The organism is Pseudomonas sp. Root71 (assembly GCF_001429045.1).
Lineage (GTDB): Bacteria > Pseudomonadota > Gammaproteobacteria > Pseudomonadales > Pseudomonadaceae > Aquipseudomonas > Aquipseudomonas monachiensis.
Genome location: NZ_LMHY01000028.1, coordinates 287,717 through 344,720 on the forward strand (window position 1 = coordinate 287,717; position 57,004 = coordinate 344,720).

Here is a 57,004-nt window from a genome sequence, read left to right on the forward strand (position 1 = left end):
GCTCCCGTTGGGCCGCAAAGCGGCCCTTCTCTCCAACAACGTGAATGGGACTGCTGCGCCCGAACGCGGACCGCTCCAGCGGGAGCAAGCTCCCTCGCCACGGGTCGTGCGACGCCGGCCATAATCAGTTGTGTCCCTTGGCCGATCAGGAGCCACTTCGAATGCCTTCGATAGAACTGCACGCCGCCCAACGCGATGAACTGGAAACCATCGAGAACCTGATGCAGTTCTACACCTACGACTTCAGCGAATGGTTGCCGCTGAAACTGGGCGAATACGGTTTGTTCAACATCCTGCCCATGCCCGACTACTGGCGAAACCCGGCCACCCGCCCCTTCCTGATCAAGGTCGACGGTGAACTGGCCGGCTTCGTCACCGTGGATAACCAGGTCCATCTACCCGGTGCCGACTACAACATCGGCTATCTGTTTGTCAGCCGACGCTTCCGTGGCCAGGGTGTCGCGCGATTTGTCGTTTCCACCCTCTTGAGTCAATTCCCCGGTCAATGGCAGATTTTCCACATCGAGGCGAACCAGCCAGCACGCCAGTTCTGGGCCGCCGTGATGCCGGGGCTCAACGTTGACGGTTTCACCTTGCATCAGCAGGTGGTTGACCGCTATCCCTGCACTTTTTACCGCTTTGAGTGTCCGTCCCTGTCGTCCTGACCGACACACCTTCGACTCCGCCTGCTAATTCCCAACAGCTTTGTCCGACAATATGTAGTGACTGAAAATATTCACTACAAAACCGTTGACGCCTCCGATTTGCCCTTGCATGATGCAGACGTCTCCCCGATCGGGAGTACAGGCAACACGTTTGAGCAAGCTCGTCTGACCGCCGAGCTGTTTTTCCCGGATACACGCTGCCCACAAGGCAGATTGAAGAAGCTGACCTGGCCTGAACGTCCAGTACAAGGGCGAGAAGACTTGGCGAGCAATCCTCATGAAGCTTGTGGCCGACCTTGAAAACGTCGGCAGTGGCCTTAAGGTTTTCGCCGCTTCTCTTCGTTGTGACGCTATTGCGTAGCAGTTATTCAACACGACTACATGCAACAGACGCAGGACCCCGCCCGATAAGGCGGCCGAACGCTGACGTCCTGGTTTCGGTGCCAGGGATCAACTAACCGATGGGCTACCTGTATTAGCGAATCAACTTTGAAAGATCACCAATTGGTCAAGGGGCTTTATGATGAATCTGAACAATCAACCAACTATCGATGAACTGGCTCGTATCTTCGCTGCAAAGAAAGACAGCCACGACAACCATATTCTCTGGATCAGCAAATGTGGCCAGGTTCATATCGACTGCCTGTCGCCGCACGCCCATGAAGCAGAGTTCGACCAGAACAACCAGAACCTGCTGGCCCGACTGAAGATGTACCGTCGCGGCCAGGGCTATGTCGGCAAGAAGGCCGCAGCCGACAAGGACTTCATCGGTAATGTTCTGCAAACCCTGAAACAGGCCTGGGCCTCGATGCAGAATCAGAACGAAGTTCGGGTGATTGACCGGTTCTACTAATTGAAATGAGTCATTACTGACTTATAGATAAACAAGGCCTGCTCCCGATAAGGAGCAGGCCTTTTTTATGCTGGAACGAAAACCGGATATGGGAGCGAGCCTGCTCCCACAGGGTTTAGCGTTTGACGCCCAGATCGACCTGGGTCATGCGGCTACGAATGGTGAACACACCATCGCCGGAGAGAATCGCACTGCGAGCAAACAGGCGCCCGCTCTCCCAGTTCGAAAGCCCCAGTTCCGGCTTGTTCAGCGCGTACTGGCCGTCGACCCAACGGGTGATGCCATTGCCGACAAAAGGCGCGTTGACCGCGTTGTAGAAACGCTCCTGGACCTCGGCACTGTCACTGATCAAAGACACCGTGAATTGCGGGCTATAACGATTGAACAAGGTAATGGCATCGTCCAGGTCGTCGACAATCTTCAGACTGACTTCCGGGGTTTCTTCCCACTCCCACTCACGACCCAATTGATCTTCCGGCAACGGCTCGGCCTGCGCTTCGCCCTGATAGCCTTCGGCGCGGTACACCTGGACCGTTGCAGCCAGCCAGTCTTGCGGCAGGCACGACTCGCTGCCTTCGACGATGTGCAGCTTGCAGCCCTGCCCCCGTGCGGCGCCGGCCTGCTTGAGCGCGCCCAAGAACAGCGGCACCAGTTCAGCGGCGCGGTCGCGGTGAATCAGGCAGACGTTCAGGGTGTTGCAGACTTTGCGGTCCAGGGAGTTGCGCACCACGGCGGCAAAGCGCGGGGCGTCGGCATCGGTGTTGGCGATCAGCCACGCACCACCGGTGCCGTGCAGGCTGACCGCCGTGCCGGCCTGCTGGGCGATGCTGCCCAACTGGCTGACGGCACGACCCGAACCACGGGCCACCGCCAATGACAGGCGCCGGTCGGCGAACATCGCCCAACCGGCGGCGTGGTTGACACTTTCCACCAGCGATACGGCACCGACCGGCAAGCCGGCGTCACTTAGTGCAGGGTTCAGTGCATGGGTGACGATCGCCTGGGCCGTGCCCAACGCATCACTGCCGATGCGCAGCACGGCGGTGTTGCCGGTGCGCAACACACCGGCCGCGTCAGCAAACACATTTGGACGGCCTTCGAAGACGAACGCGACGATGCCCAACGGCGAGACCACTTGCTCGACCTTCCAGCCATCGTGCTCGACGCAACTGATCACCTTGCCACGGCTGGCCGCCGCATCACGCCAGGCGCGCAGGCCGGCGATCATGTCGCGACGCATGCGCTCATCGGCCAGCAACCGGGTGGTCGAGCGACCGCACGCCTTGGCCCGTTCGATGTCGGCCAGGTTGGCAGCTTCGATCAAGGCCCAGCATTCCGGGGTTTCCAGGCGTTGGGCAAACAGGTCGAAGAAAGCGCTGATCGCCTGGTCAGACACCGCCGATAGCGCGGTGAATGCCGCCTGGGCGCGCTCGATCGCGACGTTGGCCGCTTGCTGGTCCGCCACGGGGATCAGCAGCAACTCGCCACTGACCTGCTCCACCAGCAGGTGATCACCGGGCTGGAAACGTTGCGCCAGTTCGGGGCTGACGACAGTGACGCGATTGCCGGCGAAAGGGATTGGCGTGCCAGCGACTAGACGTTCGAGCGCGAGGGACATGAAGCAGTATCACCATGCAGGGGGCGGCCGGAAAATGTATAGCAATTTCCCTGTGGGAGCGAGCCTGCTCGCGAAGAGGCCTTTCCATCCAACGTCCATCGCGCCTGACACTCCGCCATCGTCGGATCGCTGCCCCGGGCAGGCTCTTTCCCACTGGAGTGGCGGTTACGTATCTCAATGTATACAGCCCCGCCCCAGACACACCCCACACTCAAAACCCCGTCATAACGACACACCGCAGATACACCCCGTTGATGAAATGCGCCTGTCGATTGGCCACGCCGATCAAAGCGCTCAACTCACGGGGCATGTCGTTGCCCCACCTCCCCCGACCTGAAAGAGAGCAACGTCCATGAGCACCTCCATTTCTTCGACCGTCAAAGGCCTGCACCTGAACCTCGACCGTGCCGGCGACTGGGTTGCCCCCCTGGCGTTGCGGGTGTTCCTCGCCTGGGAATTCCTCGAGTCCGGCCTGGAAAAATACAACGGCGAGAACTGGTTCGCCGATATCCAGGCGCGCTTCCCTTTTCCGTTCGACCACCTTCCAGCGACGCTGAACTGGGAACTGTCGATGTGGGCGGAGCTGATCTTCGCCTTGACCTTGCTGGTGGGCCTGGGCACACGTTTTTCGGCGTTGAGCCTAATGGTGGTGACCCTCGTCGCAACTGCCGCCGTGCATTGGCCCGCCGACTGGCACAGCCTCAGTGAACTCGCCCAAGGCTATGCCATCAGCAACAAGGGTTACGGCAACTTCAAGCTGCCCCTGATCTACCTTGTGGCCCTCACGCCGCTGCTGCTGTCGGGCGCCGGCAAGTTCAGCATCGATGCGCTGCTGGCGCGTTTCATCTGGCGTCGCTGAAACGCAAAAAACACCAGAATGGAGCCCCTCGCGCCTTGGCCGATGGCGACGGATAATCAACTGGTTTTCATCTCACCGAGGAATTGAAGGATGCCGCTGACTCTTTATTTCCATCCGCTCTCATCGTTCTGCCACAAAGCGCTCATCGCGCTCTATGAACTGGAAATCGAGTTTGAAAAAAGGATCATCGACCTGGGAGACGAGGCTGACAGGGCCGAGCTACAAGCACTTTGGCCACTCTGCAAATTCCCGGTGATCCGCGATCACGACCGCCAACGGGACGTACCCGAGTCGAGTGTGATCATTGAGTACCTGGACCGGCTTCACCCCGGCCAGGCACATCTGATTCCGGATGATTGGGAAACCGCGCTGGAAGTCCGCCTGTGGGATCGCTTTTTCGACCTGCACGTCCAGGTGCCGATGCAGAAGATCGTCGCTGACCGAATCAATGCCGCAAACGGCGACCTGACCCGCGAACGCGCCGCGCTGTTGACGGCGTACGGCATGTTTGAACGTCAGTTGGCCGCAAACACCTGGGCAGCCAGCGCCGCATTCAGCATGGCCGATTGCGCCGCCGCCCCGGCGCTGTTCTATGCCAGTACCCTTGTGCCGTTTCCCGCCGAACATCGCCACTTGAGTGCTTATTTCGACAGGTTGACCCAAAGGCCCTCGGTCAAGCGGGTGATCGACGAGGCAAGGCCGTACTTTTCCTGGTATCCGTTTGCCGAGGCCATCCCGGAGCGCTTTCGGTAGTGGCGCCAGTGCTAGCGGGGAACGGGAGGCAAAAAACAATGAATCGACGAATAATTACCGTCGGTAGAGTGTTTTCTGATTAGGCAGGAATAAAAAATGGCAGGGGCGGCTGGATTCGAACCAACGCATGGCAGGATCAAAACCTGCTGCCTTACCGCTTGGCGACGCCCCTGTATCTGTTGCAATGAGTGCCTGGCACTCGCTTTCTTGAGTGGCAACAAGACCTGTTGCCTGCCTGCACGACTGGTTCCCTGAGGACCGCTGCAAGAGTGGGCGCAAATTTACCAACTTTTCCTTCATCTGGGAAGCCCAAACAAAAAAAATTGTTTATTAAAACAGACGCTTAGTGTCGAGCCGAATCTCGGGGTGCTATCGGCGCACATTCACCCCGAACAGCTCTGCTACGCTTTTGCTTACTCGAATTGAATCGGGAATCGTTTATGCAACACCCTTCCCTTGCCATTTGAGGGCGCCAAAAGTGAAAGGCAAATTACTGGGGGCCGCTGCAACCCTTCTGGTACTCGGGGCCGCGATTTATGGGTTGAACACCTGGGAGCACATCCAGGACCAGCGACAGGAAGCAGTCTGCAAGGCCGCCCGGGAGCATCTCAATAGCCTGGAAACCCAGGCGCGAGCCCTGGCCTCCGGGTTGTCGGTCGAAGCCTATGCCGAAGCCGAAAAAGCCGAGGCCGGCCAGTTGGTCATGGCACTCGATACCGCCAGGAATGAAGCCGAGGTCGATGCCGTCATCGACAAGCACGCCGCTGCCATCGAGGCGCAGATATCGGCCGAGGACGCTGAGGTCCAGTCCCGAGGCGAACAACCTTTCCTCGGTCAGGAACTGAAAAAGCAACGCATCCCCACCGACGTCAAACAGGAATTCAAACGCGCTGAAAAGGCCGTCGCCGACACCTGCGGATAGTGTCGACCGCCAGCTCCACGCTTGTCGCCAGCGTCCAGACTTCAGCAAAAGCAGGTTTCAAGCAGGAACAGCTGAGTGCGCCGTTGCGACGCACTCGCCTACCACTCAGTGCGGCGCGCGCGGGATGGTCTTGAGCAGGTCTTCGGGGCTGATGTGACCGACCACGCTGCCCGGTTGCGGCAAGTTGAGGATGTGGCCCTTCATCTTGCCGATGATGTGCATCTCGCAAGGCTTGCAGTCGAACTTCAGCGTCAACACTTCATCGCCGTGGATCAGCTGCATCGGCGCAACCTTGGTGCGCACGCCAGTCACGCCCTTGGCCTGTTTCGGGCACAGGTTGAAGGAGAAACGCAGGCAATGCTTGGTGATCATCACCGGCACCTCGCCGGTTTCCTCGTGGGCCTCGTAGGCCGCGTCGATCAGCTTGACGCCATGGCGGTGATAGAAGTCCCGGGCTTTCTGGTTGTAGACGTTGGCCAGGAACGACAGGTGCGAATCCGGGTACACCGGCGGCGGCGTGGTCTCGGCCTTGCGGCTGCCACGCGGGTGGGCGGCGATCCGCGCCTCGGTCAAGGCTTCAATCACTTCACGGCGCAAGGCCTTGAGCTGCGAGTTCGGGATGAAGTACGCCTGCGGCGCGTCCAGCTTGATATCGATGGCGTGGTACTGCGTTGTACCCAGTTGGCCGAGCAGATCCTGCAATTGCTCCAGCGCCTGTTCCGGCTTGTTGGCGGCACCGAACGGGCCAGCCAGGGTGACGCTGGCGCTGATGCCCTCTTCGCTGGTAGCGGTCAGTTCCAACTGGTCTTCACGCAGGCGAGCGACCCAGTTCAGGGCGATGCGACGCTCGGCTGAGGTCTTTTGCAGCGCCTGTTGCCAGTTGTGATCGAGATTGCGATTCAGCGGGTGATTGGGGCGCAGTTTGTACATCCCCTCCGGCATCTCGTTGGGCTCGACGCGATAGCGATAGCGCTTCTCGCCGTCCTCCTCGAACTCGCCCTTGGGTTCGGCGATGTTGGCGCGGAAACCCACCACTTCGCGCTTGACCAGCACGTTGAGACCGTCGCCGTTGGACAGCGGCTCGTGCGTCACGACCTGCATGTCACGCTTGGCGACTTTCTCGACCACACCCACTGGCAGACCGGTGAAGGTCGGCGAGTCAAAGGCGCCGATATCGATCTTGCGGTCAGTGACGAAGTAATCGGTGCTGCCACGGTGGAAGGTTTTTTCCGGGTCGGGCAGGAAGAAGTGCGCGGTGCGGCCGCTGGATGCGCGGGCCAGGTCCGGGCGGTCTTCGAGCACGGCGTCGAGGCGCTGGCGGTAGTAGGCGGTGATGTTTTTCACATAGCCCATGTCCTTGTAGCGGCCCTCGATCTTGAACGAACGCACGCCGGCCTCGACCAGGGCGCGGATGTTGGCGCTCTGGTTGTTGTCCTTCATCGACAGCAGGTGCTTTTCGTAAGCGATCACCCCGCCCTTTTCGTCCTTGAGGGTGTACGGCAGACGGCAGGCCTGGGAGCAGTCGCCACGGTTGGCGCTGCGCCCGGTTTGCGCGTGGGAAATGTTGCACTGACCGGAAAACGCCACGCACAACGCGCCATGGATAAAGAACTCGATGGCCGCGTCGGTTTCGTCGGCGATGGCGCGGATCTCCTGGAGATTCAGCTCGCGGGCCAGCACCAATTGTGAGAACCCGGCCTGATCGAGGAACTTCGCCCGCTCCAGGGTACGGATGTCGGTCTGGGTACTGGCATGCAGTTCGATCGGCGGAATGTCCAGTTCCATCACCCCCAGGTCCTGGACGATCAGCGCATCGACGCCAGCGTCGTACAACTGGTGGATCAGCTTGCGCGCCGGCTCCAGTTCGTTGTCGTGCAGGATGGTATTGATGGTGGTGAACACCCGGGCGTGGTAGCGACGGGCGAACTCCACCAATTGGGCGATATCGCTCACTTCGTTGCAGGCATTGTGGCGGGCGCCGAAGCTCGGGCCACCGATGTAGATGGCATCGGCGCCATGCAAGATGGCCTCGCGGGCAATGGCGACATCGCGGGCAGGGCTGAGCAATTCCAGGTGATGTTTGGGCAAAGACATAATTTTTTTAGTCAGGCTTGTCACGGTCGAGGCGTGCATTGTAGCGGCGAAACGCCTGACCGGCACCCGAATGCTGCCGGGTGGTGTTTTGGCGGAGCGGGACATGTGCCCATTTCCGGATTCAACAAATAACTACTGTGGGAGCGGGCTTGCCCGCGATTGCGCAATTTCAGTCGACATCAATGCCGACTGACACTCCGTCATCGCGGGCAAGCCCGCTCCCACAGGGGACTGCATCTATCGCGGCTATCAGCCCTTGGCCGCCATCGCCGTCACTTCCACCCGCATCCCTTCAATCGCCAGGGACGCCACGCCAACTGCGGCGCGAACCGGCCATGGCTTGGCAAAAAAACGCTTGTAGACTTCGTTGAACGCGGCGCGGTCGGCCATGTCGGTGAGGTAGATGGTCAGGTGCATCACGCGGTCCATGGAACTGCCGGCACGCTCCAGCGCGACCTTCAGCGCTTGCAGGGTGCATTCGCTTTGCAGGGTGATGTCGCCCAGTTCCAGGCTGCCGTCGGCGCGGGTGGGGATCTGGGTGGAGACCAGCACACCGGCGAAACCGACGACGTCGGAGGAAATCGAATCCGCATCGGGGTCGGGGGTAAAGGTCAGGTCGTGGTTTGCCATGGGGACTCTCTTGCTTGAAGTGATGAGGCTGGTGCCTTTGCGCGGCCAGTTTACAGGGCCATTGGCGGTCCGTCGCTAATCCAGGCCGGACGGCTGCTCGTGGCCCAGCCTCATGGCCTGCCGGCGACTGCACCGTACCGGCTGGATCGTTTCTGAGCCACGGTCGAGCCGAGCGCGGGTCATTGCAAGGGCGAGAACGTCGCGGGCAGGTAGATCGTCGAGCGCATGTCGCGCAGTTGCGGGCCGGAGTTTTCCGGCGGCCAGACGCCATCGGCGACCGCCTGGGTGCGTACTTGCAGGCGCTGTTCCAGGGTGCTCCACGGCCAGATGTGCAGATAGCGCGGCAGCGCGCCGTCGGTGGCGTAGAACGCCGCGTACACCGGCGAATATTGTTCGGCGGTCCGCGCTTCGATGGCGTTGCTCCAGCCCTCGAGGGTGGGCTGCAACCCGCTGCTGACCAGGTCATAGACGCGCAGTTCGTAGAATGGACCGTGCTGGCCCGCGCTCAAGGGTTCGAGGAAGGGAAACAGTGTGTAGTTTTCGATGCGCAGATCGGTGATCAACTCGTTGATACCAAACGCCCCGCCTCCCAGCAGGAAACGCTCGCGCTCCGCTTGCCTCAGGTGTTCGTCGGCGTAGCCGCGCAGTACGGCGATCTGGTTCAACTGACCGATTTCCGAGGCCCAGCAGCCCATCAACACCCCGCCGACTTCCGGCTTCGCCAACTCTGCCTCGATGCGTACCAGCGCATCAGTCACTGTGCGCACCCGCACGGTAAAAGTGATCAGTTCAAATAAACGCATAGCGACTCCGCCCACCGGTTTGCCAAAAGCACACAGCCTAGGGCAGCCCCCGCCAGCGGGATATTGAGACGAACCCCATCGGCAACGGCATTTGCCGCAGTGTTCTAGGTAGTTTCTTTATTGGGATTGAAAAAGCGAAGCATCAGCTACCGGCCATTATCGGCCCAGCCGATTCAAACCTGCGAATTATCGATTTGTGCAGTGGTCCGTGGACCGCGAGCATGGCGTCACTTCCAACAACAAAAACCAAGGACCCGCCATGACCGCCCGATTTCACAATCCAGTGGATACCCGCTTCGGCTGGGGCAGCCTGCAAGAGCTTGCCGCCATCACCGAACACCAGAACGTTGCCGTCGTGACCTTTCCCGAAGCCCGTGGCCTGGGGCTGGTGGATCGCCTTCAAGCGCTGCTGGGCGACCGCCTGGTCTACGTGATCGAAGATGTCCAGCCCAATCCCGATGTCGCGCAACTTCGCGCGACCTATGAACGTTTCTGGCAAGAGGCCGGCGAATGCCACGCCGTGATTGCCGTCGGTGGCGGCAGTGCGATCGACACTGCCAAGGCACTGATTGTCGGCACCGAGTCAGGTCGCTTCGATGAGCTGCTGGCCTTGCTGGCAAGCGGCAAACCCTTCGTTCCGGTTCGCAGTAAACAGCTGATCGCTGCCCCGACCACGGCGGGCACCGGCAGTGAGGTCACGCCCTGGGCGACGATCTGGGACGCGGCCAACCACAAGAAGTATTCCCTGCACCTGGACTGCACCTGGCCAAAGGTCGCGATCATCGATCCGCAACTAATGCTCACGGTACCGGCCAGCGTCACCGTTTCCACCGGGCTGGATGCACTGTCCCACGCGCTGGAGTCGATCTGGAACATCAATGCCAACCCGCTTTCCGACACCTTCGCCATCTCTGCCATCGAGGACATCCTCGAATGCCTGCCCTTGCTGCGGAGTGACCTGTCCAATCAGGAGCTGCGCTCACGGATGGCCCTCGCCGCACTCAAGGCCGGCATGGCGTTCTCCAACACCAAGACTGCACTGGCCCACTCCATTTCCTATGAGATGACCTTGCGCTTCGGCCTGCCCCACGGCATCGCCTGCTCCTTCACCCTGCCACTGGTTCTGGGCCTTGCCTGGGGCCACGACGCAACGCGCGACAAGACCCTGCAACGGGTTTTCGGGCCAGACCTGGATAAAGCCCAGGCCCGTTTGCGCGCCTTCCTGCACAGCCTCGAGGTGAAAACCGAGTTCGCCGACTACGGCGTGACGGCCGAAGAGGCCCAAACCATGATCGACTTCGCCCTGCTGGGCGCACGCGGCAAGAACTTCATCGGCTCACGAGCGGCCTAGGGCTCGCCAGCCCCCCCAAAGACACTACCCTGCCAGCGGCGAAACGAGCCGCGACGATTTCCTGCTGCACCTGAAAAAGAGTGCACCCTGCGATGCAACTCGCAGGGACCGAACAAGAATAAGGAAAAGATCATGAATCGTGCCCAAGCCATGCCAGGTCTCGCTGTACATACCGCATCGTTTCGCGTCGCCCAGTGGCGCATGCTGCTGGCAGCCATGTTTTGCTATCTGTTTTTCTATACCGGGCGACAAACGTTCGGTTTCGCCATTCCCGGTATCCAGGCCGAGTTCGGCTTTACCAAAGAGCACCTTGGCTGGGCATCGGCCGCCATGCTCTGGGCCTACGCCATTGGCCAGGCCATCAACGGCAACCTCGCCGACAAGTTCGGTGGTCGACGCATCATGACCATGGGCGCCGTGCTGTCCTGTGGCGCCAACTGGGTGACCAGTTTCGCCAGCGGATTCGCCGGGCTGATCCTGCCCTGGGGCATCAATGGCTACTTCCAGGCATTGGGCTGGGCACCGGGCAGCCGGCTGATCTCCAACTGGTGGAGCGCGGGCGAACGCGGCAAGGTCTACGGCTTTTATGTGTTCGCGGCCGGCTGCGCGTCGGTGCTTTCCTACGTGACCTCGATCGTCGTGCTGGAGGTGATGCATCTGGAGTGGCGCTGGATCTTCCGCCTGCCCGTATTGCTCATGCTGGCGGGCGGCATCATCTTCTACCTGGTGGCCCGCGAGCGTCCGCAAGACCTGGGTTTCGAACCGCCTGCCGACACGGGCGTGGCCAACGCCGCGGACAAAAGCCATGAAGTGGCCCATGACGAAGTCGAAACCTCCGCGCAACGCTACAAAGCTGTTCTGAAAAACTTCCGCCTGATCATCGCCGCCGTGTCCCTGGGTTTCCAGAACGCCGCCCGCTACGGTTTGATCGTCTGGGTGCCGGTGCACTTCCTGGGTGCCAACTGGAAGACCGGCGACAGCATGATCGATCCGAAGTGGATCACCGTGGCCCTTCCGGTCGGCATGGCAATCGGTGCGCTGAGCAACGGCTGGATCTCGGACAAGCTGTTCGGCTCCAAACGCTACCTGGCGATCATGCTTTACATGTTCCTCGGTGCGGCGACCAGTTTGTGGATGTGGACCCTTGCCCCTCACAGCGCGACCGGTCTGGTGGCGTTGTTTCTCTGCGGCTTCTTCGTGTACGGCCCCGCCTCCAGCTTCTGGGCGCTATGCCCGGACCTGGTCGGCGCCAAACGCGCCGGCACGGCGACCGGGGTGATGAACTTCTCGTCCTACCTGTTCGCCGGCCTGGCGGAACCGCTGATCGGCAGTATGCTCGACAGTACCGGCAACACCTCGCTGATCTTCATCGTGGTCACCGCGGCCTGTCTGTGCAGCGCGTCGGTGGCGCTGTTCATCAGGCGCTGATGGCCCGGCTGGACAGATTGAATCAACGGCAGCGGCTCAGGAACAGGATCGTCTATGTACCAGTACCACAAGTGGCTACGTTCATTTCATGCCGTGGCCAAGACCGGCAGCTTCACCCTCGCCGCCGAGTATTTGAGCGTCGGCCAGCCCACGGTCAGTGAGCAGGTCAATGCCCTGGAAAAGAAGTTTTCCGTGGAGCTGTTCCATCGCCGCGGCCGCTTTATCGAAATGAGTGCCGCCGGGCACCAGCTCTACGCGATCACCCAGGGCCTGTTCGGCCAGGAGGATGAAGCCGTGCAATTGCTGCAAAGTTTCAAGCAACGCAAGACCGGCATGCTGCGCCTCGGCGCGGTGTCGCCACCGATTGCCATGAACCTGACCTACGAACTGATGCAACGGCATCCGGACATCGAGCTGGAAACCTCGTTCTCCCCGGAAAAGGAGACCCTGGATCGCCTGTTCAACTTCGATATCGACGTGGCGATCCTGGCGTTGTCCGAATTCGACCAGCGTTTTGACACGCAGCTTTACCGGCGCTATCCGATCATTGCCGTGGTGCGTGACGACCATCCCTGGGCCCGGCAGAAAGAAGTGCATGTCGAGCAGATCAGCGAAGAGAAATGGGTGCTGCGGGAAAAAAGCTCACGCACTCGTCAACTGGTGGAGGAAAGCTGCAAGCACCTGGGCGTCGCACTGAACTGCGTCATGCAGTTGAACAGCCGCGAGGCCATCGTGCATGCCATCGCCAAGGGCATCGGCATCGGTTTCGTCTCGGCGGTCGAGTACGCCGAAACCCCGGGCACCAAACCGATCACCTTCGTCAATCACCCGTTTTCCATCGACTACCACCTGTGCTGCCTGGGTATTCGCCGAAACCGGCCAATGATCGCGGAGCTGTTCGACTCGAGCCCGATACCGGCCACCTGATTTCGTCTCACCCTTGAGCAATCCATAGGCCTACTTCCTGGCGACAGGAGGGACGGCCTGCCCACAACAAAAAATGGAGAAATACCATGAACTACCAACAACCGACCCAACTGCAAGCCGTGGTCCTGGACTGGGCCGGCACCGTCGTCGATTTCGGCTCCTTCGCCCCCACGCAGATTTTCGTCGAGGCCTTTGCCGAGTTCGGCGTCGCCGTTTCGCTGGAAGAAGCGCGGGGTCCGATGGGCATGGGCAAGTGGGATCACATCCGCACCTTGTGCAATCAACCGCAGATCGCCGAACGCTACCGTGCGGTGTTTGATCGCCTGCCGACCGATGACGATGTCACCGCACTGTACGAACGGTTCATGCCGCTGCAGATCGAGAAAATTGCCCTGCACTCGGCCCTGATTCCCGGCGCGCTTAACACCATCGATGCCTTGCGCGACAAGGGCCTGAAAATCGGTTCCTGCTCCGGTTACCCGGCCGTGGTCATGGAAAAAGTGGTCGAACTGGCACGGCACAATGGCTACGTGGCCGACCATGTGGTGGCCACCGACGAAGTGCCGAACGGCCGCCCCTACCCGGCCCAGGCCCTGGCCAACGTGATTGCCCTGGGTATCAGCGACGTCGCCGCCTGCGTCAAGGTCGACGACACCTGGCCCGGCATACTCGAAGGCCGTGCCGCCGGGATGTGGACGGTGGCGCTGACCTGCTCCGGCAATGCCCTGGGCTTGACCTACGAGCAATACAAGGCCCTGCCTTCCGACAGGCTGGACAGCGAACGGGCGCGTATCGTCAAGATGTTCGAAGGCTCCCGCCCGCACTACCTGATCGACACCATCGTCGATTTGCCGGCGGTCATCGAAGACATCAATGCGCGACTGGCGCGAGGTGAAACACCGCAAGGATCCTGACCCGATTCAGGCGTCAAGCGGCCGTCCCACGGACGGCCGCCTCACTTGAAAAAATCACTCGGCGTCTTGCCGAACTGCTTCTTGAACATGGTCGTGAACGCGCTCGGGCTGTCGTATCCCAGCTCCCCGGCGATGTCGATGATCTTCTCCCCGACGGCTATGCGTTCCAGCGCTAACAACAGTCGCGCTTGCTGGCGCCATTGGCCGAACGTCATGCCGGTTTCCTTGCGGAACCTGCGCTGGATGGTTTTGGCGTCGAGGCTCAAGCGGGTGCTCCAGTCCGACAAGGTCGAGCCATCCCCGGGATCACGCTGCAACGCGCTACAAATCAGGTTGATACGCTGATCGGCGGGCTGTGGCAGGTTCAGGGGCAAGGTCGGCAGGATCGTCAGTTCATCCAGGATCAGCCGCAGCACCCGGGCCTCCCGCGAGTCCGGCTCACAGGCAAAGTCGAAATCGACCGAGACCTTGATCAACTCGCTCAGCAACGCCGAAACACTCACCGCCCGGGTTTCGGCGGGCAGGTTCAGGCTCGGGTCAGGGCGCACGAATACGCTGCGCATCTTGATCGCCCCCACACAGCGAATCGAGTGCACCTCACCACTGGGCATCCAGATGCCACGGCTGGGTGGCACCGTCCATTGGCTGATGGCGGTGTGCACCACCATCACGCCTTCGATGGCATAGATCAGTTGGTGCTTTTCATGGGAATGCGGAGGGATGAACCAGTTTTCCGGGTAGTCGGTCGCACTGCTGCGAACGCTCCAGCCGCCCTGGTCGATCTCCGCAAGAAATGTCTGCAATGGTTTGATCATGACGCCCTTTTTTCGATGGTCCATGCCCGAGTTGCGCGAGACGGGCGCCCTTGAGGCCCCTAGGATAACGCCGAACCCTGAAATTGGCTGCGCCTTGCGTTCGCAGTTCGCGTTATTTATCCGGAAGCTCGCCCATGTCGACCACCACCCTCAGTTCACCGTCACCCACCGCTTCGGTGGCCAGCCAGGCCAGCCCGCTGGTCATGCGCGTCATCGGCGCCTGCGCGCTGGCGCACCTGATCAACGACCTGATCCAGGCCGTGCTGCCGTCGATCTATCCGATGCTCAAGGCCAGCTATGGCCTGAGCTTCACCCAGGTCGGCCTGATAACCCTGACCTTCCAGCTCACCGCTTCACTGCTGCAACCCTGGATCGGTTTCTACACCGACCGCCATCCCAAGCCGTGGCTGCTGCCGGCCGGCATGGTCTGCACCCTGATCGGTATTCTGATGCTGTCGATGGTCGGCAGCTTCCCGGCGATTCTCGTGGCCTCGGCGCTGGTAGGGGTTGGCTCGTCGACCTTTCACCCGGAGACCTCGAGGGTGGCGCGGCTGGCCTCGGGCGGTCGTTACGGCCTGGCGCAATCGACCTTTCAGGTCGGTGGCAATGCCGGTAGCGCCTTCGGCCCGTTGCTGGCCGCCGCGATCATCATTCCCTACGGCCAGGGCAACGTCGCCTGGTTCGGCCTGTTCGCGGTGTTCGCCATCCTCGTGCAATACGGCCTGAGCCGCTGGTACCGCAATCACCTGAACCTGTTCAAGCTCAAGCAAGGCAGCAAGGCCACCCACGGCCTGTCGAAACGGCGGGTGACCTTCGCCCTGGTGGTGCTGGCGCTGCTGGTGTTCTCCAAATACTTCTACATGGCCAGCTTCACCAGTTACTTCACCTTCTACCTGATCGAGAAATTCGACCTGTCGGTGGCCAGTTCGCAGCTGTACCTGTTCCTGTTTCTTGGCGCTGTCGCAGCAGGCACCTTCTTTGGCGGCCCGATCGGCGACCGGATCGGCCGCAAGCAGGTGATCTGGTTCTCCATCCTCGGCGCCGCGCCCTTCACCCTCGCCCTGCCCTACGTCGACCTGTTCTGGACGGGCGTGCTGAGCATGATCATCGGCTTCATCCTCGCCTCGGCATTCTCGGCCATCGTGGTCTTCGCCCAGGAACTGGTGCCCGGCAACGTCGGCATGATCGCCGGGGTGTTCTTCGGCCTGATGTTCGGTTTCGGCGGGATCGGTGCCGCGCTGCTGGGGCACCTGGCGGATATCCATGGCATCGAATATGTCTACACCTTGTGTTCGTTCCTGCCGTTGCTGGGAATTTTGACGATCCTGTTGCCTTCGACCCGGAGTGCTCGCTGAAGGATTCAGCCGATCACTTTTGCTACCCACTCTGTAGCACTCGGTAACACCCGGCCCTGTTGCGGTGCGTCTTTTCAACGACGCGCCGCCACCCACCCTGCTCCACACGGGGCCACCCGCCATGGCGTACTTTGTGCATCCAATGGCCATCCTCTTCTGCCTGTAGCCGCCATGCGCCCCAAGGAACTGAAACTCTGGACCACCGGTGTCGCCCACCTGCTCGACCTGCCTGCCGGGCATGGACGGCTGTCGGGGTTGAGCCATTGGCTTCGGCAAATCTGCCCGGTCGATCATTTCGTGTTGTTTGTCTACGAAGGCAATCACCGGCCACTGGCGTTGTTCGATACGTTCTCGGCGGACAAGCGGGCGGTGTATGTCGACGATTATCAGTGCGGGCCTTACCTGCTCGATCCGTTCTACCTGGCTTGTACACGCGGGCAGGCGCCGGGGCTGTGGCGTTTGCGCCAGTTCGCCCCCGACCACTTCTACCTCGGCGAGTACTTCCTGACCTATTACCAGCAGACGGGTCTGGCTGAAGAAGTGGCGTTTTTCGTCGACCTCGGTGGTGGTGCCACGGCGGTGTTGTCATTGATGCGATCGAGCGCCAGCTGTGCATTCAGCCGGGACGAAATGCAACTGGTCGAGTGTGCGCAAGCGGTGGTCGAACAAGTCATCAATGAGGCCTGGCGCTTGCGTCAGGCCCAGCAACCGCGACCGGCACAGGACCTGGACTTCAAGATCCGCGAAGCCTTCGACCACTTCGGCGCGCACATCCTCACCGGGCGCGAGCAGGAAATCGTTCAACTGTTGCTGCGTGGCCACTCCAGCGCCTCGGTGGCCGAACAACTGAACATCAGCCCCGGCACGGTGAAGATTCACCGCAAGAACATCTACGCCAAGCTGGGCATTGGCAGCCAGTCGGAGTTGCTGGGGTTGTTTATTCGGGAGTTGACGGAGGATCCGTTGCAGGCTCCCGGTTTCAAGCTGCAGGCCTGATGCCCGTTGGTATACGCATATCCTTGTGGGAGCGAGCTTGCTCGCGATAGCGGCAGCACATTCAACATTGATGTGTCTGACACACCGCCATCGCGAGCAAGCTCGCTCCCACAGGTCTATTGGTGATCCGCAGATAAGCGGTTATTCAGGCGGATCGAGTTGATCCAGCACGCGGTTTATGGCCAGTTCCCCCAGCATGATCACCTGCGCAATCCCGAGCAGCGCATTGCGGCTCGTTCCTTCCAGATGATCCACCAGATCGTTGGCCATGACATTGGCCGACGCCAGCGATTCACAGGCGTGCACCAGCAAGGTTTCGGCACTGAGTTCGGGATTGACGATGAACATCGTGCTGGGTGTGCGCGGGGTGGCCATGATTGCAGGGCCGGGGTTTAGGTAATGATCGAGGGCGCGCTCGGCGGCTTCGTGGAGTTTTTTGGAGTCGAGGCTTTCGTATGGGGATGCTGGATCGGTGTCCGGCGGGTTGGGTGTGACCTTGAACATGGCAAGTCTCCGTCTACGAGTTGGAGCTGCTCCATTCGGTTCCAAGCGAAGGGGTGGCAGCTGTACGCAGGTTGGAACCCGGGGTAAACGGAACCCGGCAGACCCTAAGGTCTCCCGCGCACAGCCGCCATTACGGAGTGCACACTTGAAGGTGCGCAGCATATGTTAAGCGGCACGCCTTGTGCCGTTTACTCCTCGGGGTTCCAAGCCCGGTCGCTGAATTGGCAGCGACCCGGGAACGATAAAACCCAGCCCCAAGGCGCACAAGCCGGCGGATTCTGGCGTACCTGTAGGCAACGACGCAAGGCGTTGTAGCTTTCATGAAGTAACGCTGACAGCGATTAAACACGTATATCCAACCGAAAATTTACGCAGGCTACTCGCGTTGAATTTCTTAGGAAGCCAGAGGAAATGTCTGACGTATTTTTAAGGTTGGCGACCGGAAGCACGAGGGTTAACTTTGCAGCCCTAAACAGAGACGAGAGATTCTTCGCCTGATGCAGGCGCTCTCTCAGACATTGAGGGTGAAACGATTGCATGAGCAGGACACTAGTCGACAAAGCTAATTGCCCCAACAGCGACATTTGGCGTTATGATCGCGTCAAATGTCGCATGGAGATATTCGGTATGCCCGCCGTCAAATCCAAAGGAAGAACAGTCGTCACGACGGAGACAAAACCTGTCACCCGAAAGCCGACTGAGGTGCTGTTACATGGCCGCGAAGGTAATACGCGCATGATGATCATCCAATACACACAAGAAGGCTTTGATCTGAGCGACGTGAGGGAGATGCTTTCTACCTCCGAACTGTACATGGAGCACGGCCTTGTTGAGCGCATCACAGGGAAGTCCGTCAGGACTGTACAACGCTTGGCAAAGGAGACAGAACCGGTGCGATTAAATCAGCAGCAAAGTACCGTCGCCTTTCAATATGCTCAGGCCTTGGAGCACGCCATCAACGTGTTCGGCAATCTACAGTTGGCTGAGAACTGGCTGAAGAAACCCTGCAAGTACCTGGAAGATCATATCCCGCTGGAACTGATCGACAACTCGCTTGGTTTCCAGGTGGTGGAGGATTATTTGACCCGGATTGAACACGGGGTTTATCAATGAATCCTTTACCGTGGGATGGGAAGTGGCACGCTTGGCGCCTTGACCGCGAGGTCTACAAGGACACGTGGAATAGTGGCTTGGGTGCTCAGCGATCCGGTGGCCGGTGGAACCCTCCCGGTCGCCGGGTTATTTACGCTTCGGCCGACCCGGCCACCGCCATTTTGGAAGTCGCAACCCACGCTGGTTTCGATACGCTCGATACGGTGCCCCACGTGCTCACGTGTTTCGAAGTACTGGATTCCAACTTCATAAAAGTTGTTCAAGCCGAAGACGTGCCAAACCCGAACTGGCTCATCCCGTCTGAGCTCTCGCCCAATCAGCAGCACTTTGCCGATGAGTTACTTTCCGAACATCCTTTCGTGCTTATCCCGTCCGCAGTTTCCCGCCATTCGTGGAACCTGCTAGTGAGTTGTGACTTGGCTGCGGATCAGTTCAAGCTTGTTTCGCAGGAGCGTTTTGGGCTGGACACTCGGTTGCTCAAATAAATGTAAGGGTGAATGCCGCCAGCCGTGTGTGATCTCTACGCCCCACACCTACTGAAAACTTGAAACGCCCCCCTCCTATCCCCCAAGGGATATATACACCGCAAAACCCCGATTGCTAGTTTGGCCCCCGACGCACTGATTCATCACTGCAAGGGAGCCCGCCTCGTGAACAACACCCCGCCAAGCGATATCGAATTCTGCAATGTGGTCAAACGCTATGGCGAGGTGCAGGCCGTCAGCGGTCTGGATTTCGCGGTGCGGCGTGGCTCGTTTCATTCCTTTCTCGGCGGTTCTGGCTGCGGCAAGACCACCACCCTGCGCATGATCGCCGGTTTCGAGCAGCCCACCAGCGGCGAGGTCCGTCTGGCCGGTAAAAGCGTGGCCGGTGTGCCGGCGTTCGAGCGGCCGGTGAACATGGTGTTCCAGCATTACGCGCTGTTCCCGCATCTGACCGTGGCGCAGAACATTGCCTACGGACTGCGTTATCGCACCCCACGCCCGGACAAAAAACAGCAACTGCGCATGGCCGATGAGGCGCTGGAGATGGTGCGCCTGAGCGGCTTCGGCCAGCGCAAACCGAGTGAGTTGTCCGGCGGTCAGCAACAGCGTGTCGCCCTCGCCCGCGCCTTGGTCAACAAGCCGACGGTGTTGCTGCTCGACGAGCCGCTGGCGGCGCTGGACCGCAAGCTGCGCAAGGAGATGCAATCGGAACTGCTGCGTTTGCAGCGCGAGGTCGGCATCACCTTCGTGCTGGTCACCCATGACCAGGAGGAAGCCCTGTCGATGAGCGACAGCATCAGCGTGATGTACAACGGCTCGATCATCCAGACCGCCACCCCGGAACAACTCTACGAAGCCCCGGCCAGCCGTTACGTGGCCGACTTTATCGGTGAGTCCAACCTGTTCGACGGCACTGTGCGCCAGCTCAACGGCAACTCGGTGGTACTGCGTACCGAGCAGGGTCTGGAGCTGACCAGCCCCCTCACCCCCACTGGCAAGGGCCTGAGCGCCAACGCCGCCGGTTGCATTGCGGTGCGGCCGGAGCTGATCAGCATCGCCGGAGCCAACGCCGAGATGGCCCGGGAAGTGAAGCTGCAAGGCTGCGTCGAGGACCGCATCTACCTGGGCAATTCCACCGAATACCGCGTGCGCACCCAGGCCTTCGGCGTGGTCTGCGTGCGGGTGCCGCGCCAGCAGGATCATGGCGCCAATGCATTCGAACACGGCGCGCCAGTGCGCGTCGGCTGGGATCACGCCAATGGCCTGGCCATGGCGTTGTAAATCATCGATTCGTTTCATCAACCGGATGTGGAGCGTGCTATGGACCAGAAGACTTTTATAAAAACCCTGCGCAGCTGGCAGAACGGCTCGATCAGCCGCCGCGAGTTCCTTGGCCGCACGGGCCTTGGCATCGCCGCCGCCGTGGTCGCGACCAACATGCCCGGCCTTTTGACCTCCACCGCCGAGGCCGCCGAACAGGCCAAGCTGGGGGATCGCCTGTCGCTGGCGACCTGGCCGAACTACCACAGCCAGGAAAACCTCGACACCTTCGGCAAGACCACCGGTGCCCGGGTGTCGATGAGCGTGTTCGGTTCCAACGAAGAAATGCTCGCCAAATTGCAGGCTGGCGGCAGTGGCTGGGACGTGCTGGTGCCGACCAACTACACCATCAGCACCTACGTCGGCCTGGGGCTGATCGAGCCGCTGGACCTGTCGCGCATTCCCAACTTCGATGCCTCGGCGTTCCAGCAGAAGTTCATGGCCCAGGGCACGGTGGATGGCAAGGTCTACGCGGTGCCGAAAAACTGGGGCACTACCGGCATGCTCTACGACACCGGCAAGCTGAAAAATGGCCCCGCCAGCTGGAAGGAATTCTGGGCCGCCGCCCAAGGCCCGGCCAGCGGCCGCACGATGGTCCACGACTACCAGTTGACCGCCATCGGCAACGCGCTGAAAAGCTTCGGCTACAGCTTCAACTCCCTGGACCCGAAAGAACTGGCCGACGCGGAAAAACTGCTGATCGAGGTCAAGCCGCACCTGTTCGCCATCAACTCCGACATTCAGCCATCGATGCGCAGCGGCGATGCCTGGCTGGCGATGTCCTGGACCGGGGACGCCTCGCAACTGCACCGCGACAACGCGCAAATGCAGTTCGAACTGGGCAAGGAAGGTGGCGAGTTGTGGAGCGACTTCTTCGCCATCCCCAAAAGCTCGGAGCACAAGGACGCCGCCTACGCCTTCATCAACTACTTGCTCGACCCGCAGCACAACAAGCTCGAAGTGCTAAGCCACGGTTACCCGAGTGGCGACAAGCGTGTCGACGCGCTGCTGCCGGTGGCGATGCTCGACGATCCGATCATGTACCCGGCCGCCGAGGCCCTGAGCCCGCTGGAGTTCGGTGCCGCCGCGACGCTGACCAGCCCGGCCCGCGCCGAGCTGATGGCGCGTTTCAAGTCCGCCTGATCGCCTGACCATGGCCAATGAGGAGTCACCCATGAATGCCGCCGCCCACCCGCAAACGGTGCAGTCGGGCCATGCCCTGTCGGTCGAGGTTCGCCAACGGCGCAGCCTCGGCCGGCGCATCACCCTGCTGATGCTCTTGCCTTCGACCCTGTGGTTCCTGCTGCTGTTGTTGATGCCGCTGGTGATCATCCTGGTCTTCAGTTTCGGCGAGCGCAGCGCCGTGGGCGGTTACGCCGGTGGCTTCACCCTGGCCAACTACCTGAACCTCGGTTCTCGCGGCGCGGCGTTCAGCAATACGCTGATGTTGGCGCCGCTGGGCACCCTGGTGTGCCTGGTGGCGGCTTATCCGCTGGCGTACTTCCTTGCGGTCAAGGTCACGAGGAACCGCTCGCTGTTGCTGACCCTGGTGATCGTGCCGTTCTGGACCAGTTTCCTGATCCGCACCTACGCGTGGATTTTCATCCTCAGCGGCAAGGGTATTCCGGCGCTGCTGGCCAGCCTGGGTCTCGAGGATGTGCGGCTGATCAACACGCCGTGGGCGGTGCTGATCGGCATCGTCTACGGCTACCTGCCGCTGATGGTGTTCCCGATCTACGTCAGCCTGGAAAAGCTCGACAAGCGCCTGCTCGAAGCCTCGGCGGACCTCGGCGCCAGCGCCTTCGAAAGCTTCCGTCGGATCACCCTGCCGCTGTCCGCGCCAGGGATCATCACCGGGGTGATGCTGGTGTTCATCCTGCTGATGGGCGAGTTCCTGATCCCGGCGATTCTCGGCGGCGGCAAGGTGTTCTTTGTCGGCAACGCGCTGGTCGATCTGTTCCTGCAATCGCGCAACTGGCCGTTCGGCAGTGCGCTGGCCATGACGTTGGTGGCGATGATGCTGCTGATCATCGGCGTGTATCTGAAACTGGTGGCGCGCCATGGCGGCCGCCCTGCCGACGGAGGCCTGTGACATGTGGTTGCGCAGCTATTCGACCTCGCTGTACCTGTTTCTCTACGCGCCGATTGCCTTGATCGTGCTGTTCAGCTTCAACGCCGGGCGCAGTGGCCTGGCGTTCCAGTGCTGCTCGGTGCAATGGTTCGGCACCGCGTTCGGCAACCCGTTCATCATGGAAGCCCTGGGCAACAGCGCGCTGATCGCGTTGAGTTCAGCGGTGATCGCCACGCTGTTCGGCACCCTGGCGGTGTTCGGCTTGCAGCGCTGCGGTGCCAAGGTACGCCTGCTGTTCGATGCCCTGACCTACTGCGCGATCATCGTGCCGGGCATCGTCATCGGCATCTCGACACTGATCGCCTTCATCAGCCTGTTCGACCTGATCAACCCGTTGTTGGCGAGTTGGCTGCCGACGGTGCCGAAGTTGAACATGGGGTTCTTTACGGTGATCGCCGCGCATTCGCTGTTCACCATGGCCCTGGTGATGGTGATCGTGCGCAGCCGTGTCGATTCCCTGGACAAGGCCTTGCTGGAAGCCTCGGCGGACCTGTACGCGCCACCGATGGACACCTTCTGGCGGGTGACTCTGCCGCAGATCAGTCCGGCGATCATGGCCGGCTTCCTGCTGGCGTTCACCTTCAGCTTCGACGATTTCATCATCGCGTTCTTCGTCGCCGGTTCCGAAACGACGCTGCCGATCTACATCTTTTCCTCCATCCGCCGCGGCGTGACGCCAGAGATCAACGCCATTTCCACGGTGATCATCTGTGTGTCGCTGGCCCTGCTGTTCACTTCCCGCCATCTGCAAAATCGCCGCACCGGCGTCCAGGAGTCGCACCATGCGTGATCAGCTCTACATCAACGGCGAATGGGTCAGCCCGGACCTGGGCGGCTATCTGGACGTGATCGATCCGGCCACCGAACAAGTCTTCCACCGAGTCGCGGCGGGCACTGAAGAAGATGTCGACCATGCCGTGCGTGCGGCCCGGCGTGCCTTCGACAATGGCTGGGGCCAGACCAGTGGCACCGAGCGAGCGCAATGGCTGGAGGCGCTAGCCGATGAACTGGAAAGTAGCCAGCAGGCGCTGGCGGAACTGGAAGTCCGTGACAACGGCAAACCCTTGCCCGAAGCACAGTGGGACATTGGTGATGCGATTGGTTGCTTCCGGTACTACGCCGGTTTGGCCCGTGAGCTGGATCAGCAACAGGACCAACCGCTGGCGTTGCCGGATGAGCGCTTTCGCTGCCGCCTCCGCCACGAGCCGATTGGCGTGGCCGGGCAGATCATTCCCTGGAACTACCCGCTGCTGATGGCCGCGTGGAAGGTCGCGCCAGCCTTGGCCGCCGGGGCCACGGTGGTGTTGAAACCGTCCGAACTGACGCCGCTGACCGCCCTGGAACTGGCCGCTGCCGCCGACCGCATCGGCTTGCCCGCCGGGGTGTTGAATCTGGTCACGGGCCTTGGCGCCGACGCCGGCAGCCCGCTCACCGAGCATCCGGGGGTGGACAAACTGGCGTTCACCGGCAGCGTGCCCACCGGGGCGAAAATCATGTCGGCGGCGGCGCGGGACATCAAGAACATCAGCCTGGAACTGGGGGGCAAGTCAGCCTTCATCGTGTTTGATGATGCTGATGTCGACGCCGCCGTGGAGTGGATTCTGTTCGGGATTTTCTGGAACCAGGGTCAGGTGTGCAGCGCCACATCACGCCTGTTGGTGCAGGAACGCATCGCCCCGCGCCTGACCGAACGGCTGGTGGAAGAAACCCGCAAGATCAGCATCGGTCCCGGCATGCAGCCCGGCGTGCTGCTCGGGCCGCTGGTCAGCCAGGGCCAGTACGACAAGGTGCTCGGTTTCATCGATCAGGGCCTGGCCAGCGGCGCCCGTTTGCTCACCGGCGGACGGCGACCGGCGCATCTGGCCGAAGGGTATTTCATTGAGCCGGCAATCTTCGACGAGCCGGGACACAGCAGCATTCTGTGGCGCGAAGAAGTGTTCGGCCCGGTGCTGTGCATCAAGCGCTTCAAGACCGAAGAGCAAGCAGTGCAAATGGCCAACGCCAGCCGCTTCGGCCTGGCCGCCGCGGTGATGAGCACCGACTTGCAGCGCACCGCCCGGGTCGCCAACCAACTGCGCGCCGGGATCGTCTGGGTCAACTGCTCGCAACCGACCTTCGTCGAAGCCCCCTGGGGCGGGATGAAACACAGCGGCATTGGCCGGGAACTGGGCCAGTGGGGGCTGCACAATTACCTGGAGGTCAAGCAGGTGACCGAGTACGTCAGTGACCAGCCGTGGGGGTGGTATTTGAAGTAAACAGGTCAACTGTGGCCGGCCGGGGGATTAGCGTTCACTGAAGATCAAAACTGTGGGAGCGGGCTTGCTCGCGATTGCGGTGGGTCAGGCAATATCTCTGTTGAATGTGCCGGCCTCTTCGCGGGCAAGCCCGCTCCCACAGGGATTGTGGCCAGCCGCGGGATTGGCATTCACTGACGATCAAACTGTGGGAGCAGGCTTGTGACAACGGGTTATCAACGCGTAACTTGAATGGCCTGCCCTTCAAGACACGCCGGAGTTGATCCATGCGCATCGCCTTGCTGTCCGACATGCATCTGTCCGTCAATGCGATCCCCTTTCCCGCCGTGGAGGCCGATATCGTCGTGCTCGCCGGGGACATAGCACGGCCGGCCAAGGCCATCGAGTGGGCCAGAGCCTGCCCGGTTCCACTGTTGTATGTGGCGGGCAATCACGAGTTCTATAGCAGTGACCTGGTCACCACCTACGAACAATTGAACAGTCTGGCGCAAGGCACCCGGATCCACGTACTGGAACGCTCGGAGTACGTCCACGACGGCGTGCGCTTTCTCGGTTGCACCTTGTGGTCTGACTATCGCCTGCTCGACAGCCCGGATGATCGGGCGCTGGGCATCGATCTGGCGACCCGGCTGATCCGTGACTTCAGCCACATCAAGATCGCCCCCGACTTTCCGGACCTGTTCACACCGGCCATTTCCCAGCTGGTATTTTTGCAGACGGTCGCCTGGCTGCAAGACTGCTTCAGCCGCGACAGCAGCACACCCACGGTGGTGGTCTCGCATTTCGCCCCGACACGGTCGAGCATCAGCCCGACCTTTGCCGGTTCGCCGATCAACTCAAGCTTTGTCTCGGACCTCGAAGCGCGGATCAAAGACTGGCAGCCGGCACTGTGGCTGCATGGCCATACCCATGGCAGCTTTGACTATCGAGTAGGCAACACCCGGGTGGTCTGCAACCCCCGGGGCTATGCCAGGAATGGCATCAACGAAAACCCTGATTTCGACGCGGCCTTCGTGATTGACCTGCAGATCTGAGGTAATGCTGAAATCAACAGTCTCCAGGCTCGCACCCGATGGAACGCCGGCAACCCGCTACACTTTCCTCGCTGCGCCGCTGCACCAAAGCGGCCAAACCCCTGACTTCTGATCTGGAGGTATCCCATGAGCGACAGCAGCGAACTCACCACCTTTACCGGCTGGGCCGCCACGGCAGCGGGCGCGCCACTGGAACGCTACAGCTACGATCCCGGTCCGTTGGGCAACGATGAGGTGGAAGTCGCCGTGGAATATTGCGGCGTCTGCCACTCCGACCAGTCGTTGATCGACAACGATTGGGGCATCAGCCACTACCCGTTCATCCCCGGCCACGAGGTGGTCGGCCGTATCGTACGCCTGGGCGATCAGGTGCGCGGCCTGGAAATGGGGCAACGGGTGGGCATCGGCTGGTACAAGGGCAGTTGCATGCATTGCACGTCGTGCATCGAAGGCTCCCATAACCTGTGTCGCACCGTGCAACCAACCATCATCGGCAGCAACGGCGGCTTTGCCGACCGCATTCGTTCGCACTGGGCCTGGGCCCTGCCGATCCCCGCCGGGCTCGATCCGGCGATGGCTGGGCCGTTGTTCTGTGCAGGTTCCACCGTGTTCAACCCGCTGGTGGAATTCGGCATCAAGCCCACCGACCGGGTCGGCGTGGTGGGCATCGGCGGTCTTGGTCACCTGGCGCTGCGCTTCCTCAACGCCTGGGGCTGCGAAGTCACGGCGTTCACCTCATCGCTGAGCAAGCAGGACGAAGCCAAGCGCCTGGGCGCGCACAAGGTGGTCGCCTCGACCGATACCGATGCGCTCAATGCCATTGCCGGCACCCTGGATTTTCTCCTGGTCACCGCCAACGCCAACCTCGACTGGAGCGCCATGCTCGCCACCCTGCGCGGCAAGGGTCGCCTGCACTTTGTCGGCGTCGTGCCCGATGCCATCCCCATGCACGTGTTCGAACTGATTCCCCAGCAAAAAACCATGTCCGCCTCACCGGTCGGCTCGCCCGCCAACACCGCGACCATGCTGGAGTTCTGCGCACGCCACCAGATTGTGCCGCAGGTCGAGATGTTTCCCATGAGCCGGATCAACGAGGCCATCGATCATTTGCGCAGCGGCAAGGCGCGCTACCGCGTGGTGCTGGACGCCAGTCAGTGACAGGCGACGAACGAAGAGAAAGGGCTGCTTGTTCAAGCGTAATGCTGTTCACTTAATAGCGTCCTGAATCAGAGAAACCTGTGGCGAGGGAGCTTGCTCCCGCTTGAGTGCGTAGCACTCACAAAAATCGGCAATGATTGTCAGATTTTTGGGGCTGCTACGCAGCCCAGCGCGAGCAAGCTCGCTCGCCACAAAGGTACTCACGATCCAAGAGCGCGCCTAAGTGAACAGCGGCCCCTTTTTGTTCCTCAGGGATTGGCCACCTGAGCAGGCAACGCTGGCATATGCGGGTCGTTCCAGGTAAACCGATAGGCTTTGCCGGCCTCTTGCGGCAGGCATTTGCCGTTGTCGGCATCCGCGCCGACGATCGACCAGTTCGCCCGGGCGTTTCCCCCCAGCTCACGGGCCGCTTCGGGCTTGAAGCACTGGTTGAGTACGTCATCGGGCACTAAAGCGTAGGCCTTGGGGTGTTCGCGCAAATAGAGCGCGGCCTTTTCGATGGTCGAATTGTCCATGCCGAAATGCACGATCGGCTGCCGGGCGAACAACCAGTGCCCCTCCTCCCAGTTGACCAGCACCAGATCGGCGCCCTGGGTCATGGTCGCCGCCTGGGTCATGAGCACCTGATCAACGTTGGTGCCGTCCTTGAGCGGTTCGATGAAACCACGGGCGAACCACAACGCGAACCAGGTCGCCACCAGTGCCGGGAACACCCGACGCAAACGCGGGTGACGCTTGAACCAGCGCTTGAGCAGCCACGGGACCAACGGCGCGGCGACCAGCACCAGCCCGGGCAGCGCCGGGTAGATGTACAACTTGCGCTTGCCCGTGCTGATGCAGAAGAACAGCACCACCAGCAGCACCCAACCGAGTAGCACCAACACCCGGCCATCGCGTTTTTGCAACTGACGGCGCCAGGCCGGCACCAGCCATGGCAGCACCAGCACCAACGGCAGCCAATACTGCGGAATCACCTTGGTGAAGAAGTACCAGAACGGTTCGCGGTGATGCCACGCGGCGGCATACCGGCCCGCCGTCTGGCGCAGGAGAATCTCCCGCGCATAGGCCACTTCGTCTGCGCTGCCATCCAAGATGATGGACAAGGCCAGGGGCAGCAGCCAGATCGCAATCGCCGCGAGCATCAGTGCAAACCCGAGCAACCACTTGCGCGCCTCGCCGGGCATCGCCACCACACCGGGCCAGCCTTTGCGCACCCCATAGGCGTAAGGAATCAGCAACAACGCCGGCAGGAAGCCCACGCCCTTGGTGATCACGCCAATGCCCATGGCCGCACAGCCCGCGTAGAACCAGCGCCACGCGGGTCCCAGCAGCAGGTGTCGCGCCAGGCCGTACAGGCCCAGGGAGGTGAACAGAATCAGCAAGCTGTCGATCTGACCGGTGCGCAGGATGCTGTAGGTCTGGTAGGTCGCCAGGTACAGTAGCGCGGCGTTGCGCCCGGTACGCTGGGTCCACAGGCGCCGCCCCAGGTCATAGACCATCGCCGTGACCGTTACCGCCGAAAACAGCCCCGGGATATAAAGGGCGATGTTGGGCTTGCCGCTCAGCCAGGTGAAGAACGCCACCGTCCACATGAAAATCGGCGGCTTGTCGCCATAGATCTCGGCGGCCCGGTGCGGGATCAGCCACGAGCCGTTCTGCAACATCTCCAGCGCGACACCGAGGAAACGCTCTTCGTCCACATTCTGCGCCTGACGCAGGCCCATTCCCGCGCCGATCAGCAACAGGGCAAGCAGCATCAGGCCCAGGCACTCGACCCTGGGCGACAACGATCTACGCATTGCTTATTCCTTTGCGCTTCGGCTTTTGGCAATCAATTGCAGGTTGCGGAAATAGACGAGAGAGCCAAAGGCCTGGCCGACGATGAACACCGGGTCCTGGCGGTAAATGGCGTAGACGAGCAACAAGGTGCTGCCGACGATGCTCAGGTACCAGAAGTTGGTCGGGATCACGCTGCGTTTCTTGTACTCGCTGTACAACCACTGCAAGACAAACCGCCCGGTAAAGGCAGCCTGCCCGGCAAAGCCGACCAGCAGCCAGAGGGTTTCACGGGTCAGAATCATCCTTCGAGCTCCTGGGCCTGGGTGTGCAGGCGCGTGCGTTTGATCAGCCACCAGACACCGATCAGGTCAAGAATGCCGACCAGCGCGCGGTCGAGGTTGCCGTATTTCGAGACTCCGGCCGTGCGCGGCCGATGGTTGACCGGGTGCACGATCATGCGTCCGTTATGGCGCTGGATCAGCGCCGGAATGTAGCGATGCATGTGGTCGAAGTACGGCAGGCGCAGGAATGCCGCACGCTCGATCAGCTTCAGGCCGCAACCGGTGTCCGGGGTAGCGTCCTTGAGCAGGCGCCGACGCAGGTTGTTGGCGAACCGCGAGGCGTAGCGTTTGCTCGCGGTGTCACGGCGATTGACCCGGTGCCCGGCCACCAGTTGCACGTCGACCTTGCCCGGTTCGCCACGCACCAGCGCGAGCATGCCGGGAATGTCCGCCGGGTCGTTCTGGCCGTCGCCATCGAGCGTCGCCAGCCACTGCCCGCGAGCCTCACGGGCCGCGTGATACAGCGAGGTGCTCTGTCCCAGCGACCGCTCGTGATGCAGGATGCGCAGGGTGTTCAAGCCGTCGTTGCGGATCTGCCGCAGCTCCTGCAGGGTCGCGTCGGTGCTGCCATCGTCGACCACGATGATTTCGTAAGCCTCGTCGGCCAGCGCCACACGGATCTCTTCCAGCAATGGCTTGAGGTTGTTTGATTCGTTCCTGGCGGGAATCAGTACGGATACAAAAATGTCTTGGCTCATGGGTCTCTCTCGCCCTGTTTGATTTTTCGAGATCAGAGGCGAACGCTTCAAATCCGGTAGAACTGCCGATACCACTTCACAAATGCTCTTACGCCGGTTTCCAGCGTCACCTGCGGGCTGAAGCCCACCCGCTCGGCCAGTGCCGAGACATCGGCCCAGGTCTTGACCACATCACCGGCCTGCATCGGCAGGTAGTTGCGCCGGGCCTGCAGGTCCAGGGCTGATTCCAGGCACTCGACGAAATCCAGCAACGCCACAGGCATGCCGCGACCGATGTTGAAGAGCCGGTTGACCCCGGCGACCGAGCCTTCCGGCACCGGAGGCCTTGGGCGCAGTCGGGCGATCCCTTCGACAATGTCGTCGACATAGGTGAAGTCGCGGGACATCTGCCCCTGGTTGTAGATGTCGATTGGCAAGCCTTTGAGAATGGCGTCAGTGAACTTGAACAGCGCCATGTCCGGGCGACCCCACGGGCCGTAGACGGTAAAGAAGCGCAGGCCACTGGCTTTCAGGCCATACAGATGGCAGTAACTTTCGGCCAGCAGTTCATTGGCGCGCTTGCTGGCGGCGTACAGCGAAACGGGATGTTCGACCGGGTCCTCGACACTGAACGGCAGCTTGCTGTTAGCGCCGTACACCGAACTGCTCGAGGCGTAGATCAGGTGCTCGGGGCGATGGTGCCGACAGGCTTCCAGCACATTGAGGAAGCCCACCAGATTCGATTGCCCATAGACATCCGGGTTGTCCAGCGAGAAGCGCACCCCGGCCTGGGCGGCCAGGTGTATCACCTCGGTAAAAGCGTGCTCCTGAAACAGGCTCATCAGGGCCGGCTTATCGACGATGTCCATTTTCCGGAAACGAAAACCCGGCAGCGTCTCCAGCACCTTGAGGCGTGCGTGCTTGAGTTCCACGTCGTAGTAGTCGTTGAGGTTGTCGATACCGACGACCTCCTGCCCCTCGCGGCACAAGCGCTGGACCGTATGAAAGCCGATGAAACCGGCCGCACCGGTGACCAGGACGGTCATGGGAAACGCGCCGGAGACTGCGCCGCGATCGACGCGAGGTTACTGATCCGGACCCTCGTCAACTTCATGTGTAGTCCCTGCTTATGGCGTCATTCACGCACGGTTGCGTTATGAAGCTTATAAAACAGACACATTTCAGTTTGGATAACGCCTCGCACTACCTCGGAAAAATAAAATATCTGGCCGAAAACACCCCGGTTATCTGGCCGACTCGCCACGGGGTTTGTAAAAACGGAACAAGCCGATATCCACGGTCCTGATGTATTGCCTGGCCCAGTCCGGCTTGACGGTACGGTCATGGAAATACAAGGCACCCCGGGTGCGATCCGGCAGTTCCTTGTTCAGGGCCTTGCGTGCGATTTCCTTGGCCATCGCGTAAGGCAGCTCTTCCTGGACCGAATCGGATTTGCCGTCGCACCACCAGGAGAACTGGCAACTCTTGGTCTGCGAACCCTGCTTGACCACTTTGCACACCGTGTCCGGAAAGCCCTCGTGGCCCAGGCGATTCATGACCACATTGGCCACCGCCTCCATGTCGGCGGTGTCCTTGCCCTTGGCTTCCCAGTAAATGGACCGGGCCAGGCAGGTGATCGCATCATCCAGCGGCGCGGCGCCGGCCGGGTCGACGGCCTGGACTTCGGACGGGGTAATGGCTTCTGCCTTGGGCGCCGGTGCCGGGTTGTTGCTCTCGGCGGCTTTGTGTTCCAGCACCTCGGCCTTGTTCTCGGCCTCTTGCTGCTTTTGCGCTTGATCCGCAGCGAATACCGGGCCAAGCAACGTCAGGGCGAGGCAGGTGGCGATCCAGTCGAAGCGCATGGTCGGTGTCACTCGGTGAGTGGTTCGATTGAGTCTAGTAGTGAAATGATTTCGCCCACCCCACTACACTCTGGATAAATCCGTTGTCCTGGATGGACCAACTTCGCGCATCATGGACGCAATCTGCTCAAGGGGATATTCATGGGTTTCATCTCATCCGCAATGCGCTTGACCGGTTTGTCTCTGGGCCTGGTATTCGCCGCTAACGCCGTGGCAGCCGACGAAGCGCAATTGGTCGAATCGATCAACGTCTACCGCAGCCAACTGCAGCGCTGCGCCGGCCAGGTTTCATCGGAGCTTCCGCCGCTGTCGGCCGACCCGCGCCTGGTGCTGACCGCCCCGAGCATCGGTAATCTGCAGCAGGCCATGGCCACTGCCGGTTATCCCATGAAGAACGTGCAGGCCATCAGCCTGTCCGGGCCTCGCGATGCCGCCTCGGCGATGAAGGCAATCCAGGAGAGCTTTTGCCAGATCGTCCTCGATCCGCAATTCGTCGATGTCGGCGTCAGCCGCCAGGACAATCAGTGGCGCATTGTCCTGGCGCGGCCACTGCTGAGTTCGCGCCTGGGCGACTGGCAGACCGAGGGCCAGAAGCTGCTCATCGAACTCAACGCCGCACGGGCCAAACCGCGTCAATGCGGCACACAGTCGTTCAATGCGACCGCGCCGCTGGCCTGGAACGCCATACTGGGCACGGCCGCCGAAACCCACTCCCGCTCCATGGCCAACAACAACTTCTTCGACCACAAGGACCGCGACGGCCGCACCCCGGGTGACCGCGCGGAACTGGCCGGCTACAACTTCCAGCAGATCGGCGAAAACATCGCCGCCGGGCAAGACAGCGTACGCAAGGTGGTCGAAGGCTGGCTGACCAGCCCCGGCCACTGCGCCAACCTGATGAACCCTCAGTTCAACGAATTGGGCGCGGCCTATGCGAATGATCCGAAGAGCGATGCGGGGATTTACTGGACGGCGATGTTTGGGGCTCAGTGAGTGCCATAGCCCCCGAAGCGATTGCATTGGGGGCTGTTTGTGGTCAACGAGCACGTCGAAGAGCGGAGTAACTTTACAAAAAGAAAGATCCCTCTGAAGGAAATTTCTGAAATATGAAAAACCACACATGAAGTCTTGAAATTTCAAAGCTCAATAAATATACCTACCCCTTACGACACCATTTCGAATAACAATTTCGACTTCAAAGAAAGGGCCCTATGAAAAACGCAATATCACCTACAAGAAATGAGAACTTTTCTGACTGGTATCAACAAGTGATTATACAGTCGGAAATGGCTGAGAACTCTCCAGTTCGAGGCTGCATGGTTATCCGTCCTTGGGGGTATGGCATATGGGAGCAGATTCAACGAGAACTTGATAAAAAAATCAAAGACACAGGACATTCAAACGCATATTTTCCACTTTTGATTCCGTTATCCTTTCTTCAAAAAGAAGCCGAGCATGTTGAAGGCTTTGCCAAAGAGTGCGCAGTTGTAACCCATCACCGTCTCGAAAAGTCAACGGATGGAGCGCTTATTCCCGCAGGAACACTAGAAGAACCGTTGATCATCAGGCCCACCAGTGAAACGGTCATCGGTGCATCCTTTTCACGATGGGTACAAAGCTATCGGGATCTGCCTTTGCTTATCAATCAATGGGCGAACGTACTTCGCTGGGAAATGCGTCCCCGGATTTTCCTGCGCTCATCGGAGTTCCTATGGCAGGAAGGTCACACCGTTCACGCAACTCATGATGAGGCCTTGGACGAAACGCTAAAGATGTTGAACATCTACGAGCGCTTTACTACCGAGCACCTGGCCATACCCGTTATCAAGGGCGAAAAGTGCTCCTGGGAACGCTTTCCGGGCGCCGTCAGCACCTACACCATTGAAGCAATGATGCAAGACGGCAAGGCCCTGCAAGCAGGTACTTCTCATTTTTTAGGCCAGAACTTCGCACAGAGTTCAGACATCCGCTTCGTGAACAAAGAAGGGATAAAAGAACTGGCATGGACCACGTCTTGGGGAGTATCCACGCGACTGATCGGAGCGATGATCATGGCCCATGGTGACGATGATGGACTAGTACTCCCGCCCCTCGTGGCACCGACGCAGGTCGTCATTATCCCGATCGTGCGCAACGAACAGAATGCAGACGCCATTCATGACTACTGCAAAAAACTGCAAAAGCAGATTTGCCGGAAAAAACTGAAGGGGCAAAACCTTCGAGCCAGTGTTGATTGGCGGGACATGAACAGTGGCGAAAAAAAGTGGTACCACATCAAGCGTGGCGTCCCTGTCCGGATCGAGATTGGCATAAAGGAACTGGAGCAAAATATGGTGTCCTATTCCTGTCGAAACAACTGCAAAAACCTTCTGAAACTTGACACTGAAGTTTTCGTTAATAACATCTCGAAAACACTGGCCACCCTTCAAAAAGACATGTTAGATGTGGCACAGAAGAAATTGTCCGACAACACCACAACGGTCACTACTCTGGACGAATTCAAAAACCGCTTCAAACAGAACGCAAAACTTAACGCCTTTGTTCTCGCCCCCTTCAGCGAAGACAATAAAGTTGAACAAGCCATCGGAGAGCTTGGAGTAACTGTTCGCTGTATTCCGCTAAGACAACCTGGAATCTCCGCAACCTGTTTATTCACCGGCCGAAAAACGAACACGTGGGCACTTTATGCAAAGTCATATTGATCCCTGATCACCTACAGCCCCGCTATTGCGGAGTTTTCAAATTGTACGGTATCGAGCGTGGACTCAAGGACGGCGATGATGAGCAGCGCTTTATCGGCCCTCTGGGAAAGAACTTACCTGTACCGGATCATCTGGGGCGGTTAGTAGGTTGGATCCATATTTCCCACTCTGCGGAACCGTCACAGAAAATAGCTGTCATATCCGCTCATCGTCAGATTTTTCAACTGTACGACTGACTACCAAGGAGAGGTACACATGGCTTTTGACGGTTATATTCAGATCGCTGAGATTCCTGGTGAAGCGCTGGACGAGAAATACAGCAAGTGGATTGAAATCATCGGCTATAACTTCGGCGTCAATCAAAGCACCTCCGCAACCGCCAGCTCATCAGGCGGCGCGTCATCCGGTCGCACTACCCTGACCAATTTTACCTTCACAAAATACCTGGACAGCGCCAGTTGCAAACTGATGGAAGCCAGTTGTGCAGGCCAGCATCTCAAAGAAGTGAAGCTCGTGCTCTGCCGGGCAGGCACAGACAAAATCAAGTATTACGAAGTTGTGCTGGAAGAAGTCATCATCGCTGACTACGCCCAAAGCGCGAGCTCCGGGGTGCCCATTGAAATCGTACAGCTCAACTACGGCCGCATAAAAACCACGTACATACAGCAGAAACGCAGCGATGGCGCAGCTGGCGGCAACGTGACCGGAGGATGGGACCGAATCGGCAATAAGAAATATTCGTGAGGCAAGGACATGGCCGAAGCTCGATCGTTCATCAATTCCAGAACACAGACTTTTGACTCCCTTAAAGCGAATACTGCGCTTTCTGGAAACTCAAAGGCCAAGTTCAATATCCTCAACGCCCATATCGCAGGCAACATTGTCCTCGCGGGTGAGCTTGTCATCGTTGGCGACTCCTCCACCCCATCCTGTACCAGCCAGGAAGCCTACCTGATGGCCAAAGCCAGCGAGGTGCACACTGCTTTACTGGCCAACGGCGCGGGGGCTGACGACTTTTTCCTGGAAAATTTCGAACTCCTGCAACAAATGATCTCCTCTACATCTATGGGGATTGGCGCCACGAGTGATGGCTGGAGCAAACATCTCGAATCCGTTAAAGCTACGCTTCAGGACATTGAAAAGCTTTATCGGGAACATGCGGGCTCTGGCACGATGACAAACCGTGACGCCTTCTATTCAAAAAGAACAACGCTCTTCATGAAGCTTGAGAAGCAGCTTGGCAACATAGCGTCATTCGGATCAGGTCTGCGCAATGAAGGCTCAATCAAAAGACTTCTCGGTCTTTCAACGAACAGCTATATGCATAACGGAGAAATCGCGGGTTACGCTGACAAGGTGTCTGGTGTCGCAAACGCGGCCAAATGGATCAAAAGAGGAACCTATATTGGTACTGCGCTTGAAGTAGGCTCTACCGGGCTGTCGATTCATAAAGCTTGTACGGTGGGCCGCGAGGAACAGTGCAGGAAAGCAAAGTATGTTGAAGGAAGCTCGTTAGTGGGCAGTTTGGGCGGAGCGAGTGCTGGCGGGTATCTCGGTGGTATTGCGGTCACTGGCGGTTGCGTACTGGTATTAGGTATTACAACAGGCCCCGGTGCGCTGGTCTGTGGTGTGGTTGGAGGTGCCGCTGGTGGATGGGCAGGAGGGGAAACAGGAAAATGGGCCGGTGAGCAATTTGGCGAGTTTCTATACGGCGAGGTGACAAAATGACAAGTATCCCGATAGGTTTAATTGCCGGATTGATACTGGCGCCGATGATACTGACTTGTTTCGCTGTCGCCTTCATCGCACACAAGTACGTTGACGCTATCGAAGAACGTCTACCCAATTGCTCTTTTATAAAAACCACCAGAGACGCATTTTCAGCTGGCGGCCTGGTCGGCAAGGTCATGCGCGGTGGCGCTATTGCCATGGTATTGATGATGCCCGCGCTCAGCGCTCGAAGGGGCGTTATTGATGCCAGCGAAGTGAAAGACCTTCCAAGGCACTACAAGAACCTTTTGATCATTCCGGTGATTATTTTGTTCGTTTTGTTTTTTTCCCTGATCGCACTCAGGGTTTCAGCCTACTTCATAGAGAGTCATTGAAAAGGACTGAAGAATCAAGTCCGCTTTGGAAGAAATCACAACGCCTACCCAACAAAACCCGAAGCCCTGTCATGGGCTCCGGGTTTCTTTTTTCGCAGTGAACCTCAGTGGCTACTCATCCCGGCCGCATGCATCAACATCCGCAACGCCCCCGCCACCACACCCAGGGCAACCACGCTGCCCAGCCAGATCACCACCAGCCACCCCAGGCGCTTGTACCAGCGCGCGGGGGCCGTTTGATTCGTATCAATGGTAGCCATCGCCAATCCTCACTTTGCCGCGGAACACGTAGTAGCTCCAGACCGTGTACATCAGGATGATCGGCAGGATGAACAGTGCGCCGATCAGGATGAACAACTGGCTGGTCGGTGGTGACGCCGCTGCCCACAGGCTGATCGACGGCGGCACGATGTTCGGCCAGATGCTGAACGCCAAGCCGATGTAGCCGAGAAACACCAGCATCAGGGTGAAGGCGAACGGCCAATGGGTGTGGCGTTGGCGCAGGGTCTTGAGCAAGCCGAACATCGCCAGCAAGGCCAGCACCGCCAGGCCACCGAACACCGCCAGGTGCGCATGGGCAAACCAGCGGGTGGCGATGTCCGGATGCAGGATCGGCGTCCATACGCAGATCACGCCGATCACCGCCAACAGCAGCCAGGCCAGGGGCCGGGTGAACAGGCGCATCCGCGATTCGAGCATGCCTTCGGTCTTGACCAGCAACCAGGTGCTGCCGAGCAGCGCATAAGCGACGATCAGCCCGACACCGCAGAACAGCGGAAACGGCGCCAGCCAGTCCAGCGAACCACCGGCGAACTGGCGGTCGACCACCGGGATGCCGGCAATGTAGGCACCGATCACCACACCCTGGGAAAAGGTTGCCAGCAGCGAACCACCGATGAACGCCATGTCCCAGACATGCCGCTTTTCAGGGCTGGCCTTGAAACGAAACTCGAAGGCCACGCCGCGAAAGATCAAGCCGCACAGCATCAGGATCAGCGGCAGGTACAACGCTTCCAGAATCACCGAATAGGCCAGCGGGAACGCGCCATACAGCGCCGCGCCGCCCAGCACCAGCCAGGTCTCGTTGCCGTCCCAGACCGGTGCCACGGTGTTCATCATCACATCGCGTTCCTGCGCATCCGGGATCAGCGGAAACAGAATGCCCAACCCCAGGTCGAAGCCGTCCATGATCACGTACATCATCACGCCGAAGGCGATGATCACGCCCCAGATCAGCGATAAATCGATACCTTGAATACCCATGACTCAACTCCCTTCCTTCAATTGACGCGGGCGTCGGTTTCGAGGATTTCAGCGTCGGCGGACAGCGGCCGGCGCGGTGTGATGACCTGATCGGAATGCCCGTCGACGGCATGCCCGTGATGCGGCTGCGGCCCTTTGCCGACCAGTTTCATCATGTAGCCGATGCCCACCGTGAACACCGAGAAATAGATCACCACGAACAGCGCCAGCGAGATGCTCAATTGCGCGACACTGTGATTGGACGCGGCATCGGCGGTACGCAACAGGCCATACACCACCCACGGCTGACGCCCGACTTCGGTGGTGATCCACCCGGCCAGCATGGCGATCAGGCCACTTGGCCCCATCCACAACATCAGGCGCAGGAACCAGCGATTGCGGTAGATGGCGCCGCTGCGGCGCAGGGCCAGGCCGAGCACGCCGGCCAGCACCATCAACATGCCCAGCCCGGCCATGACGCGGAAACTCCAGAAGACCACCGTCGCATTCGGCCGGTCCTCTTTCGGGAAGCTCTTGAGCGCCGGGATCTGCTTGTCGAGGCTGTGGGTCAGGATCAGGCTGCCCAGGTAGGGAATCTCGATGGCATATCGGGTCTTCTCGGCCTGCATGTCGGGGATGCCAAACAGCACCAGCGGCGTCGCTTCGCTGCCGTTGTTTTCCCAGTGCCCTTCGATGGCCGCGATCTTTGCCGGCTGATGTTCCAGGGTGTTCAAGCCATGAGCGTCGCCGACCACGGCCTGGATCGGCGCGACGATCAAGGCCATCCACAACGCCATCGACAGCATCTTGCGCACTTGTTTGGTGTCGTTGCCGCGCAGCAGGTGCCACGCCGCCGACGAGCCGACAAAGAACGCCGTGGCCACGAATGCGGCGATCGCCATGTGCGCCAGGCGGTACGGGAACGACGGGTTGAACACGATGGCCAGCCAGTCCAGCGGCATCACCCGACCGTCGACGATCTCGAAGCCCTGGGGCGTTTGCATCCAGCTGTTGGAGGCAAGAATCCAGAAGGTCGAAATCAGCGTGCCGATGGCGACCATGACCGTCGAGAAGAAGTGCAAGCCGCGCCCTACCCGGTTCCAGCCGAACAGCATGACCCCGAGGAAACCGGCCTCGAGGAAGAACGCCGTGAGCACTTCATAGGTCAGCAAGGGCCCGGTGATGCTGCCGGCGAAATCGGAGAAGCGGCTCCAGTTGGTGCCGAACTCGTAGGCCATGACCAGCCCCGAGACCACGCCCATGCCGAAGTTGACGGCGAAAATCTTCGACCAGAAATGGTAGAGATCGCGGTAGGTGTCGTTGTGGGTCTTCAGCCAAAGCCCTTCGAGCACCGCCAGAAAACTGGCCAGCCCGATGGTGATGGCGGGAAAGATGATGTGGAACGAAACCGTGAACGCGAATTGCATGCGCGCCAGGTCCAGTGCCTCCAGGTTAAACATGTCGATATCCTCATCGCGGCTGAAAAACGGCGGCACACGGCCGGGCCACCGTCAGGCCGGGGGGCCTGCAGCCAACACAAGTCGAAAGGGTTACGCGAGCGGCATCGGGCCGCCCCCGGTGTCAGGCGGCGGAAGTCGAAATCAGGTTGCTGGCCTTCGCCTGTTCCAGCCGGATGGCGATGAACTTGGAAGTCGGGGTGAAGGTGCGGTCACCGTAACTTTCCAGCGGCACCAGCGGGTTGGTCTCGGGGTAGTACGCCGCTGCCTGACCGGCCGGAATGTCGTAGGCGATCAGGGTGAAACCGCTGACCCGACGCTCACGCTCGTCGTCCCACAGCGCCACCAGGTCGACCTTCTGCCCCGGCTCGAAACCCAGGCGGCGAATGTCCTGCTCGTTGGCGAACACCACGTCGCGCATGCCGTATACCCCGCGATAACGGTCATCCAGGCCGTACAGCGTGGTGTTGTACTGATCGTGGGAGCGCATGGTCTGCAGGATCAGGTGCGGCTTGACCGCCAGGTTGCGCACGCCCTCGCTGATCAGGTGCTCCGGTAGCACGCTCGGGGTGAACTGGGCCTTGCCGCTGGCGGTTTTCCAGATGCGCTTGGCCGCATCATTCGGCATGTGGAAACCGCCCGGATGCAGCAAGCGCCGGTTGAAATCCTCGAAGCCGGGAATGGTGTCGGCAATCATGTTGCGGATGCGGCCGTAGTCGCCGATGGCCCAGTTCCAGTCGATCGGGTGCTTGCCCAGGGTCGCGGCGGCGATGCCGGCAATGATCGCAGGCTCGGAGCGCAGGTGTTTCGACTTCGGTTTCAGTTGCCCGTGGGAGATGTGGATCATGCTGAAGGTGTCTTCCACGGTGACGCCTTGCGGCCCTTCGGCCTGGATGTCGATGTCGGTGCGGCCCAGGCACGGCAGGATCAGCGCTTCACGACCGGTGACCAGATGGCTGCGGTTAAGCTTGGTGGCGATGTGCACGGTGAGGTCGCACTTGCGCAACGCGGCGTGGGTGCGCGGCGTGTCGGGGGTGGCCTGGGCAAAGTTGCCGCCCAGGGCGATAAACACTTTCGAACGCCCCTGCTCCATCGCGCCGATCGCCATCACGGTGTTGTGACCATGCTCGCGCGGTGGCTTGAAGGAGAAGCGCTTTTCCAGGGCATCGAGCAAATCCGCGGGCGCCAGTTCGTTGATGCCCATGGTGCGGTCGCCCTGCACGTTACTGTGACCACGCACCGGCGACAGCCCCGCGCCCGGACGGCCGACGTTGCCGCGCAGCAGCATCAGGTTGATGACTTCCTGCAGCGTCGGCACCGAGTGCGTGTGCTGGGTCAAGCCCATCGCCCAGCACATGATCACCCGCTTGGACCGGGCGTACATGCGGGCGGCGAGTTCGATGTCAGCCAGGGACATGCCCGACTGCTGCTCGATGTGCTCCCAGCTGGTGGCGTCGACTTCCCCCAGGTAGGTACCCATTCCCGAGGTGTGTTCGGCGATGAACTCGTGGTCGAACACCGGCTCGTCGCCGTTGACCTGTGCTTCGCGCTCCCACTGCAGCAGGAACTTGACCATGCCGCGCATGACCGCCATGTCGCCGCCCAGTGCCGGGCGGAAGTACGCGGTGTTGGTCGGCTCGGAGCCGTTCAGCAGCATTTCGATCGGGTGCTGTGGATGCTGGAAGCGCTCCAGCCCACGCTCCTTGAGCGGGTTGATACAGATCACCTGTGCACCGCGCTTGACCGCTTCGCGCAAGGGTTCGAGCATCCGCGGGTGGTTGGTGCCGGGGTTCTGGCCGATGACGAAGATCGCGTCGGCATGCTCCAGGTCGTCAAACACCACGGTGCCTTTGCCCACGCCGAGGCTTTCGATCATGCTCACCGCGCTGGCTTCGTGGCACATGTTCGAGCAGTCCGGAAAGTTGTTGGTGCCGTAGGCGCGGACAAACAGTTGATAGAGATAGGCGGCCTCGTTGCTGGCCCGGCCCGAGGTGTAGAACTCGGCCTGATCCGGCGATTCCAGCGCGTTGAGGTGCCGGGCGATCGTCGCGAACGCTTCGTCCCAGGTGGTTTCCACGTAACGGTCGGTGGCCGCGTCATAACGCATCGGGTGGGTCAGGCGGCCCTGATACTCCAGCCAGTAATCGCTCTGCTCGGCCAGCGCCGAGACGCTGTATTTGTTGAAGAAGGCCGGGTCGACCAAACGGCCCGTGGCTTCCCAGTTAACCGCCTTGGCGCCGTTCTCGCAGAACTTGACCATGCCGTTTTCCGGCGACTCGCCCCAGGCGCAACCGGGGCAGTCGAACCCGCCATTCTGGTTGGTCTTGAGCATGGCGCGAATGTTCTTCAGCGCGTTTTCACTGCCCAGCCAGTTTTTGGTAACAGCGATCAGCGCGCCCCAACCAGCGGCGGCACCTTTATAGGGTTTGTAGCGGTCGACTTGAGACATGGTACTTCTCCGTGACAATGCACACAGGCTTCGACCTGATTCAGGTCATTGTTCGATTTGCGGAGAAAGCATATGAATGGCGTTTAATTATTGTCTAATCGCTATTTATGACCACATTATCGAAACGCTCTATCATGGATTTTTATCGTTGTTTATCAATGACTTGAAATTACTTAAAACTCTTTAAGCCACAAAATAAAGTTCATCATAGATCCGCTCGATCAGCCGGTCATCAATAGTGATTGGACGCCCGCTGAAGTTGCTCTTAGCCTGCGTTCAACAAGTCCGTCAGTGACGGAAACCTCATACAAAAAAACGCCAAGCGAGGGTGTCATGTCAGAACGAGTCTTGATCGATGGCTTCTCCCGGCGAGTGGACTATCTGCGGATGTCGGTCACCGACCGCTGCGATTTCCGTTGCGTCTATTGCATGGCCGAGGACATGCAGTTTCTGCCGCGCCAACGGGTGCTGACCCTGGAAGAGATCTATCAACTGGCACAAAGCTTCGTGGCGCTGGGCACCCGCAAGATTCGCCTGACCGGAGGCGAGCCGCTGATCCGTCCGGGGGTGGTGCAACTGTGCGAGAAGATCGCCGCCCTGCCCGGCCTGCGTGAACTGTGCATGACCACCAACGGTTCGCAGCTGGCCAAACTGGCCGGGCCGTTGTTCGACGCCGGGGTCAAGCGCCTCAATATCAGCCTCGACTGCCTGGACCCGCAACGTTTTCGCGAACTGACCCGCACCGGTGACCTGGCGCAGGTAATCAAGGGCATCGACGCGGCCATCCAGGCCGGATTTCGCAACACCAAGCTCAATTGCGTAGTGATGAAAGGCCGTAACGACCATGAGATCAATGATCTGGTGAGCTTCGCCATCGACCGTAATCTCGACATCTCCTTCATCGAGGAAATGCCGTTGGGCACCATCGACGAGCACAGCCGCGCCGAAGCGTTTTTCGCAAGCAGCCAGGTCCGCGAACGCATCGCCGAACGCTACACTTTGATTGATTCCGCCGAGTCGACCCAGGGGCCGTCGCGCTACTGGCGCCTGGCCGAGGCGCCGCAGATTCGCCTGGGGTTCATCTCGCCCCACAGCCACAACTTTTGCGGCACCTGCAACCGGGTGCGGCTGACCGTGGAAGGACGTCTGCTGCTGTGCCTGGGCAATGAGCACTCCGTGGATCTCAAGGCTGTCCTGCGCAGCCACCCCGGACAGCCCGAGCGCCTGGAAAAAGCCATTATCGAGGCGATGAAGCTCAAGCCTTATCGACACAACTTCGAAGTGAACGACGATGTTCAGGTTGTTCGCTTCATGAACATGACGGGCGGCTGAACCCCATGATCGTAAGACCCAAACCCAACCTGATCGGCGTGCTGACGTCCCTCAAGGGTTCGATTGCCAAACGCATCGCCTGGCGCAGCCTGATGGTGACGCTGCTCGCCTCGGCCATCGTGCTTATCGAAACCTTGCACCCCAGCTACTTCTCCAAGGTCAGCGCCACGCCCTTCACGCTGCTGGGTTTGTCGCTGTCGATCTTCATGAGCTTTCGCAACAACGCCTGCTACGACCGCTGGTATGAAGCGCGCAAGGCGTGGGGCGATGTGATCGTGGACGTCCGCTCGATGATTCGTGAAACCCTGGTGATCAAGGACACCGCTGAACGCCACACGATCCTGAGCAACCTGTGCGGCTTCGCCCATGCCCTCAACGCGCGGCTGCGCCAGGAAAACGAAATGGCCGTCAGTGGCGACTGGCTGCACCCGATGCCCAAGGGCAACTCCACCGACATCAGCGGGCAGATCCTGATGCAGGTCGGTCAACAGTGTTCGGCACTCAACGAGTCCGGGGCGATCAACGACTGGCGCTACACGCTCATGGCCAACCATCTGACCAGTCTGACCCATGCCCAGGCTGTCTGTGAGCGGATCAAGAACACCCCGCTGCCCTTCCCCTACACCCTGTTGCTGCACCGCACCATCTACCTGTTCTGCATCCTCCTGCCGTTTGCCATGGCTGAACCCCTGGGTTGGCTGACACCGATATTCACGGCGATTGTCAGCTACACCTTTTTCGGCCTGGATGCGATTGCCGACGAACTGGAAGACCCCTTCGGCCGCGACGAAAACGACCTGCCCACCGATGCCATCGTGCGCAACATCGAGCGCGATGTGCTGGCGGCCCTGGGTGTGACGGAACTGCCGCCACAGCTGGAGCCGGTGGATTTTGTGTTGAACTGAGACTCAGGAAACACACAAAACCTGTGGGAGCGAGCTTGCTCGCGATAGCGGTCTGCCTGCCAACATCTCTATTGGATTTGCCAGCCTCATCGCGAGCAAGCTCGCTCCCACAGGGTACTGCAGGTGGTCGCGGGACTCGGGTTCACTGAAGATCAAAACTGTGGGAGCGGGCTTGCTCGCGAAAGCGGTCTGCCTGCCAACATCTCTATTGGATTTGCCGGCCTCATCGCGAGCAAGCTCGCTCCCACAGATAGCGTGGTCGACCGTGGGATTGGCGTTCGCTGAAGTTCAAAATTGTGGGAGCGGGCTTGCTCGCGAAGGCGTCAGGTCAGTCGACATCTCTGTTGGATATACCGGCCTCATCGCGAGCAAGCTCGCTCCCACAGATAGCGTGGTCGACCGTGGGATTGGCGTTCGCTGAAGATCAAAATTGTGGGAGCGGGCTTGCTCGCGATAGCGGTCTGCCTGCCAACATCTCTATTGGATTTGCCGGCCTCATCGCGAGCAAGCTCGCTCCCANTCAAAATTGTGGGAGCAAGCCTGCTCGCGATAGCGGTCTGCCTGCCAACATCTCTATTGGATTTGCCGGCCTCATCGCGAGCAAGCTCGCTCCCACAGGGATTGTGGCTGGCCGTGGGGTTGGTGTTCGCTGAAGTTCAAAATTGTGGGAGCAAGCCTGCTCGCGATAGCGGTCTGCCTGCCAACATCTCTATTGGATTTGCCGGCCTCATCGCGAGCAAGCTCGCTCCCACAGNTCAAAATTGTGGGAGCAAGCCTGCTCGCGATAGCGGTCTGCCTGCCAACATCTCTATTGGATTTGCCGGCCTCATCGCGAGCAAGCTCGCTCCCACAGTTTGTTTGCGGAATTCAGAACAGTTCGCTGAAGGGTATGAATCGCGCCGTGTCGCCCGCTTCCAGGGTGCAGCCTTCCGGCACTTCCACCAGTCCATCGGCCCAGCATGCCCCCAGCAAAACGCCTGAGCTCTGGTTCGGATAGAGCACCGCTTGACCGCCTTCGAGTTTCGCCCGCAGGTACTCGCGGCGGCTTCCGGGTTTGGGCCAGGCAAAGCCGACACTGACCGGGAAGCTCAAAGGCTCGACGTCTTCGACCCCCTGAATCCGCAACAGATAAGCCCGGGCCAACAGGCCGAAAGTCACCAACGCCGATGTCGGATTGCCCGGCAGGCCAATCACCGGCACGCGACCGAAGTGGCCCACGGTCAACGGCTTGCCTGGTTTGATCGAGAGTTTCCACAGCAACGGCTTGCCGCACTCGCGCAGCACCTGGCCGAGGCAGTCGGCGTCGCCGGCGGACACGCCACCCGTGCTGAGCATCAGGTCCGCCGTGTGTTGCAGCTGTTCAAGCCTGAGTCGCGTCTGGTGTGGCTCGTCGGGGAGAATGCCGGCCTCGATGACCTCGCAACCCAACGCACTCAACCAATGGCTCAACAAGGTGCGGTTGCTGTTGTAGAGGCTGCCGGGCTTGAGTGGCGTGCCCGGCTCGACCAGTTCATCGCCGGTGGACAACAACGCCACCCGTGGTCGTCGCACGACCTGTACATGGGTGCAGCCCTGCGCCGCCGCGACCGCCAGTTCGAAGGGGCCGAGGCGCTTGCCGGCGCGCAACAGCACATCGCCGACGCGGTTCTCCTGGCCTTGCGCGCGGATGTTGCTGCCGGCGCTCAGGGGCTGTTTGAAGCGGATACGTCCGCCATCCAGCACCTCGGTGTTCTCCTGCATCTCCACGCAGTTGGCACCCGGCGGAACCGGCGCGCCGGTGAAGATCCGCGCGCAGGTTCCCGGTGCCAGGGCTTCGGGGGCGTGACCGGCAAATACCTGCTGCGATACGATCAGTGGCTCCCCGCCCCAACCGTCGAGATTCAGGGCATAGCCGTCCATGGCGCTGTTCGGCCACGGCGGCAGATCGAGGGTCGCCACCAGGTCATTGGCCAACACCCGTTGCCTGGCGGCACTCAGCGGCACCGCCTCACTGTCTTCAATCCACTGCGCCTCGGCCATGGTCAGCAGCCGGTCGATGGCCTGCTCCACCGACATCAGCGGTAAAGTGCTCATCCCCGCGTCCCGCAGGCTTGCATCGGCTTGAGGTGCGGCACGAAATTGCACGGCCGATGGCGCGCGTCGAGTTGCTCGGCGAGGATGCCTTCCCAGGCGGTGCGGCAGGCGCCCGTGGAACCCGGCAGGCAGCAGACCAGCGTGCCATTGGCCAGCCCGGCCAGGGCCCGGCTCTGCACCGTGGAGGTGCCGATGTCGAGAATCGAGATCGCCCGGAACAACTCACCGAAGCCATCGATCTGCTTATCCAGCAAACAGGCCACGGCCTCCGGTGTGCTGTCGCGGCCCGTGAAGCCGGTGCCGCCCGTGATCAACACCACCTGGATGCCGTCGTCGGCAATCCAGTTCGCCACCTGCGCGCGGATCTTGTACAGGTCGTCCTTGAGCAGGTTGCGCTCGCTGAGGGTGTGACCGGCTTCCAGCAAGCGACTGACGAGCAGTTGGCCGGAGGTGTCATTGGCGTATTCACGGGTATCGCTGACGGTCAGCACGGCAATATTCAATGGTATAAACAATGCATCCGGTTTGACGCTCATGGGGTTCTCCGGCAGATATTAATTAAAAGACTTCCGGAGACTAATTCGACAAATAAAGCCCTGTCTAATCACTCTAACCAACCAGACTATCGAGCCGATCTATCAATATAAAAAGACCACGAACCACATCAATGATAGAGCCCATCGATAACCCCTTAGATAGTAGTGATTGGACGCCCGCCAAGGACAATGAGATCGTCTGCACCTCACGATTGCTGCCTCGCCTTGTGTCTTGCGCACCTGAGTCAATACTTACCCCCTCACTCCCCCGCCAGCAGGTGCCGTCATGGACATCAAACAACTCAAGTTCCTGATCGCCCTGGAGCAGACCCGCCACTTCGGCCAGGCGGCCGCGCGCTGCCACATCACCCAGCCCACGCTGTCGATGCGCCTGCGCAATCTGGAGGATGAACTGGACCTGGTGCTGGTCACCCGGGGCCAGCGCTTTGAGGGCTTTACCGAGGCCGGCGAGCGCGTGCTGGCGTGGGCCAGGACCCTGCTGGCCGCCCACGACGGGCTCTTCGCCGAGGCCGCCGCGTGCCGGGGCCAGCTCGTCGGCAACCTGCGCCTGGGGCTGGTGCCGCTGAGCAGCTTCAACCCGGTCACCTACATCCAGGGCCTGTCCCGCAGCTTTCCCGAGCTCAAGTACAGCCTGTCGTCCTTGAGTTCCGACCAGATCATCGAGGGCCTAGGCAACAATCAGCTGGACCTGGGCGTGTGCTACCTCGATCACGTCAACCCGAGCTATTTCGAGTTTTTCGAGATCGGCGAGACCCGCGTCGGCCTGCTGTACGACAATCGCCACTTCCATTTCGACGGCACGCAAATGAGCTGGGAGGACGCCGCCGAGCTGCCGCTGGGGATGCTCAGCAACGGCATGCACTACCGCAAATCCATCGACCTGAGCTTTCGCAGCCGCGGACTGGACCCGCAGCCGATCCTCGAAAGCGATTCGACCTACCAGTTGCTGCAGGCGATCCACGAGGGTTTCTGCTGCGCGATCATGCCACTGGACAGCGGCCTGGAAGAGCCCATCGAACACCTGTCGTTCATCGAATTGCCGGATGCCAGCGTGCTCGCGCCCCTGGGTCTGGTGATGCGCAAGACCGAACCGCGCTCGGCGATTGCCGAGAAGTGTTTCGCCGAAGCACGAACGTTATTCAGCCGGACCGACTGATCAAGTTTCGGTTTTATATAAACCGAGCCGGACATGTTTGCCCGGCTTGATAGACATCACCAATCAGCACATCGGAACAAGCGATTGGACGCGTTTAAAAGTTACCCGTAGCCTGAACTTAATCCAGCGCTTCGAGGTTCTTTTCATGTTGTGCAAAGTTGAACAAGCCGATGTTCGAAGCGACACTAACGCCCCCGCGCCAAAACCATCGGGTGTGAACTTTGGCGAATACGACAATGCCGCGTCAGTTTGTCAGGCGACGCCTCAACCTGATTCACGTCCCCCACCGCAACGCACCACGCATTTACAGCCCGGCATGATGCCTTCACCCGATCACCGCGCCGGCAAGCGCAGGAACCTTCCATGACAGACATTGCAGATGCATCCCCCGATGGCCTGACCCACCTCGACCGCCAGGGTCGCGCCAACATGGTCGATGTCAGCGAAAAAGCCCCGACGCAGCGCGAAGCCCAGGCCCAGGCCTGGGTGCGCATGCGCCCGGAAACCCTGAAACTGATTCAAAGCGACGGCCACCCCAAGGGCGATGTATTTGCCGTGGCGCGGATCGCCGCAATCATGGCGGCGAAGAAAACCCATGAGCTGATCCCGCTGTGCCACACCCTGCTGCTCAGTTCGATCCACGTCGAACTCAAGGCCTGCACACCGGACAGCGTGAAAATCGTCGGCACCTGCCGCGTCGAGGGCCAGACCGGGGTCGAACTCGAAGCCCTGACCGCCGTCAGCGTGGCGGCGTTGACCCTCTACGACATGTGCAAGGCGGTGGACCGCGGCATGGTCATCGACGACATCCGCCTGCTGAGCAAACAAGGTGGCCGCTCCGGTCATTTCAAGTTCGAGGACGCACAATGATCCTGATCAATTACTTCGCCCGTTACCGCGAGCAGCTCAACCTGGGCGGCGAAAAACTGCCCCTGACCGACAGCCTCAAGACCATCGAGGACGTGCGCCGACTGCTGATGGCTCGCGGTGAGCTGTGGAGCCATGTGCTGGGTGAAAACAACCTGATGTGTGCGCTGAACCAGGAGCTGTGCCATCCGGACCGGGTGATCGAGGACTATGACGAGATCGCCTTTTTTCCGCCGGTCACCGGGGGTTGAGGCATGACGGTTCGGGTCCAGCGTGAAATGTTCGACGTCGGCCGCTTGATCGACAGCCTGCAGGCGAACGATCCGGGGGTGGGTGCCGTGGTCAACTTCGTCGGCTACGTGCGCGACATCAATCAGGGTGAGGCGGTCACCGGGTTGTTTCTGGAGCACTACCCGGGCATGACCGAACGCTCGCTGCAAACAATCATCGACAACGCCAGGGCCCGATGGCCACTCCGGGCCGTGGAGATCGTGCACCGGATCGGCCCGTTGTCGGTCAGCGAGCCGATCGTGTTTGTCGGTGTCAGCAGCCCCCATCGTCAAGCGGCTTTCGAGGCCTGTGCGTTCATCATGGACTTCCTGAAAACCGACGCGCCGTTCTGGAAACGCGAAGACGTGGCGTGCGGCGCACGCTGGGTCGATGCCCGTGACAGCGACCGCTCGGCTCTCGAGCGCTGGGCAGGTACGACGCATCAGGCGGCTATGCAACGCGCCCCGGCGTAGCTACAGTCTTTGGCTCCAAGCTTTCTGCACAAGGAATTCCCGCTTGAGCCCCACGCCCTCCCCGATCACCCAACAGGATGTGCCGCAGCCCCGGTCCATCAGCCTGCGCGAAGCCTTCCTGTTCTGGCTCAAGCTTGGCTTCATCAGTTTCGGCGGGCCGGCCGGGCAGATTTCGATCATGCATCAGGAGCTGGTCGAGCGCCGGCGCTGGATCTCCGAGCGACGCTTTCTGCATGCCCTCAACTATTGCATGTTGCTGCCCGGGCCCGAGGCTCAGCAGTTGGCGACCTACATCGGCTGGCTGATGCACCGGACCTGGGGCGGTGTAATCGCTGGCGTGCTGTTTGTGTTGCCATCGCTGTTCATCCTGATTGCGCTGTCCTGGGTGTACATCGCCTTTGGCGAAGTGCCCGTGGTCGCCGGACTGTTCTACGGGATCAAGCCCGCGGTCACGGCAATCGTGGTGCAGGCAGCTCACCGGATCGGCTCGCGGGCGCTGAAGAACGGCTGGTTATGGGGCATCGCCGCCGCCTCCTTCGTAGCCATCTTCGTGCTCAATATGCCGTTTCCGTTGATCGTGCTCGGCGCAGCGGTCATCGGCTTTTTCGGCGGACGCCTGGCACCGGAAAAATTCAGGACCGGTGGCCACAGCGCGGCGAAAAAGTCCTTCGGCCCGGCCGTGATCGACGACGACACCCCAACCCCCGGACACGCCCGTTTCAGTGGCTGGAAACTGGCGCGCCTGGCCATTATCGGTGCGATCTTGTGGACGTTGCCCATGGCCCTGCTCACCGCACTGTTCGGCTGGGAAGGCACGCTGACCCAGATGGCCTGGTTCTTCACCAAGGCCGCGTTGCTGACCTTCGGCGGCGCCTACGCGGTGCTGCCGTATGTCTACCAGGGCGCGGTCGGTCACTACGCCTGGCTGACGCCGACGCAAATGATCGACGGCCTGGCACTCGGTGAAACCACGCCAGGTCCATTGATCATGGTCGTCGCCTTCGTCGGGTTCATCGGCGCCTACGTGCTTCAGGTCTTCGGACCGGATCAAGCGTTTGTCGCCGGTGCCGTGGCCGCCACGCTGGTGACCTGGTTCACCTTCCTGCCCTCGTTCCTGTTTATCCTCGCTGGCGGACCGTTGGTGGAATCGACGCACAACGAACTCAAGTTCACCGCGCCGCTGACGGCCATTACAGCCGCCGTGGTGGGCGTGATTCTCAATCTGGCCTGTTTCTTTGGCTACCACGTGCTGTGGCCCAAAGGCTTCGAAGGAGCACTGGACTGGCCTTCGCTGCTGATCGCGATGGTGGCGGGCGTTGCATTGCTTGGATTCAAGCGCGGAGTGATCGAGGTGTTGATCGGCTGCGGGTTGATCGGCCTTGTCGTGCACCTGATGTTCTGAATCAAACATTTACACGCGGCCCAATCCTCCCTAGTATCCAGCCATCCCCGGATGGCTTGTTCCACTCGCCACCGACGATTTCCGCCGCCGGAAACCTGCGCCATGCGTACTTTGCCGTCAGAACAGCACCTGCTGAACCTCTCGAACCTGGCCACCTCGCTGCTGGCCGTGGACGGCATTGCATGAAGCGCATCGTCAACCTGCCCATGGCCCTGCGCCGCTCCAAACTGCGTCACTCCGCACGTCCGCCGGATAGCATCCTGCCCGCCTGATCGGCGAGCCCCCTCCTTCGCTATCCCGGTCCGCGTGAAGCTCAGCCATACACAGAACCTGTGGGAGCGGCGGTGCGGCGATCCGACTTGCTCGCGAAAGCGGTGTGTCATTCAGCACTGATGTCGGCTGAAAGTACGCCTTCGTCGGAACGCCGCCCGGAGCAAGCCCGCTCCCACAATGACTGCGCTCACCTGACCGGCATTGGTTTCTCCCAATTCTGCCTGGACACCGACATGACTCAACGTTGCAATTCCTACTACACCGCCACCCTCAACCAGGACACCGATTACCCGACGCTGCAAGGCCGGCACCGGGTTGACGTGGTGATCATCGGCGGCGGTTTCACCGGCGTGGCCACCGCCGTCGAGTTGGCGGAAAAAGGCCTGAAGGTCGCCATCGTCGAAAGCCACAAGATCGGCTGGGGCGCCACCGGGCGCAACGGCGGCCAGGTCACCGGCAGCCTGTCGGGCGACGAGGCCATGCGCAAACAGATGCGCCGCAGCATCGGTGATGAGGTCGACGATTTCATCTGGAACCTGCGCTGGCGCGGGCACCAGATCATCCAGCAGCGCGTGGAAAAATACGGCATCGCCTGCGACCTCAAGCACGGTCACCTGCACGCGGCGTACAAACCCGCGCACATGGTCGGCTTGCGCAAGGATTACGAAGAGGCGGTACACCGTGGCATGGGTGACGAAGTCAGCCTGCTCGACCGCAGCCAGGTGCGCGACCTGCTGCAAAGCGACCTCTACCACGGCGCGATCAAGAACACCCGCAACATGCACCTGCATCCGTTGAACCTGTGCATCGGCGAAGCCCGAGCAGCCGAAAGCCTGGGCGCGTTGATCTTCGAGAACAGCGAAGTGCTGGAGATCATCCACGGCGATGGCCTGCACAAGAGCCCGGGCGTACGCACCGCCCACGGGCAGATCGACGCCAGCCAGGTGCTGCTGGCCGGCGACGTCTACCACAAGCTGGAACCGGGCAAGCTCAAGGGCAAGATTTTCCCGGCCATGGGCGGCATCGTCACCACCGCGCCCCTGGGCGATCTGGCCAGGCAGATCAACCCCGAAGACCTGGCGGTCTACGACTGCCGTTTCGTGCTCGACTACTACCGCCTCACCGCCGACGGTCGCCTGTTGTTCGGTGGCGGCGCCAACTACAGCGGCAAGGATTCGCGGGACATCGCCGCCGAACTGCGCCCGTGCATCGAGCAGACCTTCCCGGCGCTCAAAGGCGTGGCCATCGACTACCAGTGGAGCTGCGCGATGGGCATCGTGATCAACCGCATCCCGCAACTGGGCAAGCTGTCGGACAACGTCTGGTATTGCCAGGGCTACTCCGGCCACGGCATCGCCACCACCCACATCATGGGCGAAATCATGGGCCGGGCGATCACAGGAAAACTGGAACAGTTCGACACCTTCGCCGCCTGCCAGCACATCCGCGTGCCCATGGGCGACCTGCTCGGCAACCCGATGCTCGCCGCCGGCATGTGGTACTACCAGATGCTTGAGCGATTGCGCTGAGCCATTGGTTGCACATCCAGCATTGATGTTGTTTGTGCCGCCCTCTTCGCGGGCAAGCCCGCTCCCACAGAGCCCCACTCAAGCCTGCACCACCGCAATCCCCAGCGCCCGATAGTCCTCGACATTGCCAGACGCCAAATGCCGTTCGGTGATCAGCGTGTGCACGCCGGTAATGGTGGTTTCCACCGGCAGCGAACGCGCGATCTGGTGCCGAACCGGCCAGGTATCATTTTTTTCGATTTTTCAAATCATTACGCCGAATTTTTTATTTTCCCGTGACCTGTTCAAGATGGCGCCGTCACTCATGTTTCGGATGGAAACCTCATGAATATCAATTTTGCTTTTGCGTGCATGATCGTGGTCTCGTTCACCATTGCGCTGGTACACGCCTGACCGGCCGGTCGCGAGGCGTCAAGATGTGCAAGGTCGCGGTAAAAGCCTGACAGCTCAGGAATATGCTCTATAACCAGTGGTGACACGATTTCCGATCAGGGGAACTGGAAGGCTCTCCCGGAAGTTGATCTCTAAAAATGCAGCGGACAATTGAGTGCCCGCCAGGAGACACCACCGATGAAAGCCCTGAAAATCGCCGCCAGTGAAGGCGCATCCGCTTGTTTCCTGAACGCCCGGGAGGTGGTCCCGCTCGGTCACACCGACTTCACCGACGTCGCCGTGGCCGTGGTGTCGGTCAATGATGTGCTGGCCGGTTCCCTCGACGTCATTCAGCGCACCGGTTTTGATATACCGATCTTCCTGGTGGCGTCCCCCGGCACCAGCACCCACCCCCGGGAAGTCTACAAACACCTCAATGACGTGCTGCTGCAAGTGAACGGCATCTTCGACCTGTCCCCCAGCAACGTCGAATACCACGGCAACCAACTGGAAACCGCCGCCAAGGCCTATGAAGAAAGCCTGCTGCCGCCGTTCTTCGACGCGCTCAAACACTACACCGAGGCGGCCAACGCCACCTTTGCCTGCCCCGGTCACCAGGGCGGCCAGTTCTTTCGCAAGCACCCGGCCGGCCGGCAGTTTTTCGACTTCTTCGGCGAGACGCTGTTTCGCGCCGACATGTGCAACGCCGACGTCAAGCTCGGCGACCTGCTGATCCACGAAGGCCCGGCGCTGCTGGCGCAGAAACACGCCGCGCAGGTGTTCAACGCGGACAAGACCTACTTCGTGCTCAACGGCACCTCGGCCTCGAACAAGGTGGTGACCAACGCCCTGTTGACCCCCGGCGACCTGGTGCTGTTCGACCGCAACAACCACAAGTCCAACCACCAGGGCGCGCTGTTGCAGGCCGGTGCCACGCCGGTCTATCTGGAAACCGCGCGCAACCCTTACGGCTTCATCGGTGGCATCGACGCCCACTGTTTCGAAGAGGACTACCTGCGCGAACTGATCGCCGAAGTCGCCCCGGACAAGGCGCAACTGCCACGGCCGTTTCGTCTGGCGATCATTCAGCTGGGCACCTACGACGGCACCGTGTACAACGCCCGGCAAGTGGTCGACCGCATCGGCCAGCTGTGTGACTACATCCTGTTCGACTCGGCGTGGGTCGGCTACGAGCAGTTCATCCCGATGATGAAGGACTGCTCGCCGCTGTTGCTCGATCTCGACGAGAACGACCCGGGCATCTTCGTCACCCAGTCGGTGCACAAGCAGCAGGCCGGTTTTTCCCAGGCCTCCCAGGTGCACAAGAAGGACCGCCACATCAAAGGCCAGGCGCGCTATTGCAACCACCACCGGCTCAACAACGCGTTCATGGCCCAGGCGTCCACCAGCCCCTTCTACCCGCTGTTCGCCTCGCTGGATGTCAACGCGCGCATTCACTCGGGTCGCAGCGGCCTGCGCCTGTGGGAAGACTGTGTGAAGTTCGGCATCGAGGCGCGCAAGTTGATCCTCGAAGCCTGCACCATGGTCCGCCCGTTCGTGCCCTACACCATTGAAGGGCGGGCGTGGGAAGACTATCCGACGGAAGAAATCGCCAACGACATCCGCTTCTTCGAGTTCCACCCCAAGGACCGCTGGCACGCCTTTGCCGGCTACGCCGAGAAGCAGTACTTCATCGACCCGTGCAAGTTGCTGTTCACCACGCCGGGCATCGACCCGGTGGACGGCAGCTACACCGACTTCGGCATACACGCCGGCATCCTGGCCAACTTCCTGCGCGAGAACGGCATCGTTCCGGAAAAATGCGACCTCAACTCGATCCTGTTCCTGCTCACGCCGGCCGAAGACTGGGCGAAGATGACCCACCTGGCCGCGCAAATCGCCCGCTTCGAACGCTTCATCAGCGATGACGCGCCGATGAGCCGGGTGCTGCCGGCCATCTACGCGCAGCACCAGGAGCGCTATCGCAACTACACCATCCGCCAGCTCTGCCAGGAAATGCACGACCTGTACCGCCATCACAACGTGCAGCAACTGCAGAAGGACATGTTCCGCAAGGAGCACTTCCCGAAAAAGGCCATGAACCCGCAGCAAGCGCAAATCGAGTACATCCGCGGCAACGTCGAACTGGTGGCGCTGGCGGAGGCCGACGGGCGCATTGCCGCCGAGGGCGCGTTGCCTTATCCGCCGGGTGTCCTGTGCGTGGTGCCGGGAGAGATCTGGGGCGGTGCGGTATTGAAGTACTTCCTGGCCCTGGAAGAGGGCATCAACCGCTTGCCCGGTTTCACGCCGGAGTTGCAAGGGGTGTACCTGAAGCAGGAAGGCGGTCGTACCCGGGCGTATGGGTATGTGATCAAGGCCTGATGGCATGCAGCAGGAGCCGGTCCGGGCCGGCTCCTGTCCAATGCATCGTTCTAGAATTTTTCCGCGATGAATTTGAACGGATAGTTCGGATCCCGATAGTTACCAGGACTTTGGCGCTTGGGCAGTTTCACCTTCGCCCGCGGTACTTCCTCATAAGGAATACTGTTGAGCACATCGCTGATGATGTTCAGTCGCGCCCGTCGCTTGTCATTCGAGTTGGCGACCCGCCACGGGGCGAAGTCTGTATCGGTAGCCTCGAACATGTCGTCCCGGGCACGGGAGTAGTCGTACCAGCGGTTATAGGACTTGAGGTCCATGGGCGACAGCTTCCAGATCTTGCGCCCGTCGGTGATACGCTCCTTGAGGCGTCGGGTCTGTTCCTCCTGGCTCACTTCAAGCCAGTACTTGATCAGGATGATTCCCGATTCCACCAGTGCCTGCTCGACGCGCGGCACCGAGGTGAGAAAATTGCGCACCTGCTCTTCGGTGCAAAAGCCCATGACCCGCTCGACTCCGGCGCGGTTGTACCAGCTGCGATCGAAGATCACCACTTCACCGGCCGCCGGCAGGTGCGGCAGATAACGCTGCACATACATCTGGCTTTTTTCCCGCTCGGTCGGCGCCGGCAGCGCCATTACCCGGAACACCCGCGGACTGACCCGCTCGGTGAGCGCCTTGATGGTTCCGCCTTTGCCGGCGCCATCGCGGCCCTCGAAGATGATGCACACCTTGGCGCCCGTGTGCTGCACCCACTCCTGCAGCTTGACCATCTCGACATGCAGCCGCGCCAGTTCCTCGAGATACACCTTGTTCCTGAGCTTGCCGCTTTCAACCGGTTTGCTTTTGCTTGCCGCCTTCTTCTTCGCCATGCCCGTTAACTCCTTCAATGCGTCACATAGCGTCCGGAGTGTCCCCGGCCGCGTTCATTCAGCGTCGACTGCGCTGATAATGTTCAACCGCCAGTTCCAGGTTCAGGAACATGCGCGCCTCGCCCAGCGCATGGCCCAGGGGGGCCTTGATGACCATCTCCCATACGCTCGGGCTCATGCCCACCAGCCACAATGAAATGCCTTTTTCCTGCAGTTGCTGTTCCGCCCCGGTGAGCATTTTCAGCGCGGTGTATTCCAGGTCGAACACACTGCGCAGGTCCAGGACCACGACCTTGGGGTTCGCCACGTCAATCAGCGGGCGGATCTTGTCGGCAATGCGCTGGGCATTGGCGAAGAACACCCGCCCTTCGGGCCTGAGCAACAGCAACCCGTCAAAGTGTTCGTCGTCTGCGTTGTCCGTGGCCTGCGGACGATAGACGTTGGTGCCGGGCTTGCGTCCCAGGACATGCACGGGCGGGTCCGAGACCTGATAGGCCAGGGCCAGCAACGAGACGATGATCGCCACGACGATCCCTTGCAGCGTGCCCAGCAGGATCACGCCGATCATGGCCACCACGGCCCAGGCAAATTCGGTACGGCGAACCGACAGGATCTCGCGAAATTCCGCCGGCTCGATCAGGCCCACCGAATACACGATCACCACGGCCGCGAGCGTGGCGTTGGGCATCAGGCCAATGAGCGGTGCCAGCAGCAGACAGGTGCCCAGTGCCAGTGCGGCGGTAACCAGTGCGGCCAGTTGCGAGCGGGCGCCGGCCAGGCGGTTCACCGCCGTCTGGGTGGTGCCGCCACCGGCGACCATGGCCCCGAGAAACGCGCCACCGATGTTGGCAACGCCCGTGGCCAGCAGCTCCCGGTTCGGTTGTGGCGCGGGCTCGTCACTGCGGGCGAACGCGCGCCCCGCCGCGATGGTTTCGGTGAAACTCATC

Annotated in this window: 54 protein-coding genes, 1 tRNA gene and 1 pseudogene (1 of these 56 only partly in view); 35 read left to right on the forward strand and 21 right to left on the reverse strand. The window is 60.5% G+C overall.

Annotated elements, in window-relative coordinates:
• The first annotated feature begins 161 nt into the window (after positions 1-161).
• Both ASD95_RS23655 and ASD95_RS23660 read left to right on the forward strand, forming a co-directional pair.
• Positions 162-665: a GNAT family N-acetyltransferase gene (locus tag ASD95_RS23655; RefSeq protein WP_056727858.1), complete on the forward strand. Its 504-nt coding sequence runs from the start codon at positions 162-164 to the stop codon at positions 663-665.
• Positions 666-1,188: 523 nt separating this feature from the next.
• Positions 1,189-1,518, forward strand: a complete 330-nt coding sequence (locus ASD95_RS23660) for a hypothetical protein (protein WP_032829393.1) — start codon at positions 1,189-1,191, stop codon at positions 1,516-1,518.
• 115 nt (positions 1,519-1,633) lie between these two features.
• On the opposite strand, the gene ASD95_RS23665 is transcribed toward ASD95_RS23660, so the two are convergent.
• A complete protein-coding gene (locus tag ASD95_RS23665; RefSeq protein WP_056727859.1) occupies positions 1,634-3,136 on the reverse strand; it encodes an aldehyde dehydrogenase family protein in 1,503 nt (500 codons plus the stop codon).
• A 352-nt stretch (positions 3,137-3,488) separates the two neighbouring features.
• On the opposite strand from ASD95_RS23665, the gene ASD95_RS23670 reads away from it, so the two are divergent.
• Complete coding sequence (locus ASD95_RS23670) at positions 3,489-3,995, forward strand: HvfX family Cu-binding RiPP maturation protein (protein WP_056727861.1); 507 nt, start codon at positions 3,489-3,491, stop codon at positions 3,993-3,995.
• Between the two features lie 90 nt (positions 3,996-4,085).
• Positions 4,086-4,748 (forward strand): glutathione S-transferase family protein, encoded by a 663-nt coding sequence (locus tag ASD95_RS23675; protein ID WP_056727863.1) that lies wholly within the window; start codon positions 4,086-4,088, stop codon positions 4,746-4,748.
• A 97-nt stretch (positions 4,749-4,845) separates the two neighbouring features.
• Here the strand turns inward: ASD95_RS23675 and ASD95_RS23680 are convergent.
• A tRNA-Gln gene (locus ASD95_RS23680) sits at positions 4,846-4,920 on the reverse strand.
• A 321-nt stretch (positions 4,921-5,241) separates the two neighbouring features.
• Here ASD95_RS23680 and ASD95_RS23685 point away from each other — a divergent pair.
• Positions 5,242-5,670: a hypothetical protein gene (locus tag ASD95_RS23685; protein ID WP_056728096.1), complete on the forward strand. Its 429-nt coding sequence runs from the start codon at positions 5,242-5,244 to the stop codon at positions 5,668-5,670.
• A gap of 105 nt (positions 5,671-5,775) precedes the next feature.
• Here the strand turns inward: ASD95_RS23685 and ASD95_RS23690 are convergent, their stop codons facing one another.
• The 3 genes from ASD95_RS23690 to ASD95_RS23700 form a co-directional block, all read right to left on the reverse strand.
• Positions 5,776-7,764, reverse strand: a complete 1,989-nt coding sequence (locus tag ASD95_RS23690) for a peptidase U32 family protein (protein ID WP_056728097.1) — start codon at positions 7,762-7,764, stop codon at positions 5,776-5,778.
• 249 nt (positions 7,765-8,013) lie between these two features.
• The gene (locus tag ASD95_RS23695) at positions 8,014-8,394 is read right to left on the reverse strand and encodes a RidA family protein (RefSeq protein ID WP_056727866.1); all 381 of its coding nucleotides are present in this window, start codon (positions 8,392-8,394) and stop codon (positions 8,014-8,016) included.
• A 179-nt stretch (positions 8,395-8,573) separates the two neighbouring features.
• On the reverse strand, positions 8,574-9,197 hold the full coding sequence (locus ASD95_RS23700; protein WP_056727868.1) for an NIPSNAP family protein: 624 nt from the start codon (positions 9,195-9,197) through the stop codon (positions 8,574-8,576).
• 259 nt (positions 9,198-9,456) lie between these two features.
• On the opposite strand from ASD95_RS23700, the gene psrA reads away from it, so the two are divergent.
• From psrA to phnX, 4 genes are all read left to right on the forward strand, one after another.
• A complete protein-coding gene (gene psrA / locus ASD95_RS23705) occupies positions 9,457-10,548 on the forward strand; it encodes an iron-containing alcohol dehydrogenase PsrA (RefSeq protein WP_056727869.1) in 1,092 nt (363 codons plus the stop codon).
• Between the two features lie 132 nt (positions 10,549-10,680).
• A complete protein-coding gene (locus tag ASD95_RS23710; protein WP_056727872.1) occupies positions 10,681-11,976 on the forward strand; it encodes an MFS transporter in 1,296 nt (431 codons plus the stop codon).
• Between the two features lie 54 nt (positions 11,977-12,030).
• Complete coding sequence (locus tag ASD95_RS23715; protein WP_056727874.1) at positions 12,031-12,903, forward strand: LysR substrate-binding domain-containing protein; 873 nt, start codon at positions 12,031-12,033, stop codon at positions 12,901-12,903.
• A gap of 86 nt (positions 12,904-12,989) precedes the next feature.
• Entirely contained in the window at positions 12,990-13,817 is an 828-nt protein-coding gene (phnX, locus tag ASD95_RS23720; protein WP_007980567.1) for a phosphonoacetaldehyde hydrolase, read from the forward strand.
• Between the two features lie 41 nt (positions 13,818-13,858).
• Here phnX and ASD95_RS23725 read toward each other — a convergent pair whose 3' ends face one another.
• A complete protein-coding gene (locus ASD95_RS23725) occupies positions 13,859-14,632 on the reverse strand; it encodes an AraC family transcriptional regulator (protein WP_056727876.1) in 774 nt (257 codons plus the stop codon).
• A 134-nt stretch (positions 14,633-14,766) separates the two neighbouring features.
• Here ASD95_RS23725 and ASD95_RS23730 point away from each other — a divergent pair, with 134 nt between their 5' ends.
• Both ASD95_RS23730 and ASD95_RS23735 read left to right on the forward strand, forming a co-directional pair.
• The gene (locus ASD95_RS23730; RefSeq protein ID WP_056727878.1) at positions 14,767-15,987 is read left to right on the forward strand and encodes an MFS transporter; all 1,221 of its coding nucleotides are present in this window, start codon (positions 14,767-14,769) and stop codon (positions 15,985-15,987) included.
• Positions 15,988-16,158: 171 nt separating this feature from the next.
• Positions 16,159-16,983 carry a response regulator transcription factor gene (locus ASD95_RS23735; RefSeq protein WP_056727879.1) on the forward strand — a complete coding sequence of 275 codons (825 nt, stop codon included), beginning with the start codon at positions 16,159-16,161 and terminating at the stop codon, positions 16,981-16,983.
• Between the two features lie 141 nt (positions 16,984-17,124).
• Here ASD95_RS23735 and ASD95_RS23740 read toward each other — a convergent pair whose 3' ends face one another.
• Entirely contained in the window at positions 17,125-17,487 is a 363-nt protein-coding gene (locus ASD95_RS23740) for a DUF6124 family protein (RefSeq protein WP_056727881.1), read from the reverse strand.
• 627 nt (positions 17,488-18,114) lie between these two features.
• Here ASD95_RS23740 and ASD95_RS23745 point away from each other — a divergent pair.
• The 9 genes from ASD95_RS23745 (at position 18,115) to ahr (ending at position 26,983) form a co-directional block, all read left to right on the forward strand.
• Entirely contained in the window at positions 18,115-18,600 is a 486-nt protein-coding gene (locus ASD95_RS23745) for an antitoxin Xre/MbcA/ParS toxin-binding domain-containing protein (RefSeq protein ID WP_056727882.1), read from the forward strand.
• Entirely contained in the window at positions 18,597-19,085 is a 489-nt protein-coding gene (locus ASD95_RS23750) for an RES family NAD+ phosphorylase (protein WP_056727884.1), read from the forward strand. The genes ASD95_RS23745 and ASD95_RS23750 overlap by 4 nt, the downstream gene beginning before the upstream one ends.
• Positions 19,086-19,250: 165 nt before the next feature.
• Positions 19,251-20,366, forward strand: coding sequence for an ABC transporter ATP-binding protein (locus tag ASD95_RS23755; protein WP_056727885.1), 1,116 nt, complete (start codon positions 19,251-19,253; stop codon positions 20,364-20,366).
• Between the two features lie 39 nt (positions 20,367-20,405).
• Positions 20,406-21,548: an ABC transporter substrate-binding protein gene (locus ASD95_RS23760; RefSeq protein WP_056727887.1), complete on the forward strand. Its 1,143-nt coding sequence runs from the start codon at positions 20,406-20,408 to the stop codon at positions 21,546-21,548.
• A 31-nt stretch (positions 21,549-21,579) separates the two neighbouring features.
• Positions 21,580-22,497 (forward strand): ABC transporter permease, encoded by a 918-nt coding sequence (locus ASD95_RS23765; protein ID WP_056727888.1) that lies wholly within the window; start codon positions 21,580-21,582, stop codon positions 22,495-22,497.
• Between the two features lies 1 nt (position 22,498).
• Entirely contained in the window at positions 22,499-23,326 is an 828-nt protein-coding gene (locus ASD95_RS23770; RefSeq protein WP_056728099.1) for an ABC transporter permease, read from the forward strand.
• On the forward strand, positions 23,319-24,791 hold the full coding sequence (locus ASD95_RS23775) for an aldehyde dehydrogenase family protein (protein WP_056727890.1): 1,473 nt from the start codon (positions 23,319-23,321) through the stop codon (positions 24,789-24,791). The genes ASD95_RS23770 and ASD95_RS23775 overlap by 8 nt, the downstream gene beginning before the upstream one ends.
• A 266-nt stretch (positions 24,792-25,057) precedes the next feature.
• Entirely contained in the window at positions 25,058-25,825 is a 768-nt protein-coding gene (locus ASD95_RS23780) for a metallophosphoesterase (RefSeq protein ID WP_056727892.1), read from the forward strand.
• Positions 25,826-25,951: 126 nt separating this feature from the next.
• On the forward strand, positions 25,952-26,983 hold the full coding sequence (ahr, locus tag ASD95_RS23785) for an NADPH-dependent aldehyde reductase Ahr (protein ID WP_056727894.1): 1,032 nt from the start codon (positions 25,952-25,954) through the stop codon (positions 26,981-26,983).
• Positions 26,984-27,231: 248 nt separating this feature from the next.
• On the opposite strand, the gene ASD95_RS23790 is transcribed toward ahr, so the two are convergent.
• The 5 genes from ASD95_RS23790 to ASD95_RS23810 form a co-directional block, all read right to left on the reverse strand.
• On the reverse strand, positions 27,232-28,782 hold the full coding sequence (locus ASD95_RS23790; RefSeq protein ID WP_056727896.1) for an ArnT family glycosyltransferase: 1,551 nt from the start codon (positions 28,780-28,782) through the stop codon (positions 27,232-27,234).
• 3 nt (positions 28,783-28,785) lie between these two features.
• The gene (locus tag ASD95_RS23795) at positions 28,786-29,064 is read right to left on the reverse strand and encodes a lipid-A-disaccharide synthase N-terminal domain-containing protein (RefSeq protein ID WP_056727897.1); all 279 of its coding nucleotides are present in this window, start codon (positions 29,062-29,064) and stop codon (positions 28,786-28,788) included.
• Positions 29,061-29,801, reverse strand: coding sequence for a glycosyltransferase family 2 protein (locus ASD95_RS23800; protein ID WP_056727899.1), 741 nt, complete (start codon positions 29,799-29,801; stop codon positions 29,061-29,063). The genes ASD95_RS23795 and ASD95_RS23800 overlap by 4 nt, the downstream gene beginning before the upstream one ends.
• A gap of 47 nt (positions 29,802-29,848) precedes the next feature.
• Positions 29,849-30,826, reverse strand: a complete 978-nt coding sequence (locus tag ASD95_RS23805) for an NAD-dependent epimerase (protein WP_056727901.1) — start codon at positions 30,824-30,826, stop codon at positions 29,849-29,851.
• A gap of 198 nt (positions 30,827-31,024) precedes the next feature.
• Positions 31,025-31,642, reverse strand: a complete 618-nt coding sequence (locus tag ASD95_RS23810; RefSeq protein ID WP_056727902.1) for a cell wall hydrolase — start codon at positions 31,640-31,642, stop codon at positions 31,025-31,027.
• Between the two features lie 141 nt (positions 31,643-31,783).
• Here ASD95_RS23810 and ASD95_RS23815 point away from each other — a divergent pair, with 141 nt between their 5' ends.
• From ASD95_RS23815 to ASD95_RS23835, 5 genes are all read left to right on the forward strand, one after another.
• Positions 31,784-32,635, forward strand: a complete 852-nt coding sequence (locus ASD95_RS23815; protein WP_056727904.1) for a CAP domain-containing protein — start codon at positions 31,784-31,786, stop codon at positions 32,633-32,635.
• Between the two features lie 218 nt (positions 32,636-32,853).
• Entirely contained in the window at positions 32,854-34,344 is a 1,491-nt protein-coding gene (proS, locus tag ASD95_RS23820) for a proline--tRNA ligase (RefSeq protein ID WP_056727906.1), read from the forward strand.
• Positions 34,345-34,599: 255 nt separating this feature from the next.
• Positions 34,600-35,088: an Hcp family type VI secretion system effector gene (locus ASD95_RS23825; RefSeq protein WP_046037395.1), complete on the forward strand. Its 489-nt coding sequence runs from the start codon at positions 34,600-34,602 to the stop codon at positions 35,086-35,088.
• A 9-nt stretch (positions 35,089-35,097) separates the two neighbouring features.
• Positions 35,098-36,072 (forward strand): hypothetical protein, encoded by a 975-nt coding sequence (locus ASD95_RS23830; RefSeq protein ID WP_056727908.1) that lies wholly within the window; start codon positions 35,098-35,100, stop codon positions 36,070-36,072.
• The gene (locus tag ASD95_RS23835; protein WP_056727910.1) at positions 36,069-36,449 is read left to right on the forward strand and encodes a hypothetical protein; all 381 of its coding nucleotides are present in this window, start codon (positions 36,069-36,071) and stop codon (positions 36,447-36,449) included. The genes ASD95_RS23830 and ASD95_RS23835 overlap by 4 nt, the downstream gene beginning before the upstream one ends.
• Positions 36,450-36,553: 104 nt before the next feature.
• On the opposite strand, the gene ASD95_RS28910 is transcribed toward ASD95_RS23835, so the two are convergent.
• The 4 genes from ASD95_RS28910 to ASD95_RS23850 form a co-directional block, all read right to left on the reverse strand.
• Entirely contained in the window at positions 36,554-36,709 is a 156-nt protein-coding gene (locus ASD95_RS28910) for a DUF2474 domain-containing protein (protein ID WP_082563029.1), read from the reverse strand.
• Entirely contained in the window at positions 36,696-37,712 is a 1,017-nt protein-coding gene (gene cydB, locus ASD95_RS23840) for a cytochrome d ubiquinol oxidase subunit II (protein WP_056727912.1), read from the reverse strand. The genes ASD95_RS28910 and cydB overlap by 14 nt, the downstream gene beginning before the upstream one ends.
• Positions 37,713-37,729: 17 nt before the next feature.
• On the reverse strand, positions 37,730-39,151 hold the full coding sequence (locus ASD95_RS23845) for a cytochrome ubiquinol oxidase subunit I (RefSeq protein ID WP_056728101.1): 1,422 nt from the start codon (positions 39,149-39,151) through the stop codon (positions 37,730-37,732).
• A gap of 121 nt (positions 39,152-39,272) precedes the next feature.
• The gene (locus tag ASD95_RS23850) at positions 39,273-41,597 is read right to left on the reverse strand and encodes an FdhF/YdeP family oxidoreductase (protein WP_056727914.1); all 2,325 of its coding nucleotides are present in this window, start codon (positions 41,595-41,597) and stop codon (positions 39,273-39,275) included.
• A 333-nt stretch (positions 41,598-41,930) separates the two neighbouring features.
• On the opposite strand from ASD95_RS23850, the gene moaA reads away from it, so the two are divergent.
• Positions 41,931-42,929 (forward strand): GTP 3',8-cyclase MoaA, encoded by a 999-nt coding sequence (gene moaA / locus ASD95_RS23855; RefSeq protein WP_056727916.1) that lies wholly within the window; start codon positions 41,931-41,933, stop codon positions 42,927-42,929.
• Positions 42,930-42,934: 5 nt separating this feature from the next.
• Positions 42,935-43,834, forward strand: coding sequence for a bestrophin family protein (locus tag ASD95_RS23860; protein WP_056727918.1), 900 nt, complete (start codon positions 42,935-42,937; stop codon positions 43,832-43,834).
• 867 nt (positions 43,835-44,701) lie between these two features.
• On the opposite strand, the gene ASD95_RS23865 is transcribed toward ASD95_RS23860, so the two are convergent.
• Together ASD95_RS23865 and moaB are read right to left on the reverse strand one after the other, a co-directional pair.
• Positions 44,702-45,907 (reverse strand): molybdopterin molybdotransferase MoeA, encoded by a 1,206-nt coding sequence (locus ASD95_RS23865; RefSeq protein WP_056727920.1) that lies wholly within the window; start codon positions 45,905-45,907, stop codon positions 44,702-44,704.
• Entirely contained in the window at positions 45,904-46,443 is a 540-nt protein-coding gene (gene moaB / locus ASD95_RS23870; protein ID WP_056727922.1) for a molybdenum cofactor biosynthesis protein B, read from the reverse strand. Before moaB ends, ASD95_RS23865 begins: the two co-directional genes overlap by 4 nt.
• Positions 46,444-46,729: 286 nt before the next feature.
• Here moaB and ASD95_RS23875 point away from each other — a divergent pair, with 286 nt between their 5' ends.
• From ASD95_RS23875 to ASD95_RS23900, 7 genes are all read left to right on the forward strand, one after another.
• Entirely contained in the window at positions 46,730-47,620 is an 891-nt protein-coding gene (locus ASD95_RS23875; protein ID WP_056727923.1) for a LysR family transcriptional regulator, read from the forward strand.
• Positions 47,621-47,666: 46 nt separating this feature from the next.
• Entirely contained in the window at positions 47,667-47,987 is a 321-nt protein-coding gene (locus ASD95_RS29260; protein ID WP_156385872.1) for a hypothetical protein, read from the forward strand.
• Complete coding sequence (gene moaC, locus ASD95_RS23880) at positions 47,984-48,490, forward strand: cyclic pyranopterin monophosphate synthase MoaC (RefSeq protein WP_056727925.1); 507 nt, start codon at positions 47,984-47,986, stop codon at positions 48,488-48,490. Before ASD95_RS29260 ends, moaC begins: the two co-directional genes overlap by 4 nt.
• Complete coding sequence (moaD, locus tag ASD95_RS23885) at positions 48,487-48,738, forward strand: molybdopterin converting factor subunit 1 (RefSeq protein ID WP_046044028.1); 252 nt, start codon at positions 48,487-48,489, stop codon at positions 48,736-48,738. The genes moaC and moaD overlap by 4 nt, the downstream gene beginning before the upstream one ends.
• Positions 48,739-48,741: 3 nt before the next feature.
• Positions 48,742-49,230, forward strand: a complete 489-nt coding sequence (gene moaE, locus ASD95_RS23890) for a molybdopterin synthase catalytic subunit MoaE (RefSeq protein ID WP_056727927.1) — start codon at positions 48,742-48,744, stop codon at positions 49,228-49,230.
• Positions 49,231-49,273: 43 nt separating this feature from the next.
• Entirely contained in the window at positions 49,274-50,632 is a 1,359-nt protein-coding gene (gene chrA / locus ASD95_RS23895; protein ID WP_056727929.1) for a chromate efflux transporter, read from the forward strand.
• Positions 50,633-51,138: 506 nt separating this feature from the next.
• Positions 51,139-52,434, forward strand: coding sequence for an NAD(P)/FAD-dependent oxidoreductase (locus ASD95_RS23900; protein ID WP_056728103.1), 1,296 nt, complete (start codon positions 51,139-51,141; stop codon positions 52,432-52,434).
• 78 nt (positions 52,435-52,512) lie between these two features.
• On the opposite strand, the pseudogene ASD95_RS29265 reads toward ASD95_RS23900, so the two are convergent.
• Positions 52,513-52,599 (reverse strand): annotated as a pseudogene (locus tag ASD95_RS29265) (DeoR/GlpR family DNA-binding transcription regulator); the annotation flags it as partial.
• Between the two features lie 405 nt (positions 52,600-53,004).
• Here ASD95_RS29265 and speF point away from each other — a divergent pair.
• Entirely contained in the window at positions 53,005-55,188 is a 2,184-nt protein-coding gene (gene speF, locus ASD95_RS23905) for an ornithine decarboxylase SpeF (RefSeq protein ID WP_056727931.1), read from the forward strand.
• 50 nt (positions 55,189-55,238) lie between these two features.
• Here the strand turns inward: speF and ppk2 are convergent, their stop codons facing one another.
• The gene (gene ppk2, locus ASD95_RS23910) at positions 55,239-56,057 is read right to left on the reverse strand and encodes a polyphosphate kinase 2 (protein ID WP_056727933.1); all 819 of its coding nucleotides are present in this window, start codon (positions 56,055-56,057) and stop codon (positions 55,239-55,241) included.
• A gap of 58 nt (positions 56,058-56,115) precedes the next feature.
• Positions 56,116-57,004, reverse strand: the 3' portion of a protein-coding gene (locus ASD95_RS23915; RefSeq protein WP_056727935.1) for a SulP family inorganic anion transporter. The gene runs 833 nt beyond the window's last position; 889 of the gene's 1,722 nt are visible here — the last part of the coding sequence; its start codon lies off the right edge, out of view — the gene reads right to left on this strand; it ends in the stop codon at positions 56,116-56,118.

Bases quoted from the DNA above. Each gene is read 5' to 3' on its own strand.
- moaD (WP_046044028.1), top strand. From the start codon at position 48,487: ATGATCCTGATCAATTACTTCGCCCGTTACCGCGAGCAGCTCAACCTG.
- ASD95_RS23745 (WP_056727882.1), top strand. From the start codon at position 18,115: ATGCCCGCCGTCAAATCCAAAGGAAGAACAGTCGTCACGACGGAGACA.
- ASD95_RS23835 (WP_056727910.1), top strand. From the start codon at position 36,069: ATGACAAGTATCCCGATAGGTTTAATTGCCGGATTGATACTGGCGCCG.
- cydB (WP_056727912.1), bottom strand. From the start codon at position 37,712: ATGGGTATTCAAGGTATCGATTTATCGCTGATCTGGGGCGTGATCATC.
- ASD95_RS23665 (WP_056727859.1), bottom strand. From the start codon at position 3,136: ATGTCCCTCGCGCTCGAACGTCTAGTCGCTGGCACGCCAATCCCTTTC.
- ASD95_RS23780 (WP_056727892.1), top strand. From the start codon at position 25,058: ATGCGCATCGCCTTGCTGTCCGACATGCATCTGTCCGTCAATGCGATC.
- ASD95_RS23660 (WP_032829393.1), top strand. From the start codon at position 1,189: ATGAATCTGAACAATCAACCAACTATCGATGAACTGGCTCGTATCTTC.
- speF (WP_056727931.1), top strand. From the start codon at position 53,005: ATGAAAGCCCTGAAAATCGCCGCCAGTGAAGGCGCATCCGCTTGTTTC.
- moaC (WP_056727925.1), top strand. From the start codon at position 47,984: ATGACAGACATTGCAGATGCATCCCCCGATGGCCTGACCCACCTCGAC.
- ASD95_RS23825 (WP_046037395.1), top strand. From the start codon at position 34,600: ATGGCTTTTGACGGTTATATTCAGATCGCTGAGATTCCTGGTGAAGCG.
- ASD95_RS23760 (WP_056727887.1), top strand. From the start codon at position 20,406: ATGGACCAGAAGACTTTTATAAAAACCCTGCGCAGCTGGCAGAACGGC.
- ASD95_RS23730 (WP_056727878.1), top strand. From the start codon at position 14,767: ATGTCGACCACCACCCTCAGTTCACCGTCACCCACCGCTTCGGTGGCC.
- ASD95_RS23875 (WP_056727923.1), top strand. From the start codon at position 46,730: ATGGACATCAAACAACTCAAGTTCCTGATCGCCCTGGAGCAGACCCGC.
- ASD95_RS23765 (WP_056727888.1), top strand. From the start codon at position 21,580: ATGAATGCCGCCGCCCACCCGCAAACGGTGCAGTCGGGCCATGCCCTG.
- ASD95_RS23740 (WP_056727881.1), bottom strand. From the start codon at position 17,487: ATGTTCAAGGTCACACCCAACCCGCCGGACACCGATCCAGCATCCCCA.
- ASD95_RS23670 (WP_056727861.1), top strand. From the start codon at position 3,489: ATGAGCACCTCCATTTCTTCGACCGTCAAAGGCCTGCACCTGAACCTC.
- ASD95_RS23710 (WP_056727872.1), top strand. From the start codon at position 10,681: ATGAATCGTGCCCAAGCCATGCCAGGTCTCGCTGTACATACCGCATCG.
- moaA (WP_056727916.1), top strand. From the start codon at position 41,931: ATGTCAGAACGAGTCTTGATCGATGGCTTCTCCCGGCGAGTGGACTAT.
- ASD95_RS23850 (WP_056727914.1), bottom strand. From the start codon at position 41,597: ATGTCTCAAGTCGACCGCTACAAACCCTATAAAGGTGCCGCCGCTGGT.
- ASD95_RS23790 (WP_056727896.1), bottom strand. From the start codon at position 28,782: ATGCGTAGATCGTTGTCGCCCAGGGTCGAGTGCCTGGGCCTGATGCTG.
- proS (WP_056727906.1), top strand. From the start codon at position 32,854: ATGAAAAACGCAATATCACCTACAAGAAATGAGAACTTTTCTGACTGG.
- moaB (WP_056727922.1), bottom strand. From the start codon at position 46,443: ATGAGCGTCAAACCGGATGCATTGTTTATACCATTGAATATTGCCGTG.
- ahr (WP_056727894.1), top strand. From the start codon at position 25,952: ATGAGCGACAGCAGCGAACTCACCACCTTTACCGGCTGGGCCGCCACG.
- ASD95_RS23860 (WP_056727918.1), top strand. From the start codon at position 42,935: ATGATCGTAAGACCCAAACCCAACCTGATCGGCGTGCTGACGTCCCTC.
- ASD95_RS23805 (WP_056727901.1), bottom strand. From the start codon at position 30,826: ATGACCGTCCTGGTCACCGGTGCGGCCGGTTTCATCGGCTTTCATACG.
- ASD95_RS23845 (WP_056728101.1), bottom strand. From the start codon at position 39,151: ATGTTTAACCTGGAGGCACTGGACCTGGCGCGCATGCAATTCGCGTTC.
- ASD95_RS23800 (WP_056727899.1), bottom strand. From the start codon at position 29,801: ATGAGCCAAGACATTTTTGTATCCGTACTGATTCCCGCCAGGAACGAA.
- ppk2 (WP_056727933.1), bottom strand. From the start codon at position 56,057: ATGGCGAAGAAGAAGGCGGCAAGCAAAAGCAAACCGGTTGAAAGCGGC.
- ASD95_RS23735 (WP_056727879.1), top strand. From the start codon at position 16,159: ATGCGCCCCAAGGAACTGAAACTCTGGACCACCGGTGTCGCCCACCTG.
- phnX (WP_007980567.1), top strand. From the start codon at position 12,990: ATGAACTACCAACAACCGACCCAACTGCAAGCCGTGGTCCTGGACTGG.
- ASD95_RS23775 (WP_056727890.1), top strand. From the start codon at position 23,319: ATGCGTGATCAGCTCTACATCAACGGCGAATGGGTCAGCCCGGACCTG.
- ASD95_RS28910 (WP_082563029.1), bottom strand. From the start codon at position 36,709: ATGGCTACCATTGATACGAATCAAACGGCCCCCGCGCGCTGGTACAAG.
- ASD95_RS23795 (WP_056727897.1), bottom strand. From the start codon at position 29,064: ATGATTCTGACCCGTGAAACCCTCTGGCTGCTGGTCGGCTTTGCCGGG.
- ASD95_RS23865 (WP_056727920.1), bottom strand. From the start codon at position 45,907: ATGAGCACTTTACCGCTGATGTCGGTGGAGCAGGCCATCGACCGGCTG.
- ASD95_RS23725 (WP_056727876.1), bottom strand. From the start codon at position 14,632: ATGATCAAACCATTGCAGACATTTCTTGCGGAGATCGACCAGGGCGGC.
- ASD95_RS23830 (WP_056727908.1), top strand. From the start codon at position 35,098: ATGGCCGAAGCTCGATCGTTCATCAATTCCAGAACACAGACTTTTGAC.
- ASD95_RS23900 (WP_056728103.1), top strand. From the start codon at position 51,139: ATGACTCAACGTTGCAATTCCTACTACACCGCCACCCTCAACCAGGAC.
- ASD95_RS23750 (WP_056727884.1), top strand. From the start codon at position 18,597: ATGAATCCTTTACCGTGGGATGGGAAGTGGCACGCTTGGCGCCTTGAC.
- ASD95_RS23675 (WP_056727863.1), top strand. From the start codon at position 4,086: ATGCCGCTGACTCTTTATTTCCATCCGCTCTCATCGTTCTGCCACAAA.
- ASD95_RS23695 (WP_056727866.1), bottom strand. From the start codon at position 8,394: ATGGCAAACCACGACCTGACCTTTACCCCCGACCCCGATGCGGATTCG.
- ASD95_RS23715 (WP_056727874.1), top strand. From the start codon at position 12,031: ATGTACCAGTACCACAAGTGGCTACGTTCATTTCATGCCGTGGCCAAG.
- ASD95_RS23815 (WP_056727904.1), top strand. From the start codon at position 31,784: ATGGGTTTCATCTCATCCGCAATGCGCTTGACCGGTTTGTCTCTGGGC.
- psrA (WP_056727869.1), top strand. From the start codon at position 9,457: ATGACCGCCCGATTTCACAATCCAGTGGATACCCGCTTCGGCTGGGGC.
- moaE (WP_056727927.1), top strand. From the start codon at position 48,742: ATGACGGTTCGGGTCCAGCGTGAAATGTTCGACGTCGGCCGCTTGATC.
- ASD95_RS23770 (WP_056728099.1), top strand. From the start codon at position 22,499: ATGTGGTTGCGCAGCTATTCGACCTCGCTGTACCTGTTTCTCTACGCG.
- ASD95_RS23810 (WP_056727902.1), bottom strand. From the start codon at position 31,642: ATGCGCTTCGACTGGATCGCCACCTGCCTCGCCCTGACGTTGCTTGGC.
- ASD95_RS23655 (WP_056727858.1), top strand. From the start codon at position 162: ATGCCTTCGATAGAACTGCACGCCGCCCAACGCGATGAACTGGAAACC.
- ASD95_RS23690 (WP_056728097.1), bottom strand. From the start codon at position 7,764: ATGTCTTTGCCCAAACATCACCTGGAATTGCTCAGCCCTGCCCGCGAT.
- ASD95_RS23700 (WP_056727868.1), bottom strand. From the start codon at position 9,197: ATGCGTTTATTTGAACTGATCACTTTTACCGTGCGGGTGCGCACAGTG.